The following is a 57216-nucleotide window of genomic DNA, read 5'->3' as shown; positions in this document are numbered from 1 at the left end:
ACCGATAAAGAAATGTGCAGCAAGCGTTTAGATAATCTCAAATTGACTCCTGAAGTTCTCTTCGGAGATCAAGCGGCGAACGAAAGGCTAGGAGAAGGGAAACTGGACTTTAGGGAAATAAAAAAGGCCTCTTACGAGGCCCTTAGCGAATTAAAACAAAGCATTCTTCGGCGTGCGTGGGAAAGGAATGACATCGCGGATATTAGTCATACCTGTGAGATACATCATCATGCGCTCAAAACCCAAGCCAAAGCCCGCATGCGGAAAGCTGCCGTAGCGGCGCAAATCTGTATAGAAAGAATATTCTTCAGGATGCAAGCCGACTTCCTTCATGCGTTTTTCTAGAAGCTCCAAATTGTCTTCACGTTGAGAACCGCCGATGATCTCGCCGATTCCGGGAGCCAAAAGATCCATTGCACGCACAGTTTTGCCGTCGGCATTCAACTTCATATAGAAGGCTTTAATGTCTTTAGGATAGTCCGTGACGAAGACGGGCTTTTTGAAATGTTCTTCTGCCAGATATCGTTCATGCTCAGACTGCATGTCGATACCCCATTGAACTGGGAACTCAAATTTCTTACCGGATTTTTGCAGAATTTCGATCGCCTCTGTGTAAGTCACTCGGCCAAAATCATTGTTCAAAACATTGTTCAATTTATCAAACAAACCTTTTTCAACAAATTGGTTAAAGAACTCCATCTCTTCAGGGCATTGTTCCATGACGTAGCGAATGATGTACTTAATCATCTCTTCGCCCAATTCCATATCTGCATTCAGATCTGCAAATGCAATTTCCGGTTCAATCATCCAGAACTCTGCTGCATGGCGAGAGGTGTTGGAGTTCTCGGCGCGGAACGTAGGTCCGAAAGTATAAATGTTGCGGAAGGCTGCGCAGAAAGTTTCACCGTTCAACTGTCCGCTGACGGTCAGATTAGTTTCTTTGCCAAAAAAATCCTGGCTGTTGTCAATAGAGCCATCTTCTTTGCGCGGAGGTTTATCCAGCTTCAGTGTCGTTACGCGGAACATTTCTCCGGCACCTTCGGCATCGGAACCTGTGATGATCGGAGTGTGGACGTAGACAAAACCCTGCTCATTGAAGAATTTGTGAATCGCATAGGCTAAAACCGAGCGCACTCGAAATACCGCTGAAAAGGTGTTCGTGCGTGAGCGAAGATGCGCGATCTCCCGCAGGAATTCAAAGCTATGGCGTTTATTCTGCAAAGGATAATCCAGATCTGCTTTTTGCACGATCTCGACTTTGTTTGCCATCACTTCGAAGCTTTGTCCTGCACCTTGTGATTTAACCACTTTGCCGACAACCAGAATCGAAGAAGAGATAGAGAGTTTTGCGACCTCTTCAAAATTCGCTAAATTTGTATCAAAAACGACCTGAACCCCTTTGAAGAAGGTTCCATCATTCAGTTCGATAAAGCCGAAGTTTTTCTGATCGCGAATTTTGCGAACCCATCCCGAAAGATGAACTTCTTTATCCAGGTATTTTTCAGTGTCTCTAAATAACGATTTGACGAGAGTCGTTTCCATGGCTGCCCTTTCACAGTGTTTCATAAAATACCGTTCTTTCGCGGGCTTGTCTAACCTGTCTTCGTACTTCACGAGGACTTCTTCGCTTTCCCTGAACGGGGTCTCTATTTGATGACGCGAAAAGTTAATATACAGGAATGTGACGTAATTTCAATAGCTTAAATTGAGACCGCCCCTTGCGGCGTGCTGCTGACGAACGTATCCTGGAAGAGGACCTACAAAGGAGTTGTACGTTGGCGCAGAGAATACATTACCGACTTTGTCATTGCTGTGGCGGTTTGAACACCGCCGAAGATGATCTTGTGACCACCTGTGAGTCATGCGGAAAGCATCTTGCACCGTTTTACTTTTTCGACGAGAGTAGGGCCATGGGCCTCAGCCAGTCGAATTTTTACTCCAGTGTGCGCGGAGACGAAGAATCCGTTTTGCCACATAAAGAGTATCCGCCGGTCTGGGGGTTAACGGCGTACTGGGAGTCGTAGTTCACAATGAAAGTCACTTTTGCAGATATTCAAAAAGCGCGCGAATTAATCAAAGATGTTATTTGTTCTACGGAGCTCAGTCATTCGGTCAGCGCCAGTAAATTGCTGAACACGGAAATGTACTTTAAATTCGAAAATACCCAGCGCACCGGAAGTTTCAAGTTTCGGGGCGCCTACAACAAGATTTCGAATCTGACTTCTGAAGAAAAAGCCCGAGGTGTGGTGGCCAGTTCGGCTGGAAATCACGCGCAAGGTGTGGCCCATTCGGCGACTTTGGCAGGTGTGAAGGCTACGATCGTGATGCCAGAAAATGCCTCTATCAGCAAAGCCGCAGCGACGCGTGCCTACGGTGCCAACGTAGTTCTTAAAGGCGAAATCTACGACGAAGCCTATGAACATGCCCAGAAGCTTGAAAAAGAACACGGCTACACTTTCGTACACCCTTACCAGGACCCCTATGTGATAGCTGGACAGGGAACCATCGGTATTGAAGTTTTGGAAAAGCTGCCTGACCTAGATAGCATCATTGTGCCTATTGGCGGTGGCGGATTGATTAGCGGTGTTTCTTTAGCCGTTAAAACAATCAATCCGAAGATTCGAGTGATCGGTGTGCAAAGTGATCGCTCACCGGGTATGGCAAATATGTTTCACAAAGAACCACCTTTGTCGGCACATAAAAGAGCGGCGACCATCGCCGATGGCATCGCCATTAAAAATCCCTCGGTCGTGATGTACGAAAACTTTATTTCGAAGTATGTCGACGAAGTAGTGACGGTCAGCGATGACGAAATCGCCGAAGCGATCGTGTTTCTGATGGAGCGGGCAAAGACCGTGGCCGAAGGATCGGGAGCGGCCGCAATGGCGGCAGCTATGTCACGCTCTTTGAATTTGGGTAAGAAGTGTTGCGTGATCGTCAGTGGCGGCAACATTGATCTAAATATCATTTCAAAAATCATCGATCGCGGTCAGATTTTGCGCGGTCGACTGTGTGAGTTGTCGGTGATCGTGGACGATTTGCCAGGAAATCTCAGCCGCTTGACTCAAGCGATCGCCGGACAGAAAGCCAATATTCTAGAAGTTCGCCATGACCGCGTTTCTCAGGGGCTTTCATTGCGAGAAACCCGTATCGATTTCGTCTTAGAGACTTCGAGCATTGAACATGTCGAGAAGATCAAAAGAGCTCTTGAGGACACGGGGGCGAAAGTCATCCAAGGCTCCTAACGAGATCTTGGATTTTTCCCAATCTTCCAAATTATATTTATCCAAAATGCGTTGCAGTTCTCCTGTGCGACGCAATTCTTCGATCCCGCGGTTCAGGATCGCCGCATATTCTTTCGCCGCCGCCGCGTTTGGTGAAAAGCCCACGAACAAGTAGGGGTCCTGCGCTGTGACCCAGCCCGCCACTTTCAAAGAGTTCGCTGAAATTTCCAACCCCTGAAGCGCATGATGAAGAGCAACGGGATTTTCGACAAAAGCATCCAAACGATTGCTTTCAATCATGCGAACCATTTGCTCCAAAGGTTTTTCCCCCGAGAAGGGGATGAAGGATTTATGACGATTGCGAATCATCCGGTCGATACTATCGCCGTAGGTATAGCCGTTGATCACGCCGATGCGCATGTTTTGCAAAGAGGTTCTTCCGTTAAAAATCCATTTTGAATTCTTCTTGGTGAAATAGGCATTTTTCATAATGCCCATCGAGTTTGCAGGGTAGATGAAGTCGGGGGCATCCGTGTGGCTGGCTGCGACCAGAGCCTGCGCCTTATTCGTGCGCACTTCTTTCACGGCACGAACCCAATTCATAAGTTTCATCTCGACTTTGTGGCCCTTCTTTTCGAACACCTGGTGGAGGATTTCCACCATGTATCCAGGTTTGGCAGATTGTGGATCGCATACATAAGGGCACCAGTAGTCTGAACGCACAGAGATAACCTCGGCGAATGACATGGATTTAAAAAGAACCGTTGCGACGATGATAAGAATTTTGGCAACCATGATGTTCATAAGGGCCCCCTCCTTACTTACTCTTCAGCAATACTTTGCCTAATCGCAAGTTGCATCAGGAAAAAGGGAGCCTTTCTGAAATGTAACCTAGATTGCTAAAGTTGAATTTTTCTTTCGAAGTGGCAGGTGTATCCACCGGGGTTTTTCTGAAGGTAATCCTGGTGATATTCCTCAGCTTTCCAGAATTCGCCGGCCTTCACAATTTGTGTTGCCAAAGTAGGGCCCCAGGCTGCAGATTTTTCTACGCGGACTTTCACGCGCTCCGCATCTTCCCTCTGCGTCTCGGAAGTGTAGAAAATAGCGCTGCGGTATTGGGTGCCAATATCGTTACCCTGTCGATTCACAGTTGTTGGATCATGAATCTTGAAGAAGAACAATAGCAGGTCCTCGTATTTTAATTTTTTGGGATCAAAGACGACTTTGACCGTCTCGGCATGGTTGGTTGCGCCGGTCTTGACGATGTTGTAGGTGGCGTTCTTCGTTTCGCCTCCCATGTAACCCACTTCGGTTTCAACAACACCAGGAAGCTTGCGGATTAAATCTTCCATTCCCCAAAAACAGCCTCCAGCCAGATATGCAATTTCCGTTGCTGATGTAGACATAGCGGTGCCTTTCTTCTGCGTTTTCGCTAAAGATGAACTTAAGCCCAAGAAAATCAAGAGTGCCATGAAGTATTTCATGATTCTATCTTAGCACTAAAGCCGTGTGGCCTGCCAGTGCTTGCCGTTTGACATTATTCTTTGCCGAATCCGCCGCCAGAGCCCGAGCACAATGTGAGGATGTCACCAGCTTGAAACTTTTGTTGTCCCAAAACGGGAAGGGGCTTTTGTTCACCCGCACGTTCCAAAGACATTTCGCTGGCATCGCCGTGACTGCAATTTTTGGGAATACGCGGTCGATGCAATGTCAGATCCGTCACCCACGAGGCTTCCACTTCTCCGCGCACTTCCAATTTCATGATAATGCCGCGGCCGCCATTGTGTTTGCCTTTGCCGCCGGCGGATTGGCGCTGATCAACACGTTGAATTTTCACCGGGAAGTCCCGCTCCAACTGCTCGATCGAAAACGGCTTTAGTTGGGCCGCTTCGCCTTCTTGATCTGAACGGGCGCCTTTGCCTCCAGGAAGAGTCAGCAAGGCATGCTGTTGTTTGTGTTGCAGATCGAAGTGCAAGGGGCAGTGACTGGAAAGAGCTTTTTCATTCTTGTGATGGATCTGCGACAAGGTCAGCTCCATCGCTGTTTTTATCGCAGCCACACCGCAGGTCATGCCCTTATAGGTCGGGGCCGGATATTTTCCCACCAGCCAGCACCCCGTGGGCTTCGTGATTTGGAGAATAGAAAATGACCCCGTATTCGCGAATTGATCAAAGCCATAGAAGCGACTGAGCGCGTGGAAGCAGGCGCCGTAAGTGGCAGACTCGGTCAAAGAGACCGTCTTCGTTGCCGTGGTTCCGCTAAAATCCAAAGAGATTTTTCCGTCATGAATTTCCATGTTCATGCGCAGAAGTTCGCCGCTGTCCAAGACGATGTCGACGCGGGCTTCGCCAGAGGCTCTTTCGCTGATTCTTTGTACTGCGGCCTGTTTCGAAAGCTCCAAGTACTCTTCAATCAATTCACTCGTGATCGTGAAGCCGGTCAGCTCAACAGCTTCGTGCAGTTTTTTGGCTTTCGCATTGAGCTCTTGAATTTGTTCTTTAATCCACTCCGCAAAGCGAGGCGGGCAGGCGGGATGCGCTTGCATAGCCGCCAAGATCATTTCATTGATTTGATTTTTTTGTCGAAGTGGTGTTGGCGGAATGCGCAAACCTTCCTCTTCCACCGTTTTCGTGATGCGCACGGATTTGTTCAAAGACTTTCGCGTCACCCACAATAAATCTTCAGACACCGCCATCACGAAAGTCATGTCACAAAGGACGCTGCCTCCGCTATAAGGGTCGTTCAAAAGAACAATGTCCCCTTCCTGAAGCTTTAAATACTTGCTTGCCGTCGAAGCGGCGGTGGTCAAGGTGCCATAGGTGACCGGGTCTTGACCTTTAACCGCCAGGACGTCCCCTTCGATGGTTAAAAGAGCGGATTCCCCTTGAAGAAAATCATTTAAAAGAGAATGAAGAAGTTCGATCTGATAACTCATAAAGACTCCTGCAAGGCCTGGCGTCCGCACAGGGCTGTTGCATATGACTCGCTAAACTGTTCCGCTTCCACCACTGTGTGTGAATCTTTTTTGAAGGCATTGGCAAATACGGATGCCAGGGGACCGGCGACAACTAATTTTTCGCTTTGGCGGTTCAGGTAAGCTTCCATGGCCAACCTTTGTAACGTCAGACTTTGCATTTCTTTTGTCAGATGTTGAATATCCTTATCGCGTGCCTGACTGATTTTGGTAAGAGCAAAGAAAGAGTTTTTAAAACGCTGAATCCCTTGCGTAGAAAAACGATCTTCCAGGCCCGGCAGTTTTGCCAGCTTGGTGTTTTCGGCCCACAAATCCAGCAGCGAAGCCTTCTGCCCACGTCCCAGGAACATCGGCCCTGGTTCCCAGCCCCCTTGAGTGTGATCGAAATCAAATCGGCCAAAAGTATTCAAGGCAATTCCCAGAGTGGGTTGGATGCCCAACTCGATGGTTTTTAGGTGAGGCACTTCCACAGCTCCCCATGGGCTTTCCCAGGACGAACTCCAGGAATCTCCCGAGATTAGAAGGAAATTTTCTAAACCCAGATAAAGTACATCGGCCTTTTTCGCCGTGCCAAAATATTTACCCAAGGCCGTGCTGGCGGAAAATAGACTGCTGACGTGTTGAACCGCGTCGGCTTTGAGCAGTTGTCCGGATGAATCCAAAAAGTGAATGTTTTCTTTGGGCAGATGTCCTTCCAAGGCAGCAAGGACCTCAGACCGGCGCTCGGCAAAGACACTGGAAATGGTCGCGTTCAAAGCGTTGGTGTTCCAACGGCTGACCTCATGAGGATTGTCATTTTTTTCCGGTGAAAAGACTTCCAGTCCTTTTTCCTGCAAATAACTTTTTGCGACGTTCAGGTTTGTTGGATGAGTCGATGCATGCAGAAAATGCAAGCAGACTTTTTTGCAATCCATCATTTGCAATTTGGCGACAATGGGCTCCAGATCATTGACGTCTAAAGCCACTTCCACCGTGCCGTCCGCGAGAACTCTTTCGCGCACGGAAAACAGCAGGTCTTTGCTGGTCAATGTCTGCTCTAAAGATTTTGCACACAGATTCAGCCAATGCTCGAAGCCTTCCGTCGTGATATGCGCCACGGCTCCGCTCAGTTCGTAGTTCAGAAGTTTTTTTGGCAGGCGCAGACTGACAAAGGCTTGAGAAGGTTTTTGCTCGGCATGTTCAGTGATGAATTGAGACAGGCTTTGTTTAAGGTTCTCACGCGCAAGATAAACTCTTTTTTGCGCCACAGGATTTGCATCTGACAGAAGCGAGTACTCAGCGAAGGATTCTCCGACGCTCACACCTAACAAGAAACGGTTTTGCATTTTTAAACGCTCTCTATTGAAAATACTCTGGAATATGTTAAAGCTAGACGCTCAGGTATACCAAATTAAAGTCTGTAAGAAAAGGATTCTAAAGTGAAGATTTCTCCCGAAATTCTGAACCTGGTTCCCTATAAGCCTGGCAAACCGATTTCAGAAACGCAACGCGAGTACGGTTTGACAACGGTCTATAAGCTGGCAAGTAACGAAAATCCCCTGGGCCCCAGTCCCAAGGCGATGGCTGCGGTTAAAAATGCCTTGGATCACCAAAATCTTTACCCGGATCCTTCTCATTATGAGCTTCTTCAGACCCTTTCACAAGAGTGGGAAGTTCCTACCAAACAATTGGCTATTGGCAATGGAAGTGACGAGCTTATCGACCTTTTAACGCGCATTTACTGTGAGCCTCAGGATGGCGTTTTGACGTCTGTGGCGGCTTTTAACGCTTATGAGGTCAGTGCGCCAGCAAATCGGGCGGTGATTCGCAAAGTGCCCATGAAAGAAGGATACCGCTTTGATTTGGCGGCCATCGCGGAACACTTCCTGTCTCATCCCGAACAAAACATCCGTTTGGTGTTCGTTTCAAATCCGAATAACCCCACGGGAACTTACGCGCCCAAGCAGGAAGTGGAAGCCTTTCTGGAAAAGCTTGGGAATCGCGACGACGTGATGATTATTTTTGATGAGGCGTACAACGAATTTGTTCGCGCTGCTGACTATATCTCTGCGCAAAAATACATCACGAAGTACAAAAATCTGATCGTGCTTAGAACATTCTCTAAAATTTATGGTTTAGCGGGCTTCCGCATTGGCGCGATGGTGGCGCCGCCAGAGGTGGTTGAGGTCTTTAACCGTGTGCGCAAACCGTTTAATGTCAACGATTTAGCGCAAGTGGCGGCAAATGCGGCTCTGCAAGATAAAGAATTTATTGAGCGTTCGCAGCAGATTTGCTGGAAAGGGCTTGATTACTTCTACAAGAAGTTAGAAGAATTAGGCCTGCCTTACATTCCATCTCAAGGGAACTTTGTCATGTTTGACACCCTTCGCGACGCCGCCAAGGTGAATGAAGCCTTGTTACGTCGCGGAATTATTATGAGACCGCTATTGAACTATGGGTTCAAGACGCATCTGCGTTTGAGTGTGGGCCTTGAGCATGAAAATCAGGCCGCTATTGCAGCCTTGGCTGAAGTGCTCAAAGAAATACCTGCACTGTCGTAAGGCATTGTTTTGTTGGAGAGTAAATGGGAATGGTAATTACGATTGATGGCCCTGCGGCCTCTGGGAAATCTTCTGTCAGTAGAGAACTTGCGCGCCGTCTTGGTTGGCAATGGGTTTCTACGGGAGCTTTCTATCGTGGATTGGCCTTTGCTGCTCTTCAACTGCAAATCGATCTTGATGATGTCAAAGCGTTGACCGACCTGACGCACAATCCAGTGTGGAGTGTGCGCATGGAACATGATCGTACAAAAGTCTTCTTTAAAGACCAAGATGTCACTGATCTGATCGCGCACGAAGACGTGGGTAATTTCGCTAGTAAAGTGAGTCACTATCCGGAAGTGCGCAAAGCTCTTTTGGAGGCGCAAAGAAAATGCAGCAACGGACCGCAAGGATTGGTTGCTGAAGGACGTGATTGCGGCACTGTTGTCTTTCCCCAGGCGGAGGCAAAGGTGTATTTAACTGCGAACAGTGAACATCGAGCGGCTCGCAGAGCTGCGGAGCTGGGTTTAGATCAAGATGATATGGTGAAGGCGCAACAACAACGGGATCTTCAGGATTCAACCCGTAAAGTGGCTCCCATGGCAGTTCCCGAAGATGCTTTGGTTGTCGACACCACAGCGCTGAATCTTGAGCAAGTCGTCGATACGGTCGTCGAATACGTCAAAAATAAAATCTAAAAATACCTTCGGAGATATCCAAGGGAACGGAAGGCGATGTTTGTGGCTTTTAGCGGCGGCAGGCTTCGAGAAGAATTTTTTTGCCGTTCGCAGGGCCTTGCATGACGGTGTAGTCGCTGAAAATGCCGCGTCCTGTTTTGTAATTCACTTCCAGCGATTGTTTGGCCGTGATCATGCCCAGTCGTTTTTTACTGCCTATAATATGCAGGCCATTGCCATCATTTTTTAATAGTTGATTTTCATGCTGAATAGCAATGACAGTGGGGCTTTCATTTTTCTGAGTCGCCTCTACGGCAATATCCCCGAAGTCCGTTAAAGTGATGTTGTAGTCCCGGCAACTAACGACCACTTCATTGGCAGCAGAGGCCGCGCCAGTCAAGGTCATCATCAAGATGAATAGGCTTAAAGATTTGCGTGTCATCGGCGGCCTCCAAATACGTGTTTTTCCTAATATTCAAGCTTCATGCCCTGTCAGTTGACGTATAAGCGGGGACCACGGGAAAAGTGACGCCCAAGGCCTGCACAGGCATGAAAAAAAATCAAAAGAACCGCCCTGTTTTTAGTCAGGACCCTCCTAAGAACTTTGGATTTTAAAGGACCTTCTTTTTTAATGGCTTCATGAAAACACTTCGCGGAATTATCTTAGACGTCGATGGGACTTTGATTGATAGCAACCACGCGCATGCGGATGCCTGGGTGCGCGCCTTCGGCGAATACGGCATTGTCACTACTTACGAGGAAGTGCGGGAAAAAATCGGCATGGGTGGGGACAATCTATTGCCGGCAGTCAGGGGAATTGAAGAAGACAGCGATTTGGGGAAAAGAATCTCGCGCCGTCGGGCTGAGATTTTTCAGATTGAATATCTGCCCTATCTGAAGCCCTTTAAAAAAACGCGACAGTTGATTCAGTTTTTCCAACAGGAGGGCCTTAAGATAGTGGTTGCAAGTTCTTCCTCCCAAGAAGATCTGCAAGGTCTTTTAAAGATGGCCCACATCGACGACCTTTTGCCTCTAAGAACCTCGAAGGACGATGTTGAAGCTTCAAAACCTGCGCCGGATCTTATTCACGCCGCCCTAAAAAAACTGCAACTGCCCCCGGGGGCAACGGTCATGTTAGGGGACACGCCTTACGATATCATTGCGGCAAAAAGGGCGGGCGTGGAAACCATCGCACTGACCTGCGGAGGCTGGTCCGTAAAAGATCTGGCTGGAGCGGTCGCAATCTACCGGGACCCGCAAGAACTCTTGTCTCATCTGGAAAAAAATGGTCGACCCGAAATCAATGATGAGTCAAGGCCTCGCTGATCGCTTGCAGTAGATTTTGGCGATTCACGGGTTTGGTCAGATGGGCATCGCATCCCGCGGCTAGAGAATTATCTACTTCCTCTGGCAGCGCATGCGCGGTCAAAGCGATAATGGGTTTTTTGTATCCGTGGGCTCGCAGGCGCCGAGTCGCCTCCAGGCCGTCTAAGCCTGGCATTTGTACGTCCATTAAGATCACATCGAATTCATCATGGGTGGCTTTTTCAATCACCTCAAAGCCATCAACTGCCGATTCAATACGAAAATGACTGTTCTTAAGATAGTGGCGAATCAAAAGCTCGTTGTCGGGCATGTCCTCGGCCAAAAGGATGCTCTTTTCTTCGCCGTCCCATTCAAGAATGACTTTGTTTGCCGGCACCTTCTTTTGCGCCTCTTTGACACCTCTCATGTGTTCCTCATCTTCAGAGGTGATTGACAGAAGAAACAGACTTCCTTCCCCCTGTTTACTTCTTTCAAGAATCAGGTCGCCCCCCAAAGACTTGGCGATGTGTCGGGACAGGATTAATCCAAGGCCCGTGCCACCGAATTTTTTGGCGATAGAGCTGTCAGCCTGACTGAATGGCTGGAAAAGTTTTTTCTGACCCTCTTCGGAAATCCCTATGCCCGTATCTTCGACTTCAATGTACAAAATATTTTTATCGTAAATATGCTCGGCCCGCAGACGAAGAGAAATAGTCCCTTTTTCGGTGAACTTAATCGCATTGCCTAGAAGATTTGCCAAGATCTGACGTAAGCGCAATTGATCCGAGCAGATTCGGTTTGGTAAGGAGCTTTGTTTTTGCACGTGTATTTGAATCTTCTTTTTTTCAGCAAGCAGACGAAATGTGCTGACCACTTCGTCGACAAGATCCATAAAATAAAATGCCGACTTTTCCACGGGAACTTTGCCAGCCTCAAACTTTGAAAGATCCAGGATATCATCAATCAAGCGCAGAAGTTGATTGCCGTTGGCATCAATCCGGGAAATATGATCTTTTTGTTCTTGGCTTAAAGGTTCTGAAGACAACAAATCGGCAAAACCCAAGATGGCATTCATCGGTGTGCGAATCTCGTGACTCATATTCGCTAAAAACTGCATCTTCGCCAGTGTGGCCGCTTGGGCATCTTCCTTCGCTTTCTTTTCTCGTTCAAAGGACTTGTTAAGTTCGGAAGTTCTTTCTGCCACCCGCTGTTCCAATTCCATCTGCGCCTGGCGCAGCTCTTCTTCAATCACTTTTAGATCCGTGATGTCTTGCGTGGTGCCGATCATCTTCAGGACGTGGCCTTCGTCATTCTGAACAATTCGACCGCGACTTTGCACAATACGCGAAGCACTTCCCACGACGGGCGTAAGTTTGTAATCAATATTTAGATAGGTTTTATAGACCAAACTTTTTCTGAATGCGTTTTCCACGCGTTCGCGGTCGGGACTGTCAACCAGCCGAAAGATGTCATAGATGTTGATAAGACTCTGCGGTTTTTTTTCAAGAGCAAGAATGGCGTGCATCTCGTCCGACAGGGACACCGAGTTGTCTCTGATATTCCATTCCCAACTGCCAACATGAGCGATGGCTTGGGCTTCTCGCAACTGAGCTTCACGCATACGAATGGCCTCGTCGGCCTCTCGCTCGCGTCGCACCAGAATACGGTCGAAGATCGAGCCGACCAAAGCGGAAAGCAAAATGACACAGGCGACGGCGCCAACGACGTATGCCAGGGCATTCGTGCCTAACACCGCATCCGCAAAAGAAGGGGTGGATGGAAGAGCCACAAAGGTGGCGGCTTTCATGCCGACATAATGCATGCCCGAAACGGCGGCTCCCATCAGCAGACTGGCAAACACCTGTAGAGGCAGGGGATTTCTTGAGGTTCTGAAACGCAGAGAGACTCCCAAGGCCGCAAACGAAGCAATGGCGGCGATGAATATGGAAAGCGCTATTAAGTTCTGATCCCAGACAATATCTGCCGGGATGCGCATGGAACTCATTCCGATGTAGTGCATGCCAGCGATTGCGATGGCCATCACAATGCCACCGATAACCATCGAATACATCGGCACGTTCTTTCTGCTGACAATGAAGAATGCCAAGGCCGAAGCCGCAATCGCGACGACAATGGAAAGGAGTGACAGCATCACATCATAGGCCATTTCCATTCCGGGCATTTTCATCGCAAGCATGCCAATGAAGTGCATGCTCCAAATGCCCATTCCCATTATCAGCGCGCCGATCATCAGCCAAAGATGATGAGCACGCCCCAAGTTTTGCTGAATACGCAGAATAATATCCAAAGCTACGTAAGAGGCCATTGTGGCAACCACAACAGACAGAACGATGAGGCCCGGATTCCAAATAGTTTGCATCTCCATAGCGCTATCGTATCACCCAGAGAAACTTGCGGCAGAGTTTTGTGAATAGGCCCCCGGTTGTATGCGAATTCACAGTCAATGATGGCCATCATAATTGCTCTGTAGAGTCGAGTCTTGAAATGATTCGGAGATGACGGTGTCGTAACGTAAACGAGGAAATTTGATTGAGATCAATTCTTTATTTCGGGTCCTCAGAGAAGCTCCAAGCAAGGAGTTATGTATGTCATCATTGAAGACTATCACATTAGGAACACTGGCAGCCCTCAGCTTCGCCGTTCACGGAGCCTGGGCATCTGACAATATCAAAGGAGAAGAGGTGGCGGTATTGACGGATGCGCCTGAAGTTCCTCCTCCCATAACTAGAAAGCATGCGACGAAAGTCATCGTTCATTTAGAGACTAAAGAAGTCAAAATGCGCTTGGCGGATGGTGTGGACTATACTTTCTGGACCTTCGGTGGAAAAGTGCCGGGAAAATTTATTCGCATTCGTGAAGGCGATCATGTTCAATTTCATTTGCACAACCATCCGTCCAGCAAACTGCCACACAACATCGACTTGCATGCGGTAACTGGTCAAGGGGGTGGAGCGGAAGGAAGTTTCACGGCACCAGGGCACAGCTCGACATTTAATTTTAAAGCTCTCAACCCAGGGTTGTACGTTTACCACTGTGCGACGGCACCGGTCGGTATGCACATCGCGAACGGAATGTACGGATTGATTTTAGTGGAACCCAAAGACGGTCTGCCTAAAGTCGACCGCGAGTTCTATGTCATGCAAAGTGAATTTTACACTAAAGGTAAATACGGCGCTCCAGGCTTGCAGCCATTCAGTATGGCAAAAGCTGTGGAAGAAAATGCGGATTATGTCGTTTTCAACGGAAACGTCGGAGCTCTTGCTGGTGACAAGGCTTTGAAGGCCAAGGTCGGTGAAACTGTTCGTCTATTTGTCGGTAACGGCGGACCGAATCTAGTATCTTCGTTCCACGTCATCGGAGAAATTTTTGATAAAGTCTACATTGAAGGCGGAAAGTTGGTGAATGAGCATGTGCAAACAACTCTCATTCCTGCCGGTGGTTCTGCGATTGTTGATTTCAAAACTCAGACAACAGGAACCTTCATTCTTGTCGATCACTCTATCTTCAGAGCTTTCAATAAAGGGGCTTTGGGAATGTTGAAAGTGGAAGGCGAGGCCGATAAAGAAGTTTACTCTGGAAAAACCGAAGATGGTATCTACCAGCCTGAAGGTGGTGTGATCCAGGAAATCGGCAGTGAAGCTCCTAAAGTCATTCCTGCAAAAACGTTGGAGCAACGTCTTTCTGCCGGAAAACGCATTTACGAGTCTTCTTGCTTCGCCTGCCATCAAACGAATGGACAAGGACTGCCTGGAGCTTTCCCTCCATTGGCTAAGTCGGACTTCTTAAATGGCAGCAAAGAGAAATCAATCTCTGCAGTTGTGAATGGTTTGGAAGGTCCCATCAAAGTCAATGGCAAGGAGTTCAACTCGGTCATGCCGGCGCAAATGCTCAGCGATGAAGATGCCGCCAATGTCTTGACTTATGTTTACAGTGTTTGGGGCAACTCGAAGAAGGTTGTAACACCTCAAGAGGTTAAAGCCCAAAGGAAGAAATAGGTGATTTATGAAGCATTATCAATCCGCCTTTATTGCAGCTCTGTTGATAATGCTTCCCTGGTCGTTGGTCTTCGCCAGCGACCGCATTCTGATTCCTGCCGGCGAATTTCAAATGCCGGCAGTTCTCAATAAGAAGAAAACCGAAGTGAAGGCGTTCTATCTGGATCGCCATCCCGTGACTAACCGGGAATTTCTTGAATTTGTAAAGAGCAACCCCGAGTGGTCCAAAGCACGGATTAAAAGAATTTTCGCTGATAAAAAGTATCTGCAATACTGGAGTGAGGATTTCACGTTAGGCGATGCCCGATATGCCGATATGCCGGTCGTGGAAGTCAGTTGGTATGCGGCTCGCAGTTATTGTTTTTGGAAAAAGGGCCGTTTGCCGACCATTGCGGAATGGGAGTATGTGGCTTCTATTCCGTTCCGTCGCGGTCCTGCTTTGCAAACTTTGATTTTGGAGTGGTACGGAAAATCTTCCGAGTGGCCGTTGCCAGCGGTGATGAGTCGTATGGCCAACAGCTATGGAGTGCATGATATGCATGGCTTGATTTGGGAGTGGGTGGAGGACTTCAACTCTTCACTCGTGACCGGCGAGTCCCGTGCGGATACAGCTTTAGATAAAAATTTATTTTGTGGCGCCGGTGCGGCCGGAGCCGCCGACCCTTCAGACTACGCAGCGTTTATGCGTTACGCCTTTCGCAGCAGCTTGAAGGCCGCATACACCGTACAAAATTTGGGCTTTCGATGCGCCCAAGACAAGGATTGAATATGAAAAAGCTATTGCTTCCTTTTTTATTTATCGGATTTTTAACTGGCGCCAGTTTTCCCGAGGATTCAGTGTATCAGTTGAATTCTACGTTTATTAATGACTCCGGTCAGAAGGTCAATATCGCGGATTTGCAAGGACAACCTGTGATCATCTCGATGGCGTACACTGGTTGCACTTACACCTGCCCGCTGATTTTGTCGCAAATGCAGAATGTGGAAAAGGAATTACTGAAGCAGGGTAAAACCAATGTCCGTTTCGTTCTGATCAGTTTCGACTTTGAAAAAGACACACCTGCCGTAATCAAAAAGTATCACGCAAATAAAAAGTTAAGTGAGAAGTGGTCATTGTGGACCTCAGACAGTGACAAGTCGCCTCGCGAAGTCGCCAACGCCCTCGGAATCAAATACAAAAAGATGGAAGGCGGAGATTACGACCATTCCTTTATTATCACGGCCCTGGATGAAAATGGTCGCATCAAATACCAGCAGACAGGCACAGAAGGAAGCGCGCAGGAGATGATAAAAGCCATAAAGAAATAGCTTTTGATTTCGATCAAGGAACTTCCGACAGAAAGGCGGTTCACTGTTGGTAAAGGAGCTTTTCATGAAAGAGTTTGTAATCGAAGCGCAAAAAATCCCGGCTCAACAAAGACACGCCCATATTTTTGAAACTTTCGACAATTTGGACGCGGGGGAGAGCATTCTTATTATCAACAATCACGACCCCGTACCACTTTTAAGACAATTCGAACAAAATCGCGCGGATCAGTTTCAGCCCGAATATGTTGAAAAAGGTCCCGATGTTTGGAAATTGCGACTGACCAAACTAAAAAAAGAAGGTTGCTGCGGATTCTGCGGAAACTAACCCAGCAACTTCTCACAGAGAATGAATAGGCATCCGTCTTCTTTATCAATATGAAGTTTTAATAGACGGATGTACTCCTCTTTCAAGGGTGCAAAAAACTCCTGATAAAGCGGATCGTCTTTGCGGTCCTTCATAAAGTGCAAAGCCTGAGCAATTTCAGCGCTCAAGGCATGTTCGCCCATGGGCATACTGAGCGGATTGGATTCTGTCAGCCACGAAAATTCCGGATAGCTTTTTGGCGCAGGCAGACCTTTTGAGTAGGCTCTTTTTAACATCGATACGGTGGAAGCTTTCGGATTTATATCCAGTTCCATGCCACGAAAGAAAGTGCAGAGGGGGCCGCCTTCTTTCAAAAGAGGATGAGCGGCGACCAAGGGGAAAAGTGCTTCTTCTTCTAAGGGATGATGCACATCCTCCACCAGGTGAAGGATGTCGAAAATATCTGCGCCCTCAGAGATCATTTTCAGCAGGGTCTGATGCTGATCGCGAAGTTCTTTTACAATTTTTACCATGGCGTAGAGCCTCCAAAGCCTCTGGCTGCAGCACTTCGATATGTTTTTCATCGGTGCGGATCCAGCCTTTTTTCGTCCACTGACTCATGATGCGGATGACGGTCTCACTTTGCGCCCCGATACGTTCCGCAATATCCACGCGGGTTAAAGGTATCTGCAGACGATTTGTACTTTTAAATTCCTGCCTCGCTAAAAGACGCATTAAAAGCTCCGCCACCCGGGACGGTGTTAACTGATGCGAGATGCAAATATCATTTTGCAGCTCCAGAAAGCGCTGAGAAATCTGACAGTTCACAATACGTCGAACTTCGGGTAAGCGCTTCAATAGTTCATTATATATATTGAGAGGCATTGAGATAAAAGTACAGTCCTCAATACATTGAGCAGTGGCGGGCTGGTGGGGATCGGGTAGTCCGGCCATAGCAATACCTAGATATTCGCCGCGTCCCAGAAAGTTAAAGATCTTTTTATCTGATAAGTCGGGCGAGTCAAAAATTCGCACCGAGCCACACAAGATTATATATATTTCGCTGATGGGTTCGCCTTTATTATAAAGTATCTGGCGCGCTGGAACACGACGGCATTTCATAAATGAAGCCCATTCCCGCAATTCTAATTCGGATGCTTTATTAAAACCTTCTAAGGATTTCAGTCGACGGACAATCTCATTCATAGTGATCTCCTGGACTTAGGCTGACATTAAAGATCTGGCGGCAACATGATCCTAATCAATATTTTTAAATTTTGATCCGCATCAAATACTTTTTTGGCCCAGGAGGAGACAGTAAAGCAGCGTAAGGAGATGCAAATGGAGCAAAATCAACTTGATGCTTACCGAATTTTCTTTCCTGCCGGCTGGCTCTTATCCATCTGGGGCGTACTCTTGTGGATTCTATTTCCGTGGAATCTGGTCTCTTATCCTGGGTTGTATCATCCCGAAATTATGATGGGGGGCTTTTTCCTTTGTTTCGTTTGTGGCTTCTTGATGACGGCGGTTCCGCGCTTCACCTCCACCTTCGGACCCAGTAAAATGGATCAGCTTTTGTCGTTTGGGGTGATCGGAATTCTTTTTATCAGTTTGGTGTTTACGAAGAAGATCTATTTTTATGGCGCCGTTCTTTTGTGTTTTTCGTTTTTAATTTATTTTTCCGGTCGGCGTTTTTTAGTGCGCAAACAAAACCCACCGGACTCGTTTATTTTTGTGGGCGTGGGATTGATATCCGCCTTTTTCGGCGTTTTAATTCTGTTTTTGTCTGAGTTCATGAATGTGCCAACAAAGTTTTATGGTTTTGGCCGAGGACTTTTTCTTCAGTGTTACATTTTGTGCCTGATTTTGGGTGTAGGATCACGATTGATTCCCGCGTTGCTGGGCTGGGGACCGCTGCCCAATCAGCCCCAAAAAACATCACGCAATGTGATGATATTTGGGGGCATGGCCGTTCTTTTCGTTCTTTCTTACTTTTGCGAAAACGTGATGGGTCACATCCTGGGAGCTAATGTAATTCGTGCTGTTCTGGTGACAATCATCAGTTTGAAGTTCTGGAAGATCTATAAGCTGCCGCACCGACGCGCGATGCAGACTTGGGGGCTTTGGGGTTCGGCATGGGCATTGGTATTGTCATTTTGGGGCTTGGTTTTTGCGCCCAGCTTCCGCATTCACATTCTGCATATTATCTATGTTTCGGGAATGGGCTTGATGACCTTTATGATTGCGGTCCGGGTGGTGTTGTCGCACGGAAACCATAATATGCAGATAGAAAAAAGCTCCAAACTTTTAGGGCTTGGAGCTTTCTTGCTATTCTTGGCTGGTTTGACCCGATTTTCTGCGGGAATTGCCCCGCAGATTTATCAGTCTCATCTTTTATATGCCGCCGTTACGTGGCTGGCTGGATCTCTGCTCTGGGGCTGGATGTTCCTGCCCAAGATTTTTCGTGTTGGGCCTTCACATGATAGAAGCGCTTAGCCGCTTCTTTTTGTCGGGCCGTACTGAAGGACGAGATTCTTTTTAGATAGCCAATCACTCGCGTCGCATGGTCAACATTGTCGCTTCCGCAATGCGAACAGCGGTGAAGTGTGCGTTTGTCGATGGCTTCACAGACGTTACAGATAGTGATCTTAACGTTCACACACCAGTAATTGCATCCGGTCAAAGCCGCCGCATTGATCAGCTTCAAAAAGCCGCTGGCGCTTAACTTTTCTTCCAGATTCAAATGCAGGGCCGATCCACCATCTAGGTATTCCATGGTTTCCGCTCCATGCAGAATCATTTTATCGACGGCATTCACGTCATCATTTTCAACGGCGTAGAAGTACGAGTTGAAGCAATCACGCGGTGCCTGTAAGCCGTCGGCCGCATCCCAAGAGGCGTTTTTCACGCCCAGATTTTCTGCCGGAACAAATTCGGTATTGAACATGTAGCCATATTTTTCACGAGCTTCGCGATTTGAATCAAAGATAATCTTAAGACGTTCTTTCAAGAAGCCTTTGTAGCTGGCATTATTTGAAATCTCGTACCCTAAAAACTCGGCAGCTTCCACCATGCCATTGATTCCAATAGTTAAAAACTGTTTGTCCAGACTGATGAATCCAGCCGAGTAGGCAGTCAACATGCCCGCATCGTAATAGTCCTGCATCAGAGATCGATATGCGACCTGATACTTTTGAATCTTTTCAACAGCGTCTAACAAGTTCAGATTTTTCTGCACGATGCGATTCATGTTCAGTGTGATCACGTTGATGGAACCTGTAGCGACGCCGCCGGCGCCTAAGGAATAGCTGAAAGTGCGATCGGAAATTTCATTGCGCAAACGACAGCAACTGGCCAGGCTATCGGCAGAATCACTCATGTACATAAAGAAGCTGTTGCCTTCACTTAGTTCCTTGGCGCACATTTCGGCAAAACTTTTATTGAGAGGTCCTTGGTCATTGGTCAACATCGCCGCCGTGACCACAGGGAAGGTCAGAATGGTTTTAGTTCTTTCCTTATTGAACCAGGACATGAAGTGACCTTGCAGTTTTTCAACGCTTTCCCATTTTGGAATATCGCCATTGGGGAAAACAAAGTTTTCAAAAAGGGATTTAAAATAGGATTCATCGTAAACGGAAATATTCCAGAAGACCGACTGATAACCTCGTGCCGCAGCCGGCTGATTCAAGGCATACACGACGTGCTGCAAATGATTGTTGATCACGCGTTCGTGCGTTTTTAAATAATCGTCGCCATAGTCTTTACGCGCAAAGTGATCAAAATACATCAACCATTCCACCGTCGCGATAGCCCCCGCGAATTGCGAGGAAATGGCGAACACCAGATTCACGAAGCAACCACAGAAGCTTTCCAGATGTTGTGGCGCTTGAGATTCGCCACCCAGCTGTTTAAGTCCGTCCAACAGAAGAGGATACATGGAGATCGACGCACAGTAAGGTTTCAGCGAAGTTTCGTCGTGCACGTAGATTTCGTGTTCTTCAATTTGACGTAGGTATTCATTGGCCAGCTCTTCACCAAAAAGTTTTTGAATTTTGCGACGGACCAGTGTGCGGTTGACCTGAATATTAATGTCTTTATTTAACTCCGATTCCATGGTCGCAATATTTTTGTGGGTGACGTTGGCATTGGCATCGAACTTTGATCCCTCTGCCGCGTTGGCCGCGCTGATGTAGTTTTCAATGAATTTAATTTTGCTGTTGAGCTGCTGCTCAGTTAATCGAAGCATGTTGTCTCCTTGATGTTAGCGTTGGAATAGATGATTGAGTGTTTGTTGAGTTCTTAAATCGATAAATCTTTGATTCGTGGACGGCGAGTCCAAGCCCCCCAAAGAGGGTCTCCAGGGACCCACCTTAAGGAAGTCCAGGTTCTGTTTGATCAGGTTCGGGACGTCATCAAGACCCGTGTAAAGAGCTGTAAGTAGACCTTGTTTTTTGCACTGCAAAAGGAAAGCGACCAGGGTTTCTGGATGCCATTCTCCTCCCAAAAAGAGGACGCAGGAGATCTGACTTTTATATTCTGTCAGAAGTTCTTCCATGAGGGATTCAGTTAGCGGAGAGCCGGTTTTTTCCGTCCACAGTTCCGGAGAATGACAACCCGGGCAACGCAAGGGACACCCGCAAACATAGAACGCAAGTGAGATATGGTCTGGGACTTCTTGGAAGACGATGTCGTACTTATAGATGTTCATGGCCACCCTCCGATATAAAAAGGATAGCCATTAGTTTCTTGTGATCACTGCATATTGTTTGAAAATATGACCCGTATCACTAGATATAGTGTGTTTGCGTTAAAGTAGCTGGATCTGCTTGTGGTTCATCTTAATGCGACCCTCTTCTTCCAATTCCGCTAAAGCGCGTGAAAAAGTCTCGGGGCGAAGACCAAGCATCAGGGCCACATCATGTTTTTTGCCATCTAGTTTGATCACGGGTGTTTTTTGCTGCTCCTGCAAGCGTCCTAAATGGATAAGCACGCGGTCCTTAGCCGAAGGTGTGTTGATGTTTTCAATTACCACATCCAGATTGTTCATCCATTTGATCAAAGAGCCCACGACGGCCTGATAAAGAGAGGTGTTGGATTGAATGATGGCTTGAAATTCTTTTTTTGGCAGAAACAGAACTTCGGTATTTTCGTTCGCCACAAAAGTGTCACTGTGTTTTTCTTGTCCCAGAATACTGCCTTCGCCGAACGTTTTACCTTCGCTAAGAATTTGCAAAACAATTTCTTTTCCGGCAGGTGAAAGCTTGGATATTTTCACCGAGCCCTTGGTGATTAAAAAAAGACCGTTGATGTCTTCCCCGGCTTCAAAGATCAAGGCGTTCTTGATGAACTTTTTCTTCTTCATAACAGTTAAAAGTTCAGAGATGACTTTTTCTTCCTGTGAAGAACAGATCGGGCAGTTTGGAATTTTAGGTTCAGTCATCAGCCCCCCATATAGCGCTGTTTTCCTACCATACCTGTTTCTTTTGTGAATAGAAATTGAATATAAGGGAGTGCAACAATATAAGCCGTCAATCCCACCTTGGGTGGGAGGTTTTAGTCTCAACTGGTTTTCATCTAGAAGGGGACGGCTTTAAAGTCCGTTCCCCCTTCCTCTACTTTTGCCTGTCTCGGTCTAGAATCCTGAGACGTCACTGACTTTACGGCCGGGGTTTTCGTCACTCGCAAAAGGAATGATCGAAGCGGCAGTTTCAGATTTGGCTGTCGTTTTGGTTATCTTTTTATGAGAAGGAGTGAATGCCGCTGAGGCCACCACTTTTCCTTTGCTCTTTGCTCCTTGCACAATCTTCTGCAACTCATCCACCAGTTCTGACAAAGCGTTGGCCTGCTGAGACATCTCTTCAGACGACGCGGCAACCTCTTCGGAAGACGCCGCATTCCCCTGTGTGGCCTGATCCAGTTGATTCATCGCTTTTGTGATTTGCTCCAAGCCGTTGGCTTGTTCCTGGCTTCCTGTGGCAATTTCACCATTGAGGTCGGCGACCTTTTTCACGGCCAGAAGGATTTCTTTCAGGACCACGCCGCTTTCGCTGGCAATCTTGGCGCCATTTTCACTCTTGCTGACATTCTCAGTAATCAAAGACGAGATGTCTTTCGCCGCCACCGCACTTCTTTGTGCCAAAGAGCGAACGGCTTCCGCCACCACTGCGAAACCTTTTCCTTGTTCACCGGCGCGAGCCGCTTCTACTGCGGCATTCAACGCTAAAAGGTTTGTCTGGAAAGCGATATCATCAATGACATTGATAATCTCTTCGATTTTTTTCGAACCGCTGGCGATATCTGACATGGAGGAAATCAACTTTGAAATTTCCACTTCACCTTTTTCGGCGGCTTCGCGCGATTTTTGCGAAAGACCGTTGGCCTCTTGCGCGTGCGCCGTATTCATTTTCACCATGCTGGATAACTCTTCAATCGAAGCCACGGTTTCCTCAAGCGAAGCGGCGGCTTCCGTCGAACCCGAAGAAAGTTGCACACTTGCTGCTGCAAGCTGAGCGCCGCCCGTTGAAGTTTGTTCTGCGGCCAAGAGCACAGACTCGCTGATGCGCTGAAGGGATCTCGCCAAAGAGTTGGCGAAGAAGTATCCGAAGAGCAAAGCGAAAATCACGCCCCCAATGATAAAGCTTAAAGTGAAGGTGTTGGCATTGCTGGTGATCTCGCGGGCCGTGGCCGCTCTGTTGTTCATGTTGCTTTCATGAAACTTCAGAAGGTCATTGATCGCAGCGGTATAGACCAGAGCTTTTTCGGCACATTCGCTCAGAATCGCTTTTTGCATCTTTTCTTTATCTTCAGGTGTTCCTGACTGATAAAAAGAAATAATTGTGTCGGAAGTCTTCTTAAAGTCATTCCAGGCGACATCCACCTTGTCGTAAAACTCTTTTTGCCCCGGGATGAATTTCAGATCGACGTATTCTTTATTGTCTTTTTCATAATCTGCGATGGCTTCACGGGCAATGCGAATGCCGGCTTCTCCATCTTTAGCTGAAATCCCTGCAACACCTAAAGTGGTTAGATTCACCCGTAACTTTCTATAGTTTGCGAGCATGCGAGAAGCATAACCTGCTTTCGGAGAGACCTTGTTAACAATGAAGTCGTATTCGTGTCCGACGTTTTTCAAAGAAATGAAGGCCGTACTTCCCACGGCAATCGTCACCGACAGCAGAAGCGCGCAAAGAAGAAGAAGTTTCGTTTTTAGGTTCAGCTTTTCAAACATGAGAATCCTTTGATATTTGTAATGAATTTAGGTTCCCATGCATATCGGCGCCTCAGAACGAATAAAAAGGCAATCCAAGGTTAAATTATTGTAATACTCATTTTCGTGAATAAAAATCCCTACTTAGGGAGGCTGAGAAAAATCATCATTGATAATTGTGTTTACTAACATTTGTATGCATTTTTTTGCCCTATCGAACTGATGTTCCTCATGTAAAACAAAACACCTTTATGACAAAAACACCGGATCCTTCTATCGTAGAGGACACTGAACAGTCATTTTTCAAGAAAGGTTTGTCGTGAAAACAGGAATACTTCTATTAAGCCTGACTCTGTCATGGGGCGCATTTGCCCAGAATCATTCGCATCATGCGCATAAGGAAACCTCTTCGGCCTTGGTCCTCAATGATGGACAAAAATGGCAAGCTGATGATGTTTTAAGAAAACAGATGCAGGGACTTGAAGAAAAATTTGCGTCTGTGCATCAGCTATTTGAAACTAAAAAAGCCCGCAATGCTGATTTTATGATGCTGGCAAAACAGATCGGAGAAGCAACTTCTCAGATCGTAAAGAACTGCAAGCTTGAACCGAAAGCGGATGCGACTTTGCATGTAATTTTAGGTAAGCTCTTAAATGCCAAAGAGAATCTAGGTGTCGCGAAAAAACGTCTGGCGGCGCTGAAGGAAATGCAGCAAAGCTTCAATCTGTATCACGAATATTTTGAGTAAGATTATGAAAAACACAATGGCGGCCGCTGACCAGGTTCGGGACTTGGCAAAATCTCTGACGATTTCTGTGCATGAGCCCTTTGCAGAGTTCTTGCTCTGTTCCTCAGACGAACGTAATTTTTCTATTTCGCTCTTAGACTGTTATCGTCTGGCGGGGCATTCCTGTCATGCGATCACCGGAGCTTTTTTAGTGACAGCCGCTGCCGTGGCCGAGCTTTTTCCCGCTGACGGCGTCTGTGTTCGAGGCGACGTGGCCGTCGATTTTGGAGCGCAATTGACCGAACGGGCCACGGGGCCGCGATCGCATATCATCAGTTATATCACTGGCGCTTGGGAAGACTCTGGATTCCCCGGCTTGCGGGGACAGTTTGTGCGAAAGAACTTGATGTCCTTCGGGAATGAAAATCTGCGCCAAGATGTCATTCGCTTCCGTCGTCTTTCAACTGGGGCCACCGTGGATCTGATCTATGATCCGACGCCCGTTCTGCAGAAATTAGATCTGACGAGGCCCTTTCCCGAAAGTTGGCGTTTTGAAGTTGCGCAGGTACTTCAACAGCGTAGTGAAGTCGTGCGGCGTCCTTGAGGATTTATAAATAGTTGTCGGCAAGTAAAAGGGCTTTTGCGACCAAGGCTGTCGTGTACGCGGAAGAACGCCACACGACGGGGTAACGCGCAATAAAAGTCGCAGCGTAGAAGACCTGGCCCGGCCAGTAAGTACGGCCTGCTGAGTCTTTTTGCGCCTGGGCCAGTAAGAAGCGAAGGCCCCTTTGGACACGTTTTCGATGCAACTCATTTTCGGGATCACCTAAAAGCATCAACGCATTCAGCGCCCACGCGGTCGAATGAATAGAGTCGGGACGGGCTAAGAAGCTGTTGCGCCAAGAGCCGTCCATATTTTGTTTGCTGATGATGTAGTTAAGCAGCCGCTGACGGGAAGGCTCCAGGCAACTCGTACCACCGGCGATCGCTGTCGCCATCGTGTAGGGCAGCGCATAGTAGCTGGGATAATACATTCCACAAAAGTAAAATTGTTTAAGACGCACGACCCGATTTAAATGTTCGCAGCTGGCTTGATAACCGGGACCCGAGGTTTTTTTTACCAAGGTGAGAAGCTTTAAAATATTTCCGTTCACGACGCAGTCGACATCGTTAAAGTTAAATGGAATACGTGTGCCGCGATGAGGACCGGCAAAAATATTTCTGGGCATAGCCGGATTTTTTTCATCCCAAAGCCAGGTTAAAAAAGCTCCTGTGTTAACCTGGCCCTGAGCCGCGTTGTAAGCATGCGGAACGCGGTTCAAATCTCGCGCCGTCGAAAACGCCTTGATCACTTGCGCGGGCAGGGGCGAGTTTTTTTGACCACCAATCAGTTCCAGATAATGCAGTGTCGTATAGGAAACGGAGGTCGTATCTGCATCGGGAGGAATGTTCGCAAAACCTTTCCACTGCGAAGCCAGATACATGAATCGAGGTTGTCGGACTTTCACGCCTCGAAACGTCGTCGGCGGATAAAAATTAAAAAGCGTCCCCCAATAATATTTCTGATAACCCTCTGCCGTCTGTCGCAACAGAGCAGGGATTTGATGATAGTGCGGGTTCTTCAGATAGATTTCAGCCAAAACATTGGCCACGGAGGAAGCGACAAAAGCCGTGGGCTCATCATACGGCACATTGAATTTTCCGACGCCGATCGGGCTTGGCACATACGAGGTCACGCGCGCGCGCCACTGTCCCGGCTCGTAGCCTTCGTTGCCGGTGGTTTGATAGTGTTCGATAAAGTCCAGAGCCGAAGAAATCTGTTTGTCGAAATAGGGCTGTGCCAATGTCGTCGCAGAAGTCAGAAATACCAGAAGTCCAAGCCAGCTCTTTTGCACGCACCACCTCCCGCAGTTCTGATGCTTTTCAAAAAGTTTTCTGTTGTCAGGAAAAAGAAGCGTCCTCTGCATCCTTACATTGGGGCCAGATTGTCTTTGCGGTGGGATGATGGGGAAAGCCGCCCCCAGCCCTCATTTCAAAGGTCGGTGACTGGGAAGGCCTTCAAATCAAATATATTGGCTCTGGCGACGAGCTGGAGGGGGCGTGTCTTACCGGCTCTAACAGAGTGCGCAAAACCTTTGACTTTCGCCCCCTTAGCTCGCTAAACCATTGATTCGCCCAAAAGAGGTGAAGAAAGGTTACGGGTAGGATCCCAGAGGTTCTACTACGTGGGAGGTTTACAAAAACTAATATGACAAAACAATTAAACAAAGCCGAGCTTGAAAAACAGAAAGTTCTAGCTTTCTTGGATGCTGAAGACGCTAAGGTTCCAGCAAATCCTGGTATCTTGAATGCGAAAGCAGATAAAGGTGACTTCGAAAATCTATTTGAAGCATCTATGAAAGAGCAAGACTTCAAAGTCGGCGACGTTGTTACTGGTGCGGTAGTCGAAGTTCAGTCTGACTACGTTCTAGTTGACATCAACTACAAGTCTGAAGGTTTGATCGCGATCAATGAATTCCGTATTGTTGACGGCGTTCGTGAAGTGAAAGCTGGAGACAAAGTAGAAGTTTTGATCGACCGTATCGAAAACGAAAACGGCATGATCGTTCTTTCTAAAGACAAAGCTGACATGCTTCGTGCATGGACTGATATCTCTAAAGCAGCTGAGAACGAAGAAGTTATCGAAGGTACTGTTGTTGCTAAAGTTAAAGGCGGCTTGAGCGTTGATATCGGCGTTAAAGCATTCTTGCCTGGATCTCAAATCGATCTACGCCCTGTTCGCAACATGGACGTTTACCTTGGTAAGAAATTTAAATTCAAAGTTATCAAATTCAATAAGAAACGTGGCAATATCGTTCTTTCTCGCCGCGCTCTTCTTGAAGAAGAACGTGACAGTCTTCGTTCACAAACTCTTGATACTATGGCGGAAGGTTCTATCGTTACGGGTGTTGTTAAAAACATCACTGACTACGGAGCATTCATCGACCTTGGTGGCATGGACGGATTGTTGCACATCACAGACATGTCTTGGGGCCGCGTAAAACATCCTTCAGAAATGTTGAATGTTGGCGACGAAATCCAAGTTAAAGTTCTTAAGTACGACAAAGAAAAAGAACGCGTTTCTTTGGGCATGAAGCAATTGACTTCTGATCCTTGGGAATCTGTTAAAGCTTCTTATCCTCCAGGCACTAAGCTTAAAGGAAAAGTTGTATCTTTGGCTGAATACGGTGCATTCGTTGAACTTGGCGAAGGTATCGAAGGTTTGATCCACGTTTCTGAAATGTCTTGGACTAAACGTGTGAAACATCCTTCTCAAATCGTTAACGTTGGTGACGAAGTTGAAGTTGTTGTACTTGAAGTCGACACTGAAAACCGCCGCATCAGCTTGGGTATGAAACAGCTTCAAACAAATCCTTGGGTTGAAATGAAGGAATCTTATCCTCCAGGAACAATCATCGAGGGCGAAGTGAAGTCTGTTACTGACTTCGGTATCTTCATCGGTATTGAAGAAGGTATCGACGGTCTAGTTCATATCTCTGACTTCTCTTGGACTAAACGTGTAAATCACCCAAGTGAGATGTTCACTAAAGGTCAAAAAGTACGCGCGGTTGTTCTAGGTGTAGACATCGAGAACGAAAGATTCTCTTTGGGTATCAAACAACTTGAGTCTGATCCTTGGTCTAACATCGAAAACAAATACGCTATCGGTACACAACACGACGTTAAAGTAACTAAAACAGCTGATTTTGGTGCTTTCGTTGAGCTTGAGTCTGATATCGAAGGTTTGATCCACATTTCTGAACTAACAACTGACAAAATCAACTCAGTTGAAGACTTCATTAAGCCAGGTCAAACTGTAAAAGCGGAAGTGATCTCTATCGACAAAGACGCTCGTAAGATCGGTTTGTCGGCTAAGCTTGTTAAACTTCGCGAAGCAAAAGCGGACGTTGACGATTACGTTAAAAAAGCGACTGCAACATCCAAGTCTACTTTCGGTGACTTGTTTGCTGACCAGTTGAAAAACGTAAAAACTGACAAGCAATAGTCTGGGCGCATACCGCCGAGGCGTTGACTAAAAAGTCATAAAGAGGGACCCTAAACAGGTCCCTCTTTCTTTTTCGGGACGTCGGAACGGGAGCGCATCATGAAGGGCAGTTTCTTTAAAAAGCTTGTTATTATTTTTCTGGTTTTTGTCGGTATTGGAGCTCTACTAAAAATGAGCATCGACTCTTTCGGAGAGTCTGAGAAAAAAGTCCTCTCGCAAAATTCCATCCTCCACCTTGAAATGAACGGGGTGATTTTGAATGGGAAAAAGTTCCTTAAAAATCTGAAGAAATACAAAGACGACGACAAGGTCAAAGCCATTTTGATCTCTATCAATTCTCCAGGGGGTTCGGTCGGACCTTCGCAAGAGATCTACGCGGAAATTAAACGGGTTCGTGAAGAACTTAAGAAGCCAGTGATCTGCGTGTCTACAGGTGTGATGGCAAGTGGTGCTTACTATTCGGCTGTGGCTTGTGACAAAATCGTGGTGGCTCCGGGGGCCCTTGTTGGTTCTATCGGCGTGATCATGGAATTTGCAAACATTGAAAAGCTTTATGATTGGGCGAAGATTTCCCGCTATTCCATCACCTCCGGAAAATTCAAAGACTCTGGCGCGGAATACCGAGCTATGCGCGATGATGAAAAAGCCTTATTCCAGAATATGATTGATGAGGTTTACGGTCAGTTTAAGTCCACCGTCGCGAAAGAACGCGGCTTGAAAGAAGACGTCGTGACTGAGTATGCGGATGGCCGGGTTTTCACTGGGGCTACCGCGGTGAAAATGGGCTTTGCCGATCAGGAAGGCTTTTTTGAAGATGCCGTGAAGCTTGCCGCGGAAACGGCGAAATTGGGTAAAGACTATAATATTTTCGAGATCCCCAAAAAGCGCCTCAGCATTTTTGATCTGAGTGGTGGGGACGGGGAGGACGATTTGAACAGTCTTTCCGAATACGCGGATCTTCTTAAAGGCAAGTCTTTCGGACCTGATATGGAAGGTGCGATGAAGTACATTCTGCGCGCCAAATATCTGAACCAACCCCTTCTTTTGATGCCGGGTTACTGGGAGTAATTCGTGGCAAAGAAGGCAAAAAAGAAAACCGCAGCAAAAGCGCAAGCTGTCAAACGAACGGCGAAGGCCGCCTCTGGAAAGCTGCAAATCGGGAAAGACATTTGGCCTTTAGAGCGTGATGTTCTTTTCCGTCCGGACCGCATGAAGTATGTGCGAAAACTCATCAAGCCGGAAGGTTGTGTTTTTTGTAAAGCTGCAAAAGAAGAAAGCTCTTTTGATACGCTTTGTGTTTACCAAACCAAATATTCTATGGTGGTGCTTAACAAGTATCCCTACAACAGTGGTCATCTTTTGGTTTTGCCACGTCGGCATTGTGGAGACCTTTTGCAGCTCGCTGAAGCGGAGTTTCGCGACCTGCAGGACACGATTCGTTTAGCGATGAAGGCCCTGAATGATGCTTATCAGCCGGGTGGAATCAATCTGGGATTGAATCATGGAGCTGTCGCTGGAGCCGGTATCCCCGAGCATCTTCACTATCATTTGATTCCGCGGTGGTCGGGAGACCTGAACTTCTTTCCTCTTATCGCTGAGACCAAGGTCTTGGTTGAAAGTCTTGAGCAGACCTACGATAAGCTTTCGGGTATTTTAAGGAAATATGAATAGAGGCGTAACCTTCCAAACGGCTCCGCTCACTCCCGCAGTGAAGTGGTTGCTGATTATCAATGTAGCTATCTGGTTTGTCTTCCAAGTTATTATGGAAGGCTTTTTACGCGTGCCCTTCACATCTTTGTTTGGTCTTTTCCCGGGCAAAGTTCTTTTTGAATTCCAGATCTGGCAATTAGGGACTTACATGTTCCTGCATTCTTTGCAGGTCACCCATATTCTTTTCAACATGCTGATGCTGTGGTTCTTCGGAGCGGAGCTTGAGCAGCGTTGGGGAACGAAATTCTTCCTGATCTATTACTTCACCTCGGGTATCGGCGCCGCAATCTTGTACTGCTTGGGTGTGTGGACCTATGCTTTGGTGACCGGGTCTCAGACGGGGTTGATTGTTCCAGTGGTGGGCGCTTCTGGGGCCGTTTTCGGTCTTTTGCTTGCTCAAGGCATTATCTTCGGCGAGCGCATTGTTTATTTCTTCATGCTCTTTCCAATGAAGACTCGTTATTTTGTCGCTCTTATGGGACTTGTGCAGTTGGCTTCCATGATGACTTCCAGTGTCAGTGGAGGCGAGGTGGCCTATTTGGCTCACTTAGGGGGGCTGGTTTCCGGCTATATCTGCCTGAAGTTTAAGGGGTGGTTTGACCGTAATGAATGGAAAAAGAAGTCCAAAGCCAAAGGCCGCAATCTGCGCCTGGTGGTGGATAACGAAAAGAACGATAAGCCTCCCAAATACTGGAATTAACGGGAAAAAGCTTCCAGGTGCCTGGACTCGCCGGGTGAAGTGCGCTATAAAAGGGTTTCGCAGAAAAAGGGGTACGCAATGTCATTGGCTCAAGCTAATAAAAATTTGAAGTTCGACAAACGATTGACTGAAAGAAATTTGAACGTTGGAGAAATGTCGAAAGAAGAATTGCAAAAGCACTTGGAGTCTCTTCCTGATCTTGCTCACAATGTCGAGAAATTCACTATCGACGGAAAAAATTCTTCTTCGGCAGAAGAATCTCACTAAGATCGTCAAAAATCTTAGCGCTGAAAAGCCTCGCCTATCGCGGGGCTTTTTTATTTTAAGGGACTGACATGTTCAGCGCATCCGCGATTTTCTTGCGCAAAATTTCCCTTTCAGCCGGGGTGGGTTCTTCGCCCCACTTCTTGATAAAGTCAGCTTCGGCACTGCGGTAAGCCTGATCAAACTGTTCCCGTTTGATTTGGGTCACGGCATTTTCTGCGTGTTTGGCGATTTCCTGAATCTGTTGAATGGTTTGTTCAATGTGGCGATTATGATAGTCCTGGATTTGTTCGTAGCCATTATGGACATTCAAAGCGAAAAGAACGCCGAAGATCACGCGACCATAGATTTTTTTAAAAGTGTTGTAAGCCTCGATGTGGTTTTGACTGCGTAAGGCCACCCGCGCCTCTTCGGCGTGAGTTTTAAAGCCGTCGCGAATAATCTTGTACATCAGCTCCGGCGGGACTTCCGCATTTTTCATTGAAGGCAAAGCCAATGGAATGCGCAGCCATTCCAAGGAACGGTGTTGGAGCAGGGTCCACAGTCGGTCCAGACTTTTGCGGGTCCAACCGGCATCCCGCGGATCACGCACTTCCAACCAGGTTTTTAGCAAACCTTCCTGCAAAAGTTTTTCTTTGATCAAAATTACAGTGGAGTCCTCTAAACGCTGCTCTTTATTTTGACGAAGCCAGCGATCGACGACTTCTTTCTTTCCGAAAAGAACCATCCCCAGTTCAATAGTGTATCTTTCCAGCGCTTTATCCGAAACGAATGTTTGTAAGTCCGTGTCGTTGATGAGCTTGCGAAGTTTACGACGACGTAACCAGGAAAAGTCTTTTCCGATCTCTTCAACAGAGTTCGAACCTTTAAGTAGAAACTTGTTGTGGGTGGCGTCGATTTTCTGAAGAACCTCTAAGACGGTAGGAAGAAAAATAGACTCGCAACGAGGCGCTGCCTGAGCCAGGTTCACCCAGCTCAGGCAAAGAATCATTAGGTAGAAAAAGCGAGTCGTTAAAGACATCTTTGGGTTATTCCAAGTTCACAGCGGCGGCCATCAATGAAAGGCGTGTCGCTTTGATTTCCGCGATCACTTTTTCTGCGTCAGAATCAGACAATCCTCCCAAGACCTGCCCCAGGTTTCCAGCACTCATCACCAGAGGGCCGACCAGCAGGGCTTTGGATTCCCGTTGAGTCATGCCATAAACAGTGATGGCGACACCAGAGGCCTGCGCAATCTGAGAAAACAATTTGTTTTGTGAAATGGAGTCTTCGCTGATTGTGTATTCGTTCAAGGACTGACGAACTGTTGTCAAAGAGGAGTTCAGTTGCTTAAGCACAGCAGATGTCTGTTTGTCGGCGACAGAGATCGCAGATTGCACTTGTGTTTCCGCGAGCTTCAATTGCTCTTCCAAGCTTTTAGTATCGACATCCGTTTTGCGAGCTTGACCGATAAGGCCCAATCCCGCTGACGACAAAGAAATGACGGCAGAAAGAGCGCCGGTTAAATATCCATTCAAGGCTTGACCGCCAGTTCCTTTTTTTATTGTGAGAGCAGCTATCGCAGAGAGACCTAAACCGATCGCTGCGCCGGTCACCGCAGTGCCATTAGCGAAAGTGCCGCGTGACTCGCGTTTTTCGATGGCAACTTGCGCGTCACCTAAAGCTTTATCCAGGCTTTGGATCTCTGCTTTCAGGGCGCGTACGTTTTCTTTAGCTATACGGATTTGTTCATCGCCAATGCCTGCGGTGCGATCTTGGGCCATGGCTGCGCTTTGCAGGCCGATAAGGCCCGCTACAGTTAACGAAATAATTTTAGATGACATGGGTTCTCTCCTTTTGGCTCTTGAAGAGCAAGGGATGTACCCGATGAAATGAGATATATTTGAATCTGATGTCTCATCTTGGGACGCATCTTGTATTGAAACAAAGAGCGGCAAGGGACTTGAAAAAGTTCGACAGGTCAAAAAAAGAAGGCCACTTGTGATGTCGACAAGTGGCCTGCCAATGCTTTTCGTCGCTTCTGAAGTCTTAGAACTTCATGCCCACTCCCAATCCGTAAAGCATTGGATTGATGTCTAAAGTTGTTAGATAGTTTCCGTTACTAGCAACGTCAGTTTTGATATAGACTTTTTTGATATCCAAATTCAAGTAAAGGTTGTCGCCAATTTTGTAGTCGGCACCTACTTGCAAAGCCAATCCTGTCGAGTTTGTACTTACGGAAAGGTTGCTGGACAAATCAACATCATAGAACAATGTGTGATTCAAACCTAAACCTGCATAAGGAACGAAGCCGTTGCCAAGGTCATAGTGATATTTAGCTGTGACTGTTGGCGGAAGAAGACTGACTTTTCCTAGGTCGGTGCCATTCAAAGAAACCTCGTGGCGAGACGTTCCTAGAATCAACTCTACAGACCATTCCGGCGTGACGAAGTAACTGAAATCAAGCTCGGGAATCGTTTGTTTGTCAGCTTCAACACCACTGACGGGAGAAGAGCTGTTATCTGGTGTGATGTAAACGCCGCGAATATGAGCCATCCAGTTTTCGGCGAAAGCGCTGGATGAAAATGCGAAGACACTGAGTAATACTGCTGCAAACACTTTTGTTTTCATTTGAGAACTCCTAGTTCAACAAGTTGTGTGTGATTGCATCTTACTGCTGCCAGATAGAATTGTTATTCGACCCCAAGTGGAATTCGGGCCTCCTTAACGCTGTTAGTAGAAAGAATCTCACCTGGGTTGAAGCAACAATTCGTTGCAACCCCGAGTTAGCAGTTGAAACAAGGGAATACGAAAAGGTATTCGTTCCTCTTTTTTTATGTGACACTACAAGTGGAGGAAGTAAAGGCATGACCCAATTTGTTTCAGCTGAAGAAGCCCTTAAGATCGTTAAGTCCAATGATAATGTATTTATCCATACTGCTGCGGCAACACCGCAACAGCTCGTGCGACAACTGACGTTGCGAGCAGAAGAACTTATGGGAGTCAAAGTATACTCCATCCATACGGAAGGGGATTGCTCTTACGCGGACCCTAAGTATGAAAAAAGTTTTGAGATTCATAGCTTTTTCAATGGCGGCAATCTGCGTAAGGTTCGTGGCAACCTGAATCCTTCATTTGTCCCTATTTTTCTAAGCGAAATTCCGACGTTGTTTTATAACCAGACTGTGCCGTTGGACGTGGCCCTTATTCAAGTCTCGCCACCAGACCAACACGGGATGTGCAGTTTGGGACCGTCAGTGGATGTTTCCATTGCGGCGGTTCGTTCGGCCAAGACGGTGATTGCCCAAGTGAATCCTCGTATGCCGCGGACTTTCGGTGATTCGCAATTTGAATTTTCCAAGGTTCACTATGCGGTGGAAGTGAACGAAGAGCTTTATATCAAGAAGGCGACCGAATTAACCGAGACGGAGTTGCAGATCGGTCGCAATGTTGCCAGTCTGATCGAAGACGGTGCGACCTTGCAGATGGGTATTGGAGCTATTCCGGATGCAACATTGAAAGCCTTGACCGGACACCGCGATCTTGGTGTGCACACTGAGATGTTTTCAGATGGGCTGGTGGAGTTGTATAAAACGGGAGCGATTACGAATAAGTTTAAAAAGCGGATGCGTGACAAGATCGTTACGAGTTTTGCCATCGGTTCACGTAAGACCTATGACTTTATTGATAACAATCCCATGGTCGTCATGATGGATGCCACGTATACCAATGACACGCATATTATTCGTCAGAACCCTAAGGTCATTGCAATCAATAGCGCCATCGAAGTCGATTTGACTGGCCAAGTGTGTGCTGACTCGATTGGTGCTCGGATATATTCGGGCGTTGGTGGACAGATGGATTTCATGCGAGGGGCCGCTCTTTCCCCTGGAGGGAAGCCGATCATCGCCTTGCCGTCAAAAACCGCTAAGGGAGAAAGTAAGATTTCGGCCTTCTTAAAAGAAGGAGCTGGCGTCACTACAACGCGGGCTCATGTGCACTATATCGTGACAGAATATGGAGTGGCGTATTTGCATGGTAAAACCTTGAAAGAGCGCACGCAGGCATTGATTGCTATTGCGGCACCTGAGTTCCGTGAAACTCTGGAAATTCAGGCTAAAAAAGTTTTAGGATATTGATTTTTAAAAGCGGTCCCGCAGATTCTAAATTATTTGCGGGGCCTTTTTTGGGAATTACTGCTGAACCTGATTCGCCTGCGCAGTCATCGAGTTGTCACGAGCGATAGCGGCCGCCACTTTTTCTTGGCTGAAAGGCGCCCACTCTTCACGAATGATTTTGTATGAGTCACCTGATTTTAGTGCGTAAATAGTCTTTACGCCATAATCGACGTGTTTATCTGATTCATATCTTTGTAAGGTTTTTACCAGAAGCTGATCATTGTGTTGAACGATGTAAGGTTGCGAAAGGTGAACCTTGATATACTCGTATTTGGATTTCAAATTGGATTTGTGATTTTTCCAGGAATCAAAGTTAAAGCCGGGAGCTTTAAAGTCCTTATCATAAAAGCTCATGTACTTTTCAATATCCTGTTCTTCCCAGGACTTGCGCCACTGTTCAACAAAGGAACTCAGCTCAGAGCGGCGTTTTTCATGCTCGCTTTTGCTGAGGTAGTTCACGTGATCGAAAATCAAAATCGGCGTTTCGCGAAGTTTGACATAGTCCGCGAGTTTTTTGATGACTTCATTTCGGACCACCACGCAGCCTCGTGAGCCGCGAGTTAAAGGCACCGAATCGGGGATCGCGTGCAGCCAAATGCCAGAGCCAGTTTTATTTTGTCGTTGATCGAAAAGATTTGGATAGTTCGTCGTAAAAGCCAAACCACCATACAGACTGAAAGGAATCGCTGGCTGAGTCAGGCGCTTTTCCAGGAAGTAAATACCCTCTGGAGTTTTATGATCATCGCGCTTGGTTTTGTTTCCGCCCATTTTGCCAATGTCAGCAGGGTACTCATCGACTTTTTTAATATCTTCACCATTACGTTCGAAGACCGAAAGCTTGCGCTTTTCCTTATCAACAAGAAAAACGTAGCGAGAGAAGGCTTCCGTCTCTGAAATTTGCAGTAAAGATGCGGGGAAAAGATCCGCCTCGTTTTGAGAAGACGGCGCGACAGGTTGACCCGCCACTACTGGTAGGCTGAAAAAAGATAAAGCGCATCCCGCGAGAAAAAGTCTCATAGTTTCATTATGAATGAACTAGACGTATTCTTGTCAAGTGTAGGTCCACATATGTCTAAAGCTTGGACGTTTTCCCTGAAATTTTCTTACAAGAATTGAGGTCCTGCTCGTTAAGACCTTGGCCTGTTTCACCGATAAACCAAATGTCATTATCCACGAGGTTATTAAATGGCAGAAGCACAAGAACAAGCTGCGGCTCCCAAGAAGAATGTCGGTAAACTACTACAGATAGTGTTCGCCGTCATAAACCTTGGGGTGATGGGCGGGGGTGCCTACATGGTATATGCCTCGACTATAGGGTGGGAAAGTCCTTCGATTTCAGAGGAGCAGGCCGAAAGGGATCTGGCCTCCACTCAGGATGCAGAAGATACGACGCCTTTGGTCTATACGATGGACAAGTTCACCGTCAATTTGGGCGGAGAACCGAAGCGCACAATCCGTTTGGAAATAAATCTGCAAATGTTGGGTAAAGAAGGTTTTGAAGAGGTGATGGAGCCGGAAAATCGTGCCAAGGCTCGTGACCGAATTGTTCGCTTACTGAACGATAACTCCTTCAGTGATCTTGATAGTATCCAAGGCAAACTTTTCTTAAAAGACAAAATTGCTGGCGAAGTGAATGGCATCCTTCATCGGGGTGTTGTCAAAGACGTCTTTTTTTCTGATTTCGTTGTGCAGTAAAGCACAGCTTTCTTCGACCGGGCGCAAGCCCGGAACAAAGTCTTAAAAGTCCTGAAAGATCGTTGAATTAACAGTCCTCCAGTTTCACACTAGGGTTTATTGTACTTTCAACGAAAGAAGCAGCTATGACACGTTTTTCGACCTTGCTCTTGGGACTTCTTATGTCATCCACAGTCTTTGCTGTGGACCCAATGCCAAATCAAAAGCCGGAAATCAAAGAACCTTTGGGAGCCATCAAAGGTTGGGCGACACAAAATGATCTGAAGATTTCTTTGCCCGTAACGAAATTTGTTTTGGAAAATGGACTGACCGTCCTGCTCTTAGAGGATCATGCAGTTCCGATGGTGAGCTACCATACTTGGTATAGAGTCGGCTCCCGCGACGAGTACCCCGGTGTTACGGGGGCTGCGCATATGCTTGAGCACATGATGTTTAAGGGCGCAAAAAAATACGACGGCAAATCTTTCGATCGAATTTTTCATGAAAATGGTATTACAAATAATGCCTTTACGACAAATGACTACACAGGTTTTTACGAAAATCTGCCAAGCTCCAAGTTAGAACTGGTCATGGATATGGAAGTAGACCGCATGAGTTCGCTTCTTATCAATCCGGAAGACTTAAAGAGTGAAAAAGAAGTGGTGGCGGAAGAACGCCGTTGGCGAGTAGACAACAATCCCATGGGTCTTTTGCGGGAACTCATGATGGGAACTCTTTTTAAAGTGCATCCCTACAAGTGGCCGGTGATTGGCTACATGAAAGACATTGCCGCATACGATTCGGAAAAGCTTCGTTTTTTCTATAATACTTATTACGTTCCCAATAACGCCGTGTTGGTTATCGTCGGCGACTTCAAAACCTCCAAAGTTAAAAGTCTGATTGAAAAGTATTACGGCAAGTTGCCCAAGAAGCCTTTACCTGAAGCAAAAAAAATAGAAGAACCGCCGCAGAAAGTTCAGCAAAACGCCACCCTCAAAAAAGATGTTCAGAACAGCTCTTTTGTTGTGGCTTTCCGCAGTCCACGGCAGGGCGAACCTGATATGTACGCTTTGGATTTGGCGGCAAATATTTTAGGATATGGTACTTCCAGCCGCTTGCATAAGCGCCTAGTTTATCAAAAACAAATCGCGACTTCAGCATATGCTTATAACTACGCGATGAAAGACGCCGGTATTATGGGTTTCGGCGTCAGCTTAAAACCGGGTCAGGGCACGCAAGAAGCCTTGGACACCGTGTACAATGAAATTTGGAAACTTCGCAATCAAAAGGTCAGTGACAAGGAACTTGAAAAAGCTAAAACGCAGGTCATGAAGGATCTTGTTGATGGGCTAAAAACCATGGACGGCAAAGCGCGTTCTTTAGCGGTGAATGAAATCGTGACTGGTTCTTATGAAAGTCTTTTCACTGATCTGGAAAAGTACCAGGCCGTCACGGCGGAAGATATTCAGAAAGCCGCGACGAAGTACACACAACAAACTCAGCGCTCGATCATCACTTTAGAACCTAAGGCGAAAAAGGAATAAGTATGAAACGCATCTCATTAGTTATCACTCTTCCTCTGATTTGTTCCGCGCTGCTAGCATGCTCGACGTCTGCAAAAAAAGAGGGTCCTAAGCCCGGCACAGGTTACGTGCAAAAAGGCAATGGCTCTTTCAAGCTACAACCTTATAAAGAAGTGACGCTGGAAAACGGTCTTAAGATTATTTATATCCATGACGCCTCTTTGCCGCGAGTCAGTTTTACCTTGCTGTTGAAAACCGGAAATATGCAGGAAACCGCATCCAAAGCGGGGTTGAATGCTTTGACGGCTTATATGCTTGAACAGGGAACCCAGACGCGTGATGCCCTGAAAATTGCTGATGACTTCGGTCAATTAGGTGCAGGCATGGACGTGTCACCAGGATATGATGTCACGACACTTTATTCGGACTCTTTGATCACGAGTTCGGGCACTTTGCTAGAGCTCTTCGCTGACGTGGCGATGAATCCGGCTTTTAAAGACGCTGAAATCAACCGCATTCGTTCACAAATGCTGGCGAATCTGCAAAAGAAAATCGACAACCCTTCGGCCTTCGCGGATGACAAGATGGATCAGTTCCTTTACGGAAATCATCCGTATTCGCGCGACGTCAATGGAACTCCTGAGGCTCTTCGCGGTATCACTAAGCAAGATATTATCAAACACTATCTGACGTTCTATCGTCCTAATAATGCCTCATTGGCTGTTGTGGGAAGCTTCAACGCAGATTTTGAAAAAGCCGTGCAAGATGTTTTTGCAAAGTGGACGAAGCGAACCATCCCTGAGGTGGCGACAGAGGCTGCGCCGGCCATTGAGGGTCTGAAAGTGAAGTTGATCGTCAAGAAGGGCTTGCAGCAGACGCAGATCCGCGTGGCGCAACTGGGAATCGACCGTAAAAATGAAGACTACTTGCGCTTGCGTTTAAGCAATGAATCTTTGGGCGGAGGTTTTGCCAGCCGCTTGAATCAGAAAGTGCGCGATGATCTGGGATTGACGTATTCCATCTATTCGTTCTTTGACGTGCGAAAAGATCGCGGCAGTTTTGAGATTTCAACCTTCACGAAAAATGAAACGGCGGGGAAGACGCTGGAAGAAACTTTGAAAGTTGTCAGTGATTATGTGACTGGAGGAGCGCAAGAACCCGAGGTTGCGGCAGCCCGTAACCAATTGATTGGTCAGTTCCCAAGAGCTATCGAAACGGCTGATCGTCTGGCTTATAATCTTCTGTCTTTGGACTTTTACGGAATCCCGGTGGATTACCTGACGGACTTCAATAAGAATGTTGGTAAAATCAAGGTGAGCGATTCCAATGCGGCGATACAGAGGGCTTTGGGGGCGGGGGGATTTAAGGTTTTGGTTTATGGGGATGAGAAGATTATTTCGCAATTCGAAAAATACAAACCCGAAATCCAAAAACTGGTCCCTTAAACTGTTGATGGCAAAGAGTTTGCCCAACTCTTTGCCATTATGCCCATTCATTGCCCCTATTGCCAGCAAACCAACTCCTCCGCCGAATCCCGGGATATCATCGTTTCCTACGGATCTTTTTTACGGAAATCAGACAACTCCCGTCACCAACGCTTTCGTTGCAAACCCTGCCAGAAGCTTTTTTCTCTCGCGACCTTTAGTCCGTGCTTTCGGCAAAAGAAACGCCACCTCAATGTGAGGTTCTATGAACTCATGGTCAGCGGAACTTCTCTTCGCAGAGCCGCCTTTTTGTTAAAGATCAATCGTAAGACCGTCTTTCGGAAGTTTATTTTTATGGGATTAGCATCAAAGCACTTCCTGGAGCTTGAACGCCAGGGCCATGCCGCGAGCCTCGAAGTGGAATTCGATGACCTTGAAACCTTTGAGCACACGAAGCTAAAACCGCTCTCGGTAGTCGCTGTGATCGAGTCTGAGACCCGACGCATTTTAGGCTTTAAAGTCGCCAGAATGCCCGCTAAAGGCCTTCTTGTGCAAAGGTCTCTAAAGAAATACGGAAGACGAAAGGACGAAAGAGGAAAAAGAAGACGAGAACTCTTTCATGAGCTTAAGCCCCATATCCATCCACTCGCGACAATTAAGTCCGATGAAAACCCTCACTATCCGAAGGATGTTAAAAGATTTTTCCCGCGATGCCGTCACACCACTTTCAAGGGTCAAAGGGGCTGCGTCGTCGGGCAGGGGGAGCTTAAAGGTGGGGGTTTTGATCCTCTGTTTAGTCTTAATCATTCCTACGCAATGTTGCGAGCCAACATCAGCCGACTTTTTCGAAGGACGTGGAATACGACGAAAAAGCCTGAAAGGTTGGAGCTTCATCTCGCCATGTACGTTCTTTATCACAATTTATTTTTGATTCACAACCCAGCGAAATAGAAGGGCAAGGAAATAAAAAAAAGCCCTTTGTGAAAAAAAAGGGCTTATCATCAACAGCGAAAGGGACCAGCTTTTTATTTTTTCCTCTTTTTTGCTCTTAGATAAATCAAAGCCCCCAAAGCCGCCAGCAACAAAGCCCCGCCCAAAAGCATCGCTTTATTGCTGCCCTTGGATTCTGTGCCATCGCCTTGAATCATATCAGCCGGCATTGCCGAACTAATCGGTGCTCCCAAAGTTTCCGAGCCGGGGCGAATAGGACCAAGGTCGGGTTTAGCCAAAAGATTTTTTGAAGCGATCACTCGCAGACTCATCACTGCCTTGAAGAAGTCTTGGCTGTATTTCGTATAATACTGCTTGTGCGCACTGAAGGTTACCAAGATGGCGATCTTATCTTTGATCGTGGCCAAGTAACGAGTGAAGTAATTCGGAACTTCCGAAGCCAGGTGAAGAGAGTCGATCCATGTTTGATCATTGATTTGCACACTCTTTGCTTTGTACACAATTTTAGATTCGGCCGAGCCACCGCCACGAAGATTGACCGTAATAGGCGTGTTCAAGTGAGACTCATACAAGGCAAATGTATCCGTGGGCCCCACTTCCTTCGCGGTCAGGATGATGATGGCTTCTTTGGATTCCTTCGTTTGCTCGCTACGGCAGACCCACTCTGTTTGCTCCAAGTTACATTTCCAGGTTTCAGGCATTTCAAATGCGATGTAGGCATTACGAAAGACTTTTGCATGGGCGCTAAAACTGAGTAGAATAACGGCGAGTGATGTGAACAAGCTGTACTTCATGCTGACCTCGGGTTGGTTATGCTTGCACTCTGCTTTTGGCGGAGTAAGGTTGCATTAAGTATAATAGCAAAATTCCTTCGGATCAAAGCGCAAAGGAGAAAAATCCTGTGAAGAACCTTTATCAGCTAACCACGTTTGTTACGGTGATCAGTGAAGGAAGCATGACAGCCGCGGCGGACAAGCTTTATCTGACTCAGCCCGCAGTTTCGCAGCAGATTCGCAATCTAGAGGAAGATCTAGGCGTGGAGCTTTTAGTGCGCGGAGTTCGGCAGATCAAAGCGACTCCGCAGGGTGAAGTTCTTTATGAGTATGCCAAGAAGATTATCAATCTGACTCAACAAGCTGAAATTGCCATCAAGTCGATCGGCGCGCACATGAAGGGGCAGTTGCGTATTGGAACACTGAACTCGCTGGGTTTGCACTTGATGAGCCCTATTGTCGGACGTCTGATGCGGCACAATCCAGACTTGATGTTGAAGGTGGACTACGATCGCGGTGAAGAGCTGATTAAAAGCTACAAGAAGGGGCAGTACGACATCTTGATTCTGCCTGACGTGAAGACCGAGTTTAATGCGGAACTAGAAAACAGTGAGCAAAAATTCGTGGCCAAAGAAGAGATGTGGTTGGTGGGTTCAAGTAAAGACGAAAAAATGCCCCAACAAATCAGTTTCAAAGATATCGGTGCATTTCCACTTGTGAACTTCACCGAAGAGTTTCCTGGCTTTAACCACGCGGTCCAAGCCAAAATGCACGGGGCGGGACTGAATATTTCGTCGATTTTTGAGTCAGCCAACGTCGGAACTTTGAAACGAGTTATCGAAGCGGGACTGGGTTGGGGGTTTTTGCCAGCCCACTCGATCAAGAAGCAGGTGCGCTCAGGAAGGCTCAACCGAGTTTACGTCAAAGACCTTCATTACGAGATTGACCTCATGTTCTATTATAAAAAGAACTCCGAGAACAAGGCTTTGGTCGAGGTATTTTACCAGACAATGTCTCAACAAGAAAAAGGCTAGGTTCTAGGCTGGTCTTCCGTATGAAATACCCTAGGAGCCCTTAATTTTTACCGCCTCTTTTCCGATAAATTCTGTGCTTCAGGATTTTTTGGAGAAGAAGGATTTGTAAAATGAATAAACACTATTCAATTCGGGTTAAGTTAGCTGTTCCTATTATTCTTATTGCGCTATTTGTATTAGGGGCAATGACTTTCCTTATGGCAAAAAACGGTCATGAAACGGCCGAACAGGCAGCGACTGAAAAAACAGTTGAAACAGCTCGCGCCTATGCGACGGAAATGCGTCTTGAAGTCGAACGTGGATTGGATGTCGCCCGAGTCATGGCTCACTTCTTCGAATCCTATAAAAAGAATGGATACATTCAGCGTGAGCCGGTGACGGCCTCTTTGAAAGAGGTTCTTGAAAGAAATAAGTTTCTCATCGGTGCATGGACGGGATGGGAACCCAATGCCTGGGATAGTCGCGATTCCGAATTCACAAATGCAAAAGGACATGACGGAACTGGTCGTTTCGTTCCTTATTTGAATTGGGAAGGTGGAAAAGCAACGCTAACTCCTTTGGTGGGATATGCCAATGCCGGTGAGGGGGACTATTATCTTGTGCCTAAGGCCCGTCAAAAAGAAACCATGATCGAGCCTTATCTGTATCCTATCGACGGCGTACAGGTCTTAATGACATCAGCGGTGGTGCCTATTGTTATCGATGGAAAATTCGTGGGCGCGGCCGGCGTGGATCTTCCTTTGAAAGAGTTGCAAAAGAAAACGGCTCTGATCAAGCCATTCCCTACGTCTGAGGCGTTCTTGGTAACGGCTCATGGCAATTACGTTTCACATCCCGATGATAAATTAATCACCAAGCCGGCAATTTATCCTTTCGAAGAGGAAAAATTTAAAGAGGCGATTAAAGACGGCAAAGAGGTCGTGCTAACAGGCGTTGATCCAAAAGACTCTCAAGAATATCTCTATGTGGTTTCTCCTATGAATGTGGGCCATACAGAAGAGCCTTGGGCTTTGATTGTCAGAACGCCAACAAGCACTGTTTTAGCGGCGGCAAAATCAATGGTGTGGACTCAGGTTCTAATTGCTTTTACCGGCCTGTTGTTCTTGCTGGCGGCAGTGGTTATCGTCGCTCAATTTATCTCTAAAAAAGTCAGCGACTTGTCTGGAAAGCTTCAGAATTCTGGCGATCAGGTTTCCAGCGCGATTCAACAGTTGTCTATCGCTGGTCAATCTCTTTCTCAGTCTTCAAGTGAGTCTGCGGCTTCTTTGGAAGAAACCGTGGCGGCCCTTGAAGAGATGACTTCGATGGTGAAGATGAACTCTGACAATGCAAAACAGGCGGCGTCGCTTTCGTCAGCTTCCTCTGAGTTCGCTGTTCAAGGTGAAAAAGAGATGGAAGAACTTCTTGTTTCAATGAAAGAAATTTCTGAATCATCAAAACAAATCGAAGAGATTATCAACGTGATTGATGATATCGCATTCCAAACAAATCTTCTGGCGTTAAATGCCTCTGTGGAAGCGGCTCGTGCGGGTGAGCATGGTAAAGGGTTCGCGGTTGTCGCGGAAGCCGTACGTTCTTTAGCGCAAAGATCGGCTTCTGCAGCGAAAGATATCACTGGTCTTATTAAAGAGTCCGTAGATAAGATTGAGCGCGGAACTGTAAAATCCGCTAAATCCGGTGAAATGCTTAAAAATATTGTGCAGTCTGTGAAGAAGGTTTCTGACTTGAACAACGAGATTTCTGCGGCGAGTGAAGAGCAGTCGACAGGAATTACACAAATCAGCAAAGCGATGAATCAGTTGGATCAGTCCGTACAATCGAATGCGGCGTCTTCTGAAGAGATCGCGGGAACCGCTGATGAAATTAACTCTCAAGCGCAAATCATGAAAGCGGTCGTGGACGAGCTGAAGCTGGTTGTTTACGGCACTCAGGGCGAGTTGGCGACGGTGCACACGCTGACGCCAAAGGAAGAAGAGACATCGGCAGAAAAAGCCGCTTAAGCTAAACTAAATCTAAAAGAAAAAAAGGAAGAGTTGTTCAAACTCTTCCTTTTTTGATTGCTAAAATCACGTGGTTTTCAGACTCAAGTTTTTCGTTCTGAGACTGTGTTTCCGGGCTTTAGCCGATCATGACAGCGGAAACAGAATCTTCCCTCCAATCGCAATGCATTCGATTTCAGAATTTTCCTCGAGGTGCTGTCTTCAGACTCCACGGATCTGTGCCGTTTGTTAAACAAATTCATATTATTTGCTCGGAGGACATGTGCAACGTTCTGGAGGTTCTTCCTTTCTTAAAGGCTGTCTCATTGCGATACTCGCAATAGGTTTGTGGGGCTGTGGGCAGATGTCTGCCGACTTTATCTCGACGCTTCCAGCTTTTAAGGTGGCGTTGGAGCAAACGACTCCCGAAGTAGTGATCGGAGATCGTATCAGTCTGCATCCCGAAGGCGGTAAGGGACATTACGTGTACACGATTCTTTCTGGCGAAGGCAGCATTGATCCGCAAACGGGAGAATTCACCGCGCCCACAAATCCGGGCACAACGCTCATCCAAATTTCCGATAGCAGTGGACAGGCCATCGTCATTGAAATTGTCGTAAAGCCTCCTTTGCAAATCACTTCAGGCAGTGTGGTGATTGCGGCCAATAACAATCATACCTTCACCGCGACAGGCGGCATTGGTCATCCTAAGTTCACAGTTTTATCCGGAGGCGGCAGCATCGATCCGACGACGGGACTTTATAGTCCCCAAGGTTACACGGGCATCAGCACAATTGCCGTGACGGATGCGGCGGGGACGACGGTGCTTCAGGATATCACCGTGAATTCTCCTCTGAAAATCAGTCCCATGTCTGAAACAATGTGGACTTTGGCACACACGCAGTTTCAAGGGGTCGATGGAGTTCCTCCTTACTCCTACTCTATGTTGATTGGCGATGGAACATTGGGTGTTGTCACGGGGGCCTATCAGGCGCCAGCCAGTGCGACCATTACCATGATTCTTGTTACGGACGCTCTCGGCAACACAGCTGAAGCGACGGTGCAAGTTCAGCAAGGGGTGATGATCAATCCTCTTTTAGCGACCATCGCTGTGGGCAACCAATTCACTCTCTCCGCTTCGGGAGGGCCTGCACCTTATGTTTTTTCAATTTCAAGTGGTTCGGGAGTTTTAAGTTCAGCGGCAGATCAAACAACGGTGACGGCTACAGGTGTCGGGACTTTACTTGTGCAGGTGGCAGATGCGGCAGGGAACACTAGTGAAGCGCAGTTGACAGTCAATCCCTCTTTGCAAATCACTCCCGCGTCGACTTCTTTGGCGGTTGGCAATAGCAGGACGTTCTCTGGCGTTGGAGGTGTCGCTTCTTATTCTTATAATGCGATTTTGGGAAGTATCGATAATCATGGAAATTACGAGGCACCTGCGACGAGTGGCACAGACACGGTGACAGTCACGGATGCATTAGGCAACACCGCAATGGCCATCGTCACTGTCAATCCCGCGCTCAGTCTTTCACCCGCGTCGAAAACTTTGGTAACACAGACAAGCTTTCAATTTTCCGCCAGTGGTGGTGTACCTCCTTATACGTATTCTTCAGATCAAGGAACGGTCGCAAGCGACGGGACACTCACTGCCGGATCTTCGATTGGCAGTGGTCACGTGACGGTGACGGACGCCTTGGGAAATACAAGTTCGTCGTCTGTATCGTTAGTGGCGCCACTTTCTTTAAATGCAGATCGCAATCTTATTGCGACCACCAACTCATTAACAGTCACTGCAAGTGGGGGGCTCGCCCCCTATGTCTATGCGATTCAATCCGGTGCTGGCACAGTAAATAGCAGCACGGGTCTTTATACTCCGAGTAGTGCGGGGGTCGTTGTGATCAAAGTAACAGATGCTTTGCTGAACGTCGCGACAACCTCGGTCACTGTGAACGCGGCGTTGGCGATTTCACCTTCATCAAGCTCCGTGAATATCAACACGACAAAATCTTTTTCAGCAACAGGCGGGGTCGCACCCTACATTTATTCTCTAATCAGTGGTGCCGGAAGTATGGCCTCCGTCACCGGCCTGTATACGGCGCCTGCTGTTACCGGGGCGGCCGTTGTCAATGTCACTGATGTTTTAGGCAACACCAGCGAAGCAAATTTATCCATCGTCGACTGCGTTCCGGGAAAAGTCGTCTTCAATTACACCGGAGCCGTGCAAACCTTCACTCAACCCACCGGCTGCACGAAAGTGACCATCAAAGCGTGGGGCGCCGGCGGCACCGGTGGTGGAGATATGTACGGAATGAGCCTTGGGGGGAATGCCGGAGGAGGCGGGTACGCGACCGGCGAGTTGAATGTGTATTCTGGTCAAACACTCTACGTTTTTGTTGGTGGATCAGCGGCCCCAGGTGGCAGCGCTTGGAACGGGGGCGGCTTCGGAGGAGTTTATGATTTATCTGGAGGCGGATATGGCGGAAGTGGTGGCGGAGCCTCTGACATTAGACTCGGAGATCAGACCTTATTGTCGCGTGTTTTAGTTGCTGGCGGCGGTGGCGGCGGATCTGTCGGTTCTGAAAATGCGGTGGGCGGGGATAACGGCGGGCCCGGCGGCGGAACAACGGGAGTCAGCGGAAGAGGTATGGAGGCCTTCGTCAATGTGGCTAAGGGAGGAAGTCAATCGTCAGGTGGTGCGGGAGCATCGAGCGCAGATTTCGGCACGAGTCCTTCCGGGGCCTTTGCTCAAGGGGCCAACGGAGCCATGGGCGACACAGGTATTGCTGGTGGCGGTGGAGGATATTACGGTGGCGGAGGTGGTTCCATTGGCTCTGGCGGAGGCGGGGGATCCTCCTACATCGCCGGAGTTCAAAATGGATCAACCTTGCCAGGTTCAGGACGGAATCCCGGCAATATGGCCGACGCAGATCGAGGAACTGCGGGTGTCGGCGGGTTCAGAGGAACGGCGGGAATCCCCGGCCGTGTTGTTATCTATTACGACTTTTAATTTTTAGTTATTCACGCAATCGAGACTTCGCTCAGGGGTGTTCGGCGTATTTGGCGTCAACGCCTTCGATGTGCGCCACTAGCCAGGCTTTGAGGAAATAGAAAAAATCCTCTTTGATCTCTTTTCCCTTTTTGAATTCCTCAAGAAATGAAGAATATCGTGCCAGCAATTTTTTGTGGATGGCTTTGTGAATAAGACCGTCTTCGTAGTCAGGCAGAGAATCGAAGTACCTTTCTTCTCTTTGAAAATGCTCGACCACGAAATCACCTAATTGGTCCATGGATTTTTCAATATCAGAATGGGCTGCATTTTTCTTGAAAAGACGATAGACCTCATTCATTAGCTGAATCAGCTTCTGATGATCCTGATCCATCGTATCGACACCAATAACCAAAGAGTCGTCCCACTGGAAGTTGAAATTTCTAGTCATGCTTGAGGTCTCTTTCTGGGAGTTTGCCAATAAGTTGCACAGTCATTTTATTTATCTGTTTGATTACGGCCTTTGAATACGCCGACAGCTCGTAGGAATTCACAGATGTTTCCTGGGCGCTTTTGGCGAAGTCGACCATGGTTGCGGAGACGTTTTGAATGTCATTTTCAATCCGGCCGACACCTTCGTTTTGCTGATCCGAAGCCAAGGCGATTTTTTGATTAATTTCGACGACGCGAACAAAAGAATCTGAAATGGATTTTAGATCGCTCATGCCTTGTTCAGCTAGAAGGACGCTTTTTTCTGTTTTAATCTTGGACTCTTCCGTCACCGTTCTGACATCCTTTGCGGCTTCTGCAGACTTCAAGGCAAGTGATCTGACAGCGTCGGCGACGACCGCGAAACCGCGCCCTGCTTCACCGGCGCGAGCGGCTTCGACAGACGCGTTAAGTGCCAGTAAGTTAGTCTGGAATGCAATGTCGTCGATAACAGCCATGGAATCGATCACCTTTTCGTTGGTTTGCGAAAGATCTTTTACTGCCTGATTGAGTTCCTGAAGTTTGTCGTAGCCTGACTTAGCGGCCATTTCAGATTCTTTGGAAAGATGGACCACATTGTGAGATTGCGCCCGGTTGTTTTCAGAGATCTCCTGCAAAATTTTGAGCGATGCCAAACTGGATTGAATATTTTCGTTTGATTTCTCAGTGTTCAGATTCACTTCTTTTCCAGATTTAGAAATGGACTGGCTGATTCCCTCGATTTGAATGCTGGTCGCAGCGACGTCGATACTCAGTTGGTCGATTTTGCGGACTAGGTTTGATGAAAGTAGATAAAAGAGCCCCAACGAAAAAACCGAGATGATTGTGTAGACAAGGCCGACATTTTTTTTCAAAGAGTTCAGTTCTTTATTGATATCATCAATATACACTCCCGTCCCCAGAACCCAATTCCAGTGAGGGTCCAGCTTGACGTAGCTGAGCTTGGGCTGGGGCTGTTCCTCACCGGGCTTGGGCCATAAGTATTCATGAAATCCGGCCTGATCTTTCTTGACGATCTCGTTCATTTTTTGGAAAAGAGGATTTCCATTGGGGTCCTTCATCGCAAGAATCGAAGTGCCGTTAAGTTTTGTATTTATTGGATGTAACTGCATGGTGCCTGAAAGATCATGAATCCAGATATATTCTTTGTCAGCATAGCGGTGGGCTTGAACAAGTTCTTTGAAAGCATTCTGGGCTTGCTCAGTTGAAAGCAGTCCTGTTTTTTCTTTTTTCTGAATGACTTGAAGCTCTGAGGTGACGATGTCGATGACCTTTGTGAGGCTATTCTTTCTGTCCTGCATCTTATTTTGAAAAATCAAAGGCATTAGGTACAGGCTCATGAACAGCCAATAGGGAAGGATGGAGAATAGACAGAGAATGATGAGTTTCGAATGGATGCTGCGATTCTTCCAAAAAAGTTTGAGCAACGGGCCCTCCAGTACCAGAATATGTTCAGAACTTCGGATTTTTGCTGTCGAATCTTGATGGCTGAAGACAAAATAGGCCCGAGATAGAGGGGCTTTTGTTCGCTCCTAGGCAGATGGCGTACTTAGATCCCCGTCGCCAGAACCTCAGCCGACCCCAATATAAATTTCTCGAATTGTATGCTGATCGTTTTATCGACGATTATTTCTAGTGGTTACCGGATAAAGCGATAAAGAAAGGTGATAGACTTCAGTGGGGCGTTTTCCCTCGACGGAAGCTAATTTGTTAATTTTTCGGCGGAAGCTATTTATTTCGTCGATGATTTTTGGAATCAATTTCATGTCCACCGCAAAAGTGAGCGTGGACTGACTGCGTTCGTTTAGAGGAACTTTGAATAATGCCTTTATAGCCTGTTCTAAAGAAGTCGCTTGCATCTGTTTTAATGAGTCACTTGTGGAAGGGAACCCCAACGTGGAATATTGTGGTTTACCCAAAGTGACCTTTTGTTCGTTCAGGACGATATATCCGAGGCGAACAAGTCTGTCGAATGCATCTTTCACTTTTTCTTCTGATAGATCCAGTCTATTTGCAATCCAACCAATATCATTTTTAAAATCGACCGTTTCGATCAGCGCCAATAAATCAATGTGATAGCTTTCGGAAATATACTTAAGATGGTCGATAGCTATTGGAAAAAAAGTGTTGGCTTTTTCAGCCTTCCCTTCTTCAAGAGCTTTATTTTGTAAGCGAAATTCTTGAACGAGGTTCGCGATCTCTTCTTCGGACAAGCCCAAGCGTCGCGCGATTCTTTGCAGCATTGCTTCCGTGAGAGGGTACAGACCGCGCATGATTTTGGAAAGAAGACTGGGTTCTATTTGAAGATCTCGCGCGAATGCGCGAAGAGAGTATTTAGAGTTCTTTTCTGAGCGACGGGAGAAAATTTCCTTTAGTTTCTCTACAAAGTTGTCGTTGGGATTCTCTACACAGCTATTAACATTTTTCATAAAAATTCCGGCATCAATATAGTTTTTAAAGATCAACTATTTTCAGTAGACATTGTTTGAGTCATTTTTCCAAGCTTGAATGCTGCATTCCGGACCTTGGATTATTCATATTGTTTTTTTATTTCGTCAGCCTATAGACTCTTTTTCACGAGGAGTTTGTGAATGAGAAAAAAAATATTTTTGATCGCGAGTGTTCTGTTTTTTTATGAATCGTCATTCGCAGGACATGAAACACACGGAGGAAACGTTGTTCTGCAAGAGTTTCATAGCTTGCGTGAAGAGCTGAATCGAGATTTTGATGTGGTCCCATCATTTCTGTTTTCGCCGAATGAAAACTTTAAAACACAGTGGCAGAGCGCCGGTTCGAATACTGAGGTTGTATTGCGGGAAAAGCTTTTATGGAATGGATTCGAAGTGATTGCAATCAATCATCCTTCAAGAAATCCACCCCTGGTTGAAATCAATGAGTCGTTATGGCGAACCTACTCAGGATCAATTTCTCTTCGACAGATTGTTATCCATGAATACCTTCCGATCATGGGTATTCTGGATGGGAACTATGAGACTTCTGAATATTTAGTCAATTTGGCTAATGCCGTTCGCCGACGGTCTTTAATAAATTTGTTTAAAGTGGCCGACCAAGAGCAGCTATTTTTATCTCGAACGGACGGATGGAAAATCTTTTTGTCGAGTTCGTTGGGGCGATATTTTCAGAACTCGTCAGTGGATGCTCTATCCTGGATGGCTGGTTCTTTGCCACACGGGAATATCTTGTCTGAAAAATGGTTGGTGATATTCGAGGCTACTCTAGAGCAGGTCCCCAGACAGGACTACGGTGGTTTGATGATGTCTTGTGTTTTTGAACGACTGAATAAATCAAATTCACATGTAGCGACGGCGGCAAAAGCTTTATTGAAAAGAAAGGGAATTACATCCCGATTGATCAACAAATGTCCGACCCCCTAAGGGGATAGAAGGGCGGGTTCACAAACCATGAAGGATTTTTTTGAATTTGTGAATAAGTTTCGGAGTGGATCGTGTCGATGGCGGCGTCTTATGAAGGACGTCGCTTGTTTGTGTTTTTTACTTTAAACACGAAACAAGATCTAGGTGACGCCAAAAATCTATCGAGACCCTCAAATCTCCCGATAACATTACTTGTGTGTAAGTTGTCAATGAAGGGGAGGGGCAATGTCTGCCATACCGGTAATCCGAATAGTAAAAAAGAAGGACGCGAGTTCTTGGAGTTCGAAAGAGACTCAGATGGAAGATTTCAATGAAACGGCCTCAACAAATCGCATATGCAGAACAGAATACTCTAAAGAAGTTAAGACGATTCTAGAAGATATTCTCACAAGAATATTGCCCGACACTTCCGGCTTTGGTGTTGAAATAGTACATGGGGAAAAGACAACCATCTTTAAGGTGAACTGTTCGCAAAAAAGTTTGGGGCATTTATTGGGCAAGCAAGGAAAGATGATCGAGTCTTTAAGGAAGATTGTTCTTTCAATGACAACAAAAAATGGCTTTAGATCTATTATTGAAATTCCTTACTATAATGTGCAAAAGTAGCTAGTTCAATTAAAGGGGGGAACTGCGGCATGTTTTCCCCTGCCTTGTTTAGTGGCCCCTCGTCCGTTTATTAGCACATAACTTTTTCGAACCTTTGCAGCTGATTGTTCTGTTTTGAGTCAGCTCCGACTTCTTTGAGTGTGTATCTTTTGAAAACACGAAAATGAAGAATAGGCAATCTAGAGGCCTCATTTTTGTGCCGAGTAGATTCTTTAGATGTTGCTCAAGGAGATAAAGATGGCGATGGCGAAGATAAATAACAAAGGCTTCACACTAGTGCAAACTATGCTGGCTGTCGGTATTTCATCTATGTTGGTCGCCGGCATCGCGACGGCCGTCTCCAGCGGAATTGACAGCATGTCACATTCGCGAAGCTTTTATGCCGCTGAGGATTTGGCTGTTCAGATTTCCGGAATGCTTGGCGATCCGACTTACTGCAATTTACACTTTGCCGGGAAACAGGTGCCGGGCTCACTGCCGGCGGTCATCGAAAACAACGTCGTTTTCAAAGATGTCAGTGCCAGTGGGGCTCTGGGGTCTAAAGAGATCATCAAAGTTGGCAAACCTTATCAGAATATTCTGAGCGTAGAAAGTATTGCTTTCAAAGTTGATAGCGCGCTCGGGGCCAATCGCTATTTAGGTTCCATTGATCTTGGTGTAAAAGGAAAGTCGGGTCTGAGCATTAATATGAATCGCACAGTCCCTTTGCATTTGGCGACGGATGAATCAGGAAAGATTGTCAGTTGCAGCCGTTTAAGTGAACCGACCCAAGGCACAGCTCAGGGTGTCTACTCGCCGACCTGTGTGGATTTTGCCGCGAAAGGATGGCCATCAAAGGCCGCTTGTTTTCAAGACGGACGCTGGCATCTGATCTATGAAAATTCGGAATCCGGCGGAACTGTTTTTGGAAAGTTTGAAGAATTTGAAAAGGCTATTGGCGAAGGTGCTGACGTAAAAGTGACCGGACCTGGAGTGACGGCCTCGGATAGAAATGAATTGTGTCAGCAGGCGTATCGATCAGGTATTACCAAAACTATTTACTGTCTAAGCCCGGTTCGATTTGCCGGTGAAATGAATCCGTTTATTGGCGCTGCTTCGGCACGATTTGGAACAGATGGAAGTATATATTGTAGTCCTGTCAATCAGCCCAACACCAATGGCTGCCCAGGTATTGCTGTTCCGACGCGATGGTATGTTCGCTATTGAGACAGTGAAATCAAGAAAAAGAGTGAAATTGTGTTTTGTTCCGAAATACACGGATTCATCTGCCGGTCTCTTCTGGCGGGCGAAGGTCGAGCCGATAAAATGCAAGTAAGTAGGGGGATGTAATGTCGAGTCGTCTTGTAAAGGGCACCGTGGCTGTCGTCGCGGTCTCAGGAATAGTCGTGGCTTTTCAAAACTGTTCTTCGCAAGGTTTTGATACGGAAGGCGCTGCCTTATCCGCATCATCGTCGAATTTTGCTCGTGGAGGGGGAGTTTCGGTGCCAGGATACTCCTCCGGAGGGTATTATTCTGAACCTAGCTTAACAAATAAAATTCAAGTGGTAGCGTCTTCGACGGCCGTAGCTAAAGAGGACTGCTCTAAAGCGGGCTCCGAAATCCATCAGGTGATTAAAAATGCTCCTTCGTCGATCTCAGTGTGTGCGGAATATATCTTGGATATGCCGGCAGGGCATCCTCGATATAATGAACAAAGTTTTTGTGATCGACCTGAAAAGTTTGCGGCACCAAATTTGGATCAGTGGAGTTATGACGCCTCATTAAGGCAGTGGTCCACACGAACACCTTATAAGGTGAACGATGATGATACCATTGTTCCCGGCAGCTATTGGCTTGTGGTTCGCGATCATACTGGAGAAATTTTTCGTTCAGGAGAAATTCTGGTGAAACGAACCGGATTCGGGCATTGTCAATCTGGTATTGTTGTGAATGGAGCTTCAACCGAAGCCGCTCGTGTGGACTGCTCTTTGGCCGGAGCGGCGATCATCAACCAAACGGTCCAAAACGCGCCTATGGATGTTCAGGTTTGTTCTGAGTATACGTTGGATATGCCACCTGGACACCCTCGCTATGGAGAGAGCTTCAAGTGTGATTCCGCGTCTAAGTTTAGATATCTGTTTCCTGAGTGGTCTTACAATTCAGCGACACGAACATTCACACATCCGACAGCCGTTTTTAACTTGAGCGGAAACCCCGTGATCGTCCCGGGAACTTATCGCACCGTTGTGCGTGATCCGGCGACAGGTAAAGTGTTTCAGTCCGCGAATATCGTGGTCAAACGCCCTGGCTATGGTGATTGTGCGATCGGGTCAAAAAATTACGGAGGATCGACAGGAACGCGATGTTCTTGGTCAGGAATTGTAGCTGGTCCAGAGTCCTCACCCACGGCCTCTTGTAGTACGGCGAATAAGGGAGCCAAAGCCACGAATGATCGTGGGACCGTATTTACGTGTCAGTGTTCGTAACCAATCCGCTGCTATCGGAAGACAGTCTTCTGATAGCAGCACGTCTTAGTCCAATGCTGCGCTCAGCAGGGACGCTCGCCTCAACCACCTCACTAAATTCCATGCTTCGACAAGGCCCAAGGAGTTTTCTGGTCAGTTTTCTTGTGGGAAGATTTTCGCCTTTGGATTCCAACGAAGTGAATATTTAACGTAGGTCTTTTTTGTCGATTTTGTCCTGGCGGCGAACGACTTTTGACAGTCTGACAGTGAAGGCCGGGACCTATTGTGAGCGTCGCCTGGCGCAAAGCCAGGCGTTGTTTAAGTGAGAGGATCCAGTCGTTTTAAATTAGGGAACGAAAAGCTCTTTCGAGGTTCCTAGCAAGTCGTTGCTTTTTCCCGTCGGAGAAATGCCATGTATGTAAATTCGTTTGCCAGCATGTCGCTGTGATAATTCTGCGCTCAAAGGAATTTTAAAACGATGAGCGTTACCAGCGGAAGCGCAAGCTTGGGCCACCGCAGGTTCGCTAGGTTGATTGGCGGTGTAACCACCGATCAGAGTTGCTCCGGGAGTACCCGCCGAAGATCCCACATAAAGATGAATTTGAATCGGTGTTGAAATTTTCGTTCCGCAGGCCCAACCTACTAGAGCACGTTGGGTGCCGGAGTGTTCAATGCCATCGATAAAGCCTCGAATGATTCCGCTGTCTTCATCAGGCGTCGGCGCGTGCGGTGGAGGAATTTCTGCGCGCGGGGGCAATAATACATTCCCCGAGTTCCCAATCATCGCATTCGGTCGACCCGAGGGCGATATGCCATGGACAAAAAGCGGTTTCGTCGCATGTTGTTCAGCGAGGGCTTTGCTCACCGGAATTGCGAAACGATGAGGGATGCCTTGAGTTCCACATAAAGACGAGATCGCAGATTCGCTGGAGAGATTAGCTTGATAAGCTCCGGCATAAATAGATTGCGCGGTGCCGGCCTGGCCGCCTAAATAGAGATGAACCGGGATCGAAGTCGCAGCGGATTTGCCGCAAGCCCAACCATTCACCGTATAGTTCGAACCAGAAGAGCTCAGACCGTCGATATGTCCTAAGATTGTTCCATATGAAGGATCCGAAGACGGAGGAGGAGGCGGGGGGCTGTCGGTGGCTTGAAACGACAGATTTTTAACTTCGATATCATTTTTAAAGCCGCCCCAGATCTCCCATCCAATTAAAACTCCGAGGACGTGATAATCATCGGGTCTTAAAGTCTCGCCATATTTTTCTTGAATGGCATTCAAGGCGCTTTGGGTCATTGCATCCGCATCTATTTGCACGTCGACCCAGGAACCTCGTCGAAGCTGAGGATAGCCTGGGGCAAAATGAACGGCGTTGCCAAATTGATCCGAATCGACCCAGGAACCTACGTCTAAGTGGTTGGTGCCATCGGGAGAGTAAAACACAGGTGCGAGGGCATAGATCTGGTTGACATTGATCTTAGTCCCAATGTGACGAGGATGGTTTTTATGTTTTAGAATAAGAGCGATGTAAAAAATCTGATGGGTTTCGTCGCCATTTCCAGGTGTTGGCCAACTGCCTTGTGGGCAGTTTTCAACCATCATTCTTTGGCTTTCATTTAAACGGACGGAAGCGCGAAGAGTGTATTTTTTCCCGGCATTCAGCCAAAGATTTTTTTGAGGCTGACGGGGGTCTTCAAAAAGTTGGCCGATTAAAAAGTGAGGCCATTGGGTGGCAGGATGCGGGTAGCGCGGCAGCAGATTTCCATCGGGTTTTGATAGGTTGCAACCCTTGCGCCATTCTTTCGAAGTGTCGTAAATCATCCGGAAGGCCCCCTCGCTCGAGTCATTCGGAATGATAAAGCGTTTAGAGAGATCCGCAGAGGCATAGGAAATTTCGCGACCTCGAATCTGCGGAGACGAAGCGTTGTCGCAGAAATAAGTTTTTTCGGCAATCTCCCAGAACAACCAAGGGGCTTGCATCAACGAAGGCAATTTAATATCCCAGGCTCTTGAACATTCAGAATTGCGAAATTCTGAGAGGGTGTTTGCAAAACCATGCGCGACTCCCAAAGTCAGTCTGGGGTCTTGCAATATCTCAACACTCGAAGGGCTAACCGAATAGGAAGACATTTCGACTTTAGAATATCTGAAGGCCTCTTCAGTCTTCTGCGACTTCTTGTCCGATTTGCCATTCAAACAACTAGTAAGAAGAAAAATAAAGGAGCCCGCAACGAGAGCGGGGACGATGTGGGACCCTAAATTGAGACGACGCATGAAGAACTCCCGTTTATAAGCTTTGGTTGTTTTAGTCGAATAACTGGAAGGCGCTTAGAGCTACGCCTTCCAATCAATCCAGTTTCTTTACTCTAGATGGCAAGGTGTCCAGATATCCGTGGTTTGCCCGTTGTGGCCTTGAAGTGTATACAGTAGAGCTCCTTCCGTACTGGAGATTCGGCAAGTATCACCGACGTCTCTCACGACGATGGCACACTTTTCCATCATCAAAGTCAGTGAAGGGCACACAAGTTTTTTTGGTTTACCCGTTGAGCCGGGATCTGAAATCACCGTGGATCCGACGCCAGACTGTCCCGGGGCGGGTGTGACTTCCACTGTCGTTGTAGGAGAATTCACAGCTGTACAGTTAATTGTGATATCAGTCATGGTTGTGCTTCCCTGAAGGACGTGAAGAATCACACCCGAGTTGCTGACAATGCGGCACGTATCTCCGACCTCTTGCTGAACCTTTTGGCAGACAGCAATATTGTAGGCCAAAGAAGGACAATTCAACTTCGCGGCA

At 47.0% G+C, this 57216-nt stretch carries 53 protein-coding genes (2 of these 53 only partly in view); 28 read left to right on the top strand and 25 right to left on the bottom strand.

The features are described 5' to 3' along the window. Positions 1-41 carry the beginning of a hypothetical protein gene (locus OM95_RS03805; RefSeq protein WP_291515530.1) on the bottom strand. 1066 nt of this gene lie to the left of the window's left edge, so 41 of the gene's 1107 nt are visible here — the first part of the coding sequence; the start codon lies at positions 39-41; its stop codon lies off the left edge, out of view. A gap of 109 nt (positions 42-150) precedes the next feature. Further along, positions 151-1542, bottom strand: coding sequence for an asparagine--tRNA ligase (gene asnS / locus OM95_RS03800; protein ID WP_041870435.1), 1392 nt, complete (start codon positions 1540-1542; stop codon positions 151-153). Between the two features lie 488 nt (positions 1543-2030). Here asnS and ilvA point away from each other — a divergent pair, with 488 nt between their 5' ends. Further along, positions 2031-3245 carry a threonine ammonia-lyase gene (gene ilvA, locus OM95_RS03795; RefSeq protein WP_041870432.1) on the top strand — a complete coding sequence of 405 codons (1215 nt, stop codon included), beginning with the start codon at positions 2031-2033 and terminating at the stop codon, positions 3243-3245. Here ilvA and OM95_RS03790 read toward each other — a convergent pair. From OM95_RS03790 to OM95_RS03775, 4 genes are all read right to left on the bottom strand, one after another. After that, positions 3162-4028 (bottom strand): transporter substrate-binding domain-containing protein, encoded by an 867-nt coding sequence (locus OM95_RS03790; protein ID WP_041870431.1) that lies wholly within the window; start codon positions 4026-4028, stop codon positions 3162-3164. The genes ilvA and OM95_RS03790 overlap by 84 nt on opposite strands. Positions 4029-4123: 95 nt before the next feature. Next, positions 4124-4708, bottom strand: coding sequence for a peptide-methionine (S)-S-oxide reductase MsrA (gene msrA / locus OM95_RS03785; protein WP_291515529.1), 585 nt, complete (start codon positions 4706-4708; stop codon positions 4124-4126). A 53-nt stretch (positions 4709-4761) separates the two neighbouring features. After that, the gene (locus OM95_RS03780; protein WP_041870427.1) at positions 4762-6159 is read right to left on the bottom strand and encodes a hydantoinase B/oxoprolinase family protein; all 1398 of its coding nucleotides are present in this window, start codon (positions 6157-6159) and stop codon (positions 4762-4764) included. Further along, positions 6156-7523, bottom strand: a complete 1368-nt coding sequence (locus tag OM95_RS03775) for a hydantoin utilization protein (RefSeq protein WP_041870425.1) — start codon at positions 7521-7523, stop codon at positions 6156-6158. Before OM95_RS03775 ends, OM95_RS03780 begins: the two co-directional genes overlap by 4 nt. Positions 7524-7616: 93 nt before the next feature. On the opposite strand from OM95_RS03775, the gene hisC reads away from it, so the two are divergent. Together hisC and cmk are read left to right on the top strand one after the other, a co-directional pair. Beyond that, positions 7617-8738: a histidinol-phosphate transaminase gene (hisC, locus tag OM95_RS03770; RefSeq protein WP_041870422.1), complete on the top strand. Its 1122-nt coding sequence runs from the start codon at positions 7617-7619 to the stop codon at positions 8736-8738. 23 nt (positions 8739-8761) lie between these two features. Continuing rightward, a complete protein-coding gene (gene cmk, locus OM95_RS03765) occupies positions 8762-9415 on the top strand; it encodes a (d)CMP kinase (RefSeq protein WP_041870420.1) in 654 nt (217 codons plus the stop codon). A 49-nt stretch (positions 9416-9464) separates the two neighbouring features. Here the strand turns inward: cmk and OM95_RS03760 are convergent, their stop codons facing one another. Then, positions 9465-9836: a hypothetical protein gene (locus OM95_RS03760; protein ID WP_041870418.1), complete on the bottom strand. Its 372-nt coding sequence runs from the start codon at positions 9834-9836 to the stop codon at positions 9465-9467. Positions 9837-10033: 197 nt separating this feature from the next. Here OM95_RS03760 and OM95_RS03755 point away from each other — a divergent pair, with 197 nt between their 5' ends. Beyond that, positions 10034-10720 (top strand): HAD family hydrolase, encoded by a 687-nt coding sequence (locus OM95_RS03755; protein ID WP_041870416.1) that lies wholly within the window; start codon positions 10034-10036, stop codon positions 10718-10720. On the opposite strand, the gene OM95_RS17070 is transcribed toward OM95_RS03755, so the two are convergent. After that, entirely contained in the window at positions 10695-13085 is a 2391-nt protein-coding gene (locus OM95_RS17070) for an MHYT domain-containing protein (RefSeq protein ID WP_291515528.1), read from the bottom strand. The genes OM95_RS03755 and OM95_RS17070 overlap by 26 nt on opposite strands. Before the next feature lie 220 nt (positions 13086-13305). Between OM95_RS17070 and nirK the strand changes: the two genes are divergently transcribed. The 4 genes from nirK (at position 13306) to OM95_RS03730 (ending at position 16348) form a co-directional block, all read left to right on the top strand. Then, entirely contained in the window at positions 13306-14715 is a 1410-nt protein-coding gene (gene nirK / locus OM95_RS03745; RefSeq protein ID WP_041870414.1) for a copper-containing nitrite reductase, read from the top strand. Positions 14716-14722: 7 nt separating this feature from the next. After that, complete coding sequence (locus OM95_RS03740; protein WP_041870411.1) at positions 14723-15481, top strand: formylglycine-generating enzyme family protein; 759 nt, start codon at positions 14723-14725, stop codon at positions 15479-15481. A 2-nt stretch (positions 15482-15483) separates the two neighbouring features. Next, on the top strand, positions 15484-16023 hold the full coding sequence (locus OM95_RS03735) for an SCO family protein (protein WP_291515527.1): 540 nt from the start codon (positions 15484-15486) through the stop codon (positions 16021-16023). 64 nt (positions 16024-16087) lie between these two features. Next, positions 16088-16348, top strand: coding sequence for a DUF2249 domain-containing protein (locus OM95_RS03730; protein ID WP_041870410.1), 261 nt, complete (start codon positions 16088-16090; stop codon positions 16346-16348). Here OM95_RS03730 and OM95_RS03725 read toward each other — a convergent pair. Further along, positions 16345-16860: a hypothetical protein gene (locus OM95_RS03725; RefSeq protein ID WP_291515526.1), complete on the bottom strand. Its 516-nt coding sequence runs from the start codon at positions 16858-16860 to the stop codon at positions 16345-16347. The two genes, OM95_RS03730 and OM95_RS03725, sit on opposite strands and share 4 nt — an antisense overlap. After that, positions 16799-17533: a Crp/Fnr family transcriptional regulator gene (locus OM95_RS03720; protein ID WP_041870404.1), complete on the bottom strand. Its 735-nt coding sequence runs from the start codon at positions 17531-17533 to the stop codon at positions 16799-16801. The genes OM95_RS03725 and OM95_RS03720 overlap by 62 nt, the downstream gene beginning before the upstream one ends. A gap of 135 nt (positions 17534-17668) precedes the next feature. Here OM95_RS03720 and OM95_RS03715 point away from each other — a divergent pair, with 135 nt between their 5' ends. Next, positions 17669-18823: an NnrS family protein gene (locus tag OM95_RS03715; RefSeq protein ID WP_041870401.1), complete on the top strand. Its 1155-nt coding sequence runs from the start codon at positions 17669-17671 to the stop codon at positions 18821-18823. Here the strand turns inward: OM95_RS03715 and nrdD are convergent. The 4 genes from nrdD to OM95_RS03695 form a co-directional block, all read right to left on the bottom strand. After that, positions 18735-20573: an anaerobic ribonucleoside-triphosphate reductase gene (nrdD, locus tag OM95_RS03710; protein ID WP_291515525.1), complete on the bottom strand. Its 1839-nt coding sequence runs from the start codon at positions 20571-20573 to the stop codon at positions 18735-18737. The genes OM95_RS03715 and nrdD overlap by 89 nt on opposite strands. A gap of 15 nt (positions 20574-20588) precedes the next feature. Beyond that, positions 20589-21035: an anaerobic ribonucleoside-triphosphate reductase activating protein gene (gene nrdG, locus OM95_RS03705; protein ID WP_041870399.1), complete on the bottom strand. Its 447-nt coding sequence runs from the start codon at positions 21033-21035 to the stop codon at positions 20589-20591. Positions 21036-21134: 99 nt separating this feature from the next. After that, positions 21135-21767 (bottom strand): Crp/Fnr family transcriptional regulator, encoded by a 633-nt coding sequence (locus OM95_RS03700; RefSeq protein WP_041870396.1) that lies wholly within the window; start codon positions 21765-21767, stop codon positions 21135-21137. A 192-nt stretch (positions 21768-21959) separates the two neighbouring features. Then, entirely contained in the window at positions 21960-23555 is a 1596-nt protein-coding gene (locus tag OM95_RS03695; protein WP_291515524.1) for a methyl-accepting chemotaxis protein, read from the bottom strand. A 298-nt stretch (positions 23556-23853) separates the two neighbouring features. Here OM95_RS03695 and OM95_RS03690 point away from each other — a divergent pair, with 298 nt between their 5' ends. Together OM95_RS03690 and OM95_RS17065 are read left to right on the top strand one after the other, a co-directional pair. After that, positions 23854-24282: a hypothetical protein gene (locus tag OM95_RS03690; RefSeq protein ID WP_041870394.1), complete on the top strand. Its 429-nt coding sequence runs from the start codon at positions 23854-23856 to the stop codon at positions 24280-24282. Positions 24283-24286: 4 nt separating this feature from the next. After that, positions 24287-24865, top strand: a complete 579-nt coding sequence (locus OM95_RS17065) for a hypothetical protein (protein WP_291515523.1) — start codon at positions 24287-24289, stop codon at positions 24863-24865. A 4-nt stretch (positions 24866-24869) separates the two neighbouring features. On the opposite strand, the gene OM95_RS03680 is transcribed toward OM95_RS17065, so the two are convergent. Then, positions 24870-26156 carry a prenyltransferase/squalene oxidase repeat-containing protein gene (locus OM95_RS03680; RefSeq protein ID WP_041870392.1) on the bottom strand — a complete coding sequence of 429 codons (1287 nt, stop codon included), beginning with the start codon at positions 26154-26156 and terminating at the stop codon, positions 24870-24872. 353 nt (positions 26157-26509) lie between these two features. On the opposite strand from OM95_RS03680, the gene OM95_RS03675 reads away from it, so the two are divergent. The 5 genes from OM95_RS03675 to OM95_RS03655 all read left to right on the top strand — a co-directional run bounded on the left by OM95_RS03675 (position 26510) and on the right by OM95_RS03655 (position 30983). Next, entirely contained in the window at positions 26510-28306 is a 1797-nt protein-coding gene (locus tag OM95_RS03675) for a 30S ribosomal protein S1 (RefSeq protein WP_291515522.1), read from the top strand. 99 nt (positions 28307-28405) lie between these two features. Next, the gene (gene sppA, locus OM95_RS03670) at positions 28406-29374 is read left to right on the top strand and encodes a signal peptide peptidase SppA (RefSeq protein ID WP_041870391.1); all 969 of its coding nucleotides are present in this window, start codon (positions 28406-28408) and stop codon (positions 29372-29374) included. A 3-nt stretch (positions 29375-29377) separates the two neighbouring features. Further along, on the top strand, positions 29378-29977 hold the full coding sequence (locus OM95_RS03665; protein WP_291515521.1) for an HIT domain-containing protein: 600 nt from the start codon (positions 29378-29380) through the stop codon (positions 29975-29977). Beyond that, positions 29970-30716: a rhomboid family intramembrane serine protease gene (locus OM95_RS03660; RefSeq protein ID WP_041870389.1), complete on the top strand. Its 747-nt coding sequence runs from the start codon at positions 29970-29972 to the stop codon at positions 30714-30716. Before OM95_RS03665 ends, OM95_RS03660 begins: the two co-directional genes overlap by 8 nt. A 78-nt stretch (positions 30717-30794) precedes the next feature. Beyond that, positions 30795-30983: a hypothetical protein gene (locus OM95_RS03655; RefSeq protein ID WP_041870387.1), complete on the top strand. Its 189-nt coding sequence runs from the start codon at positions 30795-30797 to the stop codon at positions 30981-30983. Between the two features lie 55 nt (positions 30984-31038). Here the strand turns inward: OM95_RS03655 and OM95_RS03650 are convergent, their stop codons facing one another. From OM95_RS03650 to OM95_RS03640, 3 genes are all read right to left on the bottom strand, one after another. Next, positions 31039-32001, bottom strand: coding sequence for a hypothetical protein (locus OM95_RS03650; protein ID WP_291515520.1), 963 nt, complete (start codon positions 31999-32001; stop codon positions 31039-31041). A gap of 7 nt (positions 32002-32008) precedes the next feature. Next, positions 32009-32803, bottom strand: a complete 795-nt coding sequence (locus OM95_RS03645) for a hypothetical protein (RefSeq protein ID WP_291515519.1) — start codon at positions 32801-32803, stop codon at positions 32009-32011. Between the two features lie 205 nt (positions 32804-33008). After that, positions 33009-33590, bottom strand: coding sequence for an OmpW family outer membrane protein (locus OM95_RS03640; protein ID WP_041870385.1), 582 nt, complete (start codon positions 33588-33590; stop codon positions 33009-33011). 236 nt (positions 33591-33826) lie between these two features. Between OM95_RS03640 and OM95_RS03635 the strand changes: the two genes are divergently transcribed. After that, entirely contained in the window at positions 33827-35098 is a 1272-nt protein-coding gene (locus OM95_RS03635; protein WP_041870383.1) for an acetyl-CoA hydrolase/transferase C-terminal domain-containing protein, read from the top strand. 54 nt (positions 35099-35152) lie between these two features. Here OM95_RS03635 and OM95_RS03630 read toward each other — a convergent pair whose 3' ends face one another. Continuing rightward, entirely contained in the window at positions 35153-36154 is a 1002-nt protein-coding gene (locus tag OM95_RS03630; RefSeq protein WP_041870381.1) for a L,D-transpeptidase family protein, read from the bottom strand. 168 nt (positions 36155-36322) lie between these two features. On the opposite strand from OM95_RS03630, the gene OM95_RS03625 reads away from it, so the two are divergent. The 4 genes from OM95_RS03625 to OM95_RS03610 all read left to right on the top strand — a co-directional run bounded on the left by OM95_RS03625 (position 36323) and on the right by OM95_RS03610 (position 40709). Then, positions 36323-36832: a flagellar basal body-associated FliL family protein gene (locus OM95_RS03625; protein WP_041870379.1), complete on the top strand. Its 510-nt coding sequence runs from the start codon at positions 36323-36325 to the stop codon at positions 36830-36832. A gap of 125 nt (positions 36833-36957) precedes the next feature. Next, on the top strand, positions 36958-38355 hold the full coding sequence (locus OM95_RS03620) for a pitrilysin family protein (RefSeq protein WP_041870376.1): 1398 nt from the start codon (positions 36958-36960) through the stop codon (positions 38353-38355). Between the two features lie 2 nt (positions 38356-38357). Continuing rightward, positions 38358-39779, top strand: a complete 1422-nt coding sequence (locus OM95_RS03615; protein ID WP_041870374.1) for a pitrilysin family protein — start codon at positions 38358-38360, stop codon at positions 39777-39779. Between the two features lie 333 nt (positions 39780-40112). Continuing rightward, positions 40113-40709: a hypothetical protein gene (locus OM95_RS03610; protein ID WP_291515518.1), complete on the top strand. Its 597-nt coding sequence runs from the start codon at positions 40113-40115 to the stop codon at positions 40707-40709. 74 nt (positions 40710-40783) lie between these two features. Here OM95_RS03610 and OM95_RS03605 read toward each other — a convergent pair whose 3' ends face one another. Then, a complete protein-coding gene (locus OM95_RS03605; RefSeq protein ID WP_041870372.1) occupies positions 40784-41503 on the bottom strand; it encodes a hypothetical protein in 720 nt (239 codons plus the stop codon). A 107-nt stretch (positions 41504-41610) separates the two neighbouring features. Here OM95_RS03605 and OM95_RS03600 point away from each other — a divergent pair, with 107 nt between their 5' ends. The 3 genes from OM95_RS03600 (at position 41611) to OM95_RS17060 (ending at position 47505) form a co-directional block, all read left to right on the top strand. Beyond that, a complete protein-coding gene (locus tag OM95_RS03600) occupies positions 41611-42516 on the top strand; it encodes a LysR family transcriptional regulator (protein ID WP_041870371.1) in 906 nt (301 codons plus the stop codon). Positions 42517-42626: 110 nt separating this feature from the next. Beyond that, positions 42627-44516: a methyl-accepting chemotaxis protein gene (locus OM95_RS03595; RefSeq protein WP_291515517.1), complete on the top strand. Its 1890-nt coding sequence runs from the start codon at positions 42627-42629 to the stop codon at positions 44514-44516. A 262-nt stretch (positions 44517-44778) separates the two neighbouring features. Beyond that, the gene (locus OM95_RS17060; RefSeq protein WP_291515516.1) at positions 44779-47505 is read left to right on the top strand and encodes a glycine-rich protein; all 2727 of its coding nucleotides are present in this window, start codon (positions 44779-44781) and stop codon (positions 47503-47505) included. Positions 47506-47536: 31 nt separating this feature from the next. On the opposite strand, the gene OM95_RS03585 is transcribed toward OM95_RS17060, so the two are convergent. From OM95_RS03585 to OM95_RS03575, 3 genes are all read right to left on the bottom strand, one after another. After that, positions 47537-47935 (bottom strand): bacteriohemerythrin, encoded by a 399-nt coding sequence (locus tag OM95_RS03585; RefSeq protein WP_041870370.1) that lies wholly within the window; start codon positions 47933-47935, stop codon positions 47537-47539. Further along, positions 47928-49298 (bottom strand): cache domain-containing protein, encoded by a 1371-nt coding sequence (locus OM95_RS03580; RefSeq protein ID WP_041870369.1) that lies wholly within the window; start codon positions 49296-49298, stop codon positions 47928-47930. Before OM95_RS03580 ends, OM95_RS03585 begins: the two co-directional genes overlap by 8 nt. 291 nt (positions 49299-49589) lie before the next feature. Then, positions 49590-50402, bottom strand: a complete 813-nt coding sequence (locus tag OM95_RS03575) for a TIGR02147 family protein (protein ID WP_291515515.1) — start codon at positions 50400-50402, stop codon at positions 49590-49592. A 162-nt stretch (positions 50403-50564) separates the two neighbouring features. Here OM95_RS03575 and OM95_RS03570 point away from each other — a divergent pair, with 162 nt between their 5' ends. The 4 genes from OM95_RS03570 to OM95_RS03555 all read left to right on the top strand — a co-directional run bounded on the left by OM95_RS03570 (position 50565) and on the right by OM95_RS03555 (position 54439). Continuing rightward, on the top strand, positions 50565-51368 hold the full coding sequence (locus tag OM95_RS03570; RefSeq protein WP_041870365.1) for a hypothetical protein: 804 nt from the start codon (positions 50565-50567) through the stop codon (positions 51366-51368). 297 nt (positions 51369-51665) lie between these two features. Beyond that, complete coding sequence (locus tag OM95_RS03565; protein WP_291515514.1) at positions 51666-51974, top strand: KH domain-containing protein; 309 nt, start codon at positions 51666-51668, stop codon at positions 51972-51974. Positions 51975-52211: 237 nt separating this feature from the next. Further along, positions 52212-53180: a hypothetical protein gene (locus tag OM95_RS03560; protein WP_041870363.1), complete on the top strand. Its 969-nt coding sequence runs from the start codon at positions 52212-52214 to the stop codon at positions 53178-53180. A gap of 122 nt (positions 53181-53302) precedes the next feature. Then, positions 53303-54439, top strand: a complete 1137-nt coding sequence (locus OM95_RS03555) for a hypothetical protein (protein ID WP_041870360.1) — start codon at positions 53303-53305, stop codon at positions 54437-54439. Between the two features lie 325 nt (positions 54440-54764). On the opposite strand, the gene OM95_RS03550 is transcribed toward OM95_RS03555, so the two are convergent. Further along, positions 54765-56693, bottom strand: coding sequence for a hypothetical protein (locus OM95_RS03550; RefSeq protein WP_041870358.1), 1929 nt, complete (start codon positions 56691-56693; stop codon positions 54765-54767). Between the two features lie 87 nt (positions 56694-56780). After that, positions 56781-57216: the 3' portion of a hypothetical protein gene (locus OM95_RS03545; protein WP_041870352.1), read on the bottom strand. Its footprint extends 188 nt past the window's final position; 436 of the gene's 624 nt are visible here — the last part of the coding sequence; its start codon lies off the right edge, out of view; the stop codon is at positions 56781-56783.

The sequence above is a fragment of the Bdellovibrio sp. ArHS genome, from assembly GCF_000786105.1.
Lineage (GTDB): Bacteria > Bdellovibrionota > Bdellovibrionia > Bdellovibrionales > Bdellovibrionaceae > Bdellovibrio.
This window is presented reverse-complemented; position numbering and strand designations above follow the sequence as displayed.

What these genes read in the sequence shown, in the direction of transcription:
- asnS (WP_041870435.1), bottom strand. Translation starts at nt 1,542, where the DNA reads ATGGAAACGACTCTCGTCAAATCGTTATTTAGAGACACTGAAAAATAC.
- ilvA (WP_041870432.1), top strand. Translation starts at nt 2,031, where the DNA reads ATGAAAGTCACTTTTGCAGATATTCAAAAAGCGCGCGAATTAATCAAA.
- OM95_RS03790 (WP_041870431.1), bottom strand. Translation starts at nt 4,028, where the DNA reads ATGAACATCATGGTTGCCAAAATTCTTATCATCGTCGCAACGGTTCTT.
- msrA (WP_291515529.1), bottom strand. Translation starts at nt 4,708, where the DNA reads ATGAAATACTTCATGGCACTCTTGATTTTCTTGGGCTTAAGTTCATCT.
- OM95_RS03780 (WP_041870427.1), bottom strand. Translation starts at nt 6,159, where the DNA reads ATGAGTTATCAGATCGAACTTCTTCATTCTCTTTTAAATGATTTTCTT.
- OM95_RS03775 (WP_041870425.1), bottom strand. Translation starts at nt 7,523, where the DNA reads ATGCAAAACCGTTTCTTGTTAGGTGTGAGCGTCGGAGAATCCTTCGCT.
- cmk (WP_041870420.1), top strand. Translation starts at nt 8,762, where the DNA reads ATGGGAATGGTAATTACGATTGATGGCCCTGCGGCCTCTGGGAAATCT.
- OM95_RS03760 (WP_041870418.1), bottom strand. Translation starts at nt 9,836, where the DNA reads ATGACACGCAAATCTTTAAGCCTATTCATCTTGATGATGACCTTGACT.
- OM95_RS03755 (WP_041870416.1), top strand. Translation starts at nt 10,034, where the DNA reads ATGAAAACACTTCGCGGAATTATCTTAGACGTCGATGGGACTTTGATT.
- OM95_RS17070 (WP_291515528.1), bottom strand. Translation starts at nt 13,085, where the DNA reads ATGGAGATGCAAACTATTTGGAATCCGGGCCTCATCGTTCTGTCTGTT.
- nirK (WP_041870414.1), top strand. Translation starts at nt 13,306, where the DNA reads ATGTCATCATTGAAGACTATCACATTAGGAACACTGGCAGCCCTCAGC.
- OM95_RS03740 (WP_041870411.1), top strand. Translation starts at nt 14,723, where the DNA reads ATGAAGCATTATCAATCCGCCTTTATTGCAGCTCTGTTGATAATGCTT.
- OM95_RS03735 (WP_291515527.1), top strand. Translation starts at nt 15,484, where the DNA reads ATGAAAAAGCTATTGCTTCCTTTTTTATTTATCGGATTTTTAACTGGC.
- OM95_RS03730 (WP_041870410.1), top strand. Translation starts at nt 16,088, where the DNA reads ATGAAAGAGTTTGTAATCGAAGCGCAAAAAATCCCGGCTCAACAAAGA.
- OM95_RS03725 (WP_291515526.1), bottom strand. Translation starts at nt 16,860, where the DNA reads ATGGTAAAAATTGTAAAAGAACTTCGCGATCAGCATCAGACCCTGCTG.
- OM95_RS03720 (WP_041870404.1), bottom strand. Translation starts at nt 17,533, where the DNA reads ATGAATGAGATTGTCCGTCGACTGAAATCCTTAGAAGGTTTTAATAAA.
- OM95_RS03715 (WP_041870401.1), top strand. Translation starts at nt 17,669, where the DNA reads ATGGAGCAAAATCAACTTGATGCTTACCGAATTTTCTTTCCTGCCGGC.
- nrdD (WP_291515525.1), bottom strand. Translation starts at nt 20,573, where the DNA reads ATGCTTCGATTAACTGAGCAGCAGCTCAACAGCAAAATTAAATTCATT.
- nrdG (WP_041870399.1), bottom strand. Translation starts at nt 21,035, where the DNA reads ATGAACATCTATAAGTACGACATCGTCTTCCAAGAAGTCCCAGACCAT.
- OM95_RS03700 (WP_041870396.1), bottom strand. Translation starts at nt 21,767, where the DNA reads ATGACTGAACCTAAAATTCCAAACTGCCCGATCTGTTCTTCACAGGAA.
- OM95_RS03695 (WP_291515524.1), bottom strand. Translation starts at nt 23,555, where the DNA reads ATGTTTGAAAAGCTGAACCTAAAAACGAAACTTCTTCTTCTTTGCGCG.
- OM95_RS17065 (WP_291515523.1), top strand. Translation starts at nt 24,287, where the DNA reads ATGAAAAACACAATGGCGGCCGCTGACCAGGTTCGGGACTTGGCAAAA.
- OM95_RS03675 (WP_291515522.1), top strand. Translation starts at nt 26,510, where the DNA reads ATGACAAAACAATTAAACAAAGCCGAGCTTGAAAAACAGAAAGTTCTA.
- sppA (WP_041870391.1), top strand. Translation starts at nt 28,406, where the DNA reads ATGAAGGGCAGTTTCTTTAAAAAGCTTGTTATTATTTTTCTGGTTTTT.
- OM95_RS03660 (WP_041870389.1), top strand. Translation starts at nt 29,970, where the DNA reads ATGAATAGAGGCGTAACCTTCCAAACGGCTCCGCTCACTCCCGCAGTG.
- OM95_RS03655 (WP_041870387.1), top strand. Translation starts at nt 30,795, where the DNA reads ATGTCATTGGCTCAAGCTAATAAAAATTTGAAGTTCGACAAACGATTG.
- OM95_RS03650 (WP_291515520.1), bottom strand. Translation starts at nt 32,001, where the DNA reads ATGTCTTTAACGACTCGCTTTTTCTACCTAATGATTCTTTGCCTGAGC.
- OM95_RS03645 (WP_291515519.1), bottom strand. Translation starts at nt 32,803, where the DNA reads ATGTCATCTAAAATTATTTCGTTAACTGTAGCGGGCCTTATCGGCCTG.
- OM95_RS03640 (WP_041870385.1), bottom strand. Translation starts at nt 33,590, where the DNA reads ATGAAAACAAAAGTGTTTGCAGCAGTATTACTCAGTGTCTTCGCATTT.
- OM95_RS03635 (WP_041870383.1), top strand. Translation starts at nt 33,827, where the DNA reads ATGACCCAATTTGTTTCAGCTGAAGAAGCCCTTAAGATCGTTAAGTCC.
- OM95_RS03630 (WP_041870381.1), bottom strand. Translation starts at nt 36,154, where the DNA reads ATGAGACTTTTTCTCGCGGGATGCGCTTTATCTTTTTTCAGCCTACCA.
- OM95_RS03625 (WP_041870379.1), top strand. Translation starts at nt 36,323, where the DNA reads ATGGCAGAAGCACAAGAACAAGCTGCGGCTCCCAAGAAGAATGTCGGT.
- OM95_RS03620 (WP_041870376.1), top strand. Translation starts at nt 36,958, where the DNA reads ATGACACGTTTTTCGACCTTGCTCTTGGGACTTCTTATGTCATCCACA.
- OM95_RS03615 (WP_041870374.1), top strand. Translation starts at nt 38,358, where the DNA reads ATGAAACGCATCTCATTAGTTATCACTCTTCCTCTGATTTGTTCCGCG.
- OM95_RS03610 (WP_291515518.1), top strand. Translation starts at nt 40,113, where the DNA reads ATGGGATTAGCATCAAAGCACTTCCTGGAGCTTGAACGCCAGGGCCAT.
- OM95_RS03605 (WP_041870372.1), bottom strand. Translation starts at nt 41,503, where the DNA reads ATGAAGTACAGCTTGTTCACATCACTCGCCGTTATTCTACTCAGTTTT.
- OM95_RS03595 (WP_291515517.1), top strand. Translation starts at nt 42,627, where the DNA reads ATGAATAAACACTATTCAATTCGGGTTAAGTTAGCTGTTCCTATTATT.
- OM95_RS03585 (WP_041870370.1), bottom strand. Translation starts at nt 47,935, where the DNA reads ATGACTAGAAATTTCAACTTCCAGTGGGACGACTCTTTGGTTATTGGT.
- OM95_RS03580 (WP_041870369.1), bottom strand. Translation starts at nt 49,298, where the DNA reads ATGCCTTTGATTTTTCAAAATAAGATGCAGGACAGAAAGAATAGCCTC.
- OM95_RS03575 (WP_291515515.1), bottom strand. Translation starts at nt 50,402, where the DNA reads ATGAAAAATGTTAATAGCTGTGTAGAGAATCCCAACGACAACTTTGTA.
- OM95_RS03570 (WP_041870365.1), top strand. Translation starts at nt 50,565, where the DNA reads ATGAGAAAAAAAATATTTTTGATCGCGAGTGTTCTGTTTTTTTATGAA.
- OM95_RS03565 (WP_291515514.1), top strand. Translation starts at nt 51,666, where the DNA reads ATGGAAGATTTCAATGAAACGGCCTCAACAAATCGCATATGCAGAACA.
- OM95_RS03560 (WP_041870363.1), top strand. Translation starts at nt 52,212, where the DNA reads ATGGCGATGGCGAAGATAAATAACAAAGGCTTCACACTAGTGCAAACT.
- OM95_RS03555 (WP_041870360.1), top strand. Translation starts at nt 53,303, where the DNA reads ATGTCGAGTCGTCTTGTAAAGGGCACCGTGGCTGTCGTCGCGGTCTCA.
- OM95_RS03550 (WP_041870358.1), bottom strand. Translation starts at nt 56,693, where the DNA reads ATGCGTCGTCTCAATTTAGGGTCCCACATCGTCCCCGCTCTCGTTGCG.